The 57,671-nt window shown below is 40.7% G+C and carries 54 protein-coding genes (2 of these 54 cut by a window edge); 29 read left to right on the top strand and 25 right to left on the bottom strand.

What is annotated here, in order from left to right:
* On the top strand, positions 1 to 877 hold the 3' portion of the coding sequence (gene lgt / locus EZL74_RS08865) for a prolipoprotein diacylglyceryl transferase (RefSeq protein ID WP_131476256.1). It extends 38 nt beyond the left edge of the window; 877 of the gene's 915 nt are visible here — the last part of the coding sequence; its start codon lies beyond the left edge, outside the window; its stop codon occupies positions 875 to 877.
* A gap of 53 nt (positions 878 to 930) precedes the next feature.
* Here the strand turns inward: lgt and EZL74_RS08860 are convergent, their stop codons facing one another.
* Positions 931 to 1,974, bottom strand: a complete 1,044-nt coding sequence (locus EZL74_RS08860; RefSeq protein ID WP_131476255.1) for an RluA family pseudouridine synthase — start codon at positions 1,972 to 1,974, stop codon at positions 931 to 933.
* Positions 1,967 to 2,581: a PASTA domain-containing protein gene (locus tag EZL74_RS08855; RefSeq protein WP_131476254.1), complete on the bottom strand. Its 615-nt coding sequence runs from the start codon at positions 2,579 to 2,581 to the stop codon at positions 1,967 to 1,969. The genes EZL74_RS08860 and EZL74_RS08855 overlap by 8 nt, the downstream gene beginning before the upstream one ends.
* A 290-nt stretch (positions 2,582 to 2,871) precedes the next feature.
* Here EZL74_RS08855 and EZL74_RS08850 point away from each other — a divergent pair, with 290 nt between their 5' ends.
* Positions 2,872 to 3,846 (top strand): D-alanine--D-alanine ligase, encoded by a 975-nt coding sequence (locus EZL74_RS08850; RefSeq protein ID WP_131476253.1) that lies wholly within the window; start codon positions 2,872 to 2,874, stop codon positions 3,844 to 3,846.
* 3 nt (positions 3,847 to 3,849) lie between these two features.
* Positions 3,850 to 4,317 carry a pantetheine-phosphate adenylyltransferase gene (gene coaD / locus EZL74_RS08845; RefSeq protein ID WP_131476252.1) on the top strand — a complete coding sequence of 156 codons (468 nt, stop codon included), beginning with the start codon at positions 3,850 to 3,852 and terminating at the stop codon, positions 4,315 to 4,317.
* Between the two features lie 10 nt (positions 4,318 to 4,327).
* On the opposite strand, the gene EZL74_RS08840 is transcribed toward coaD, so the two are convergent.
* The 3 genes from EZL74_RS08840 to EZL74_RS08830 all read right to left on the bottom strand — a co-directional run bounded on the left by EZL74_RS08840 (position 4,328) and on the right by EZL74_RS08830 (position 6,025).
* Positions 4,328 to 4,678 (bottom strand): DUF2200 domain-containing protein, encoded by a 351-nt coding sequence (locus tag EZL74_RS08840; protein WP_131476251.1) that lies wholly within the window; start codon positions 4,676 to 4,678, stop codon positions 4,328 to 4,330.
* Complete coding sequence (locus tag EZL74_RS08835) at positions 4,671 to 5,300, bottom strand: chloramphenicol acetyltransferase (protein ID WP_131476250.1); 630 nt, start codon at positions 5,298 to 5,300, stop codon at positions 4,671 to 4,673. Before EZL74_RS08835 ends, EZL74_RS08840 begins: the two co-directional genes overlap by 8 nt.
* Before the next feature lie 119 nt (positions 5,301 to 5,419).
* Positions 5,420 to 6,025 carry an NUDIX hydrolase gene (locus tag EZL74_RS08830; protein WP_131476249.1) on the bottom strand — a complete coding sequence of 202 codons (606 nt, stop codon included), beginning with the start codon at positions 6,023 to 6,025 and terminating at the stop codon, positions 5,420 to 5,422.
* A 7-nt stretch (positions 6,026 to 6,032) separates the two neighbouring features.
* Here EZL74_RS08830 and pyrE point away from each other — a divergent pair, with 7 nt between their 5' ends.
* Together pyrE and EZL74_RS08820 are read left to right on the top strand one after the other, a co-directional pair.
* Positions 6,033 to 6,677, top strand: coding sequence for an orotate phosphoribosyltransferase (gene pyrE / locus EZL74_RS08825; protein WP_131476248.1), 645 nt, complete (start codon positions 6,033 to 6,035; stop codon positions 6,675 to 6,677).
* Positions 6,678 to 6,751: 74 nt separating this feature from the next.
* Positions 6,752 to 7,144 carry an SRPBCC family protein gene (locus EZL74_RS08820; protein WP_131476247.1) on the top strand — a complete coding sequence of 131 codons (393 nt, stop codon included), beginning with the start codon at positions 6,752 to 6,754 and terminating at the stop codon, positions 7,142 to 7,144.
* Positions 7,145 to 7,187: 43 nt separating this feature from the next.
* Here the strand turns inward: EZL74_RS08820 and EZL74_RS08815 are convergent, their stop codons facing one another.
* Together EZL74_RS08815 and EZL74_RS08810 are read right to left on the bottom strand one after the other, a co-directional pair.
* Positions 7,188 to 7,775: a dual specificity protein phosphatase family protein gene (locus EZL74_RS08815; RefSeq protein ID WP_131476246.1), complete on the bottom strand. Its 588-nt coding sequence runs from the start codon at positions 7,773 to 7,775 to the stop codon at positions 7,188 to 7,190.
* Positions 7,776 to 7,788: 13 nt separating this feature from the next.
* A complete protein-coding gene (locus EZL74_RS08810) occupies positions 7,789 to 9,714 on the bottom strand; it encodes an LTA synthase family protein (RefSeq protein WP_131476245.1) in 1,926 nt (641 codons plus the stop codon).
* A 117-nt stretch (positions 9,715 to 9,831) separates the two neighbouring features.
* On the opposite strand from EZL74_RS08810, the gene EZL74_RS08805 reads away from it, so the two are divergent.
* The 12 genes from EZL74_RS08805 (at position 9,832) to EZL74_RS08750 (ending at position 23,880) form a co-directional block, all read left to right on the top strand.
* Positions 9,832 to 11,604: an AMP-dependent synthetase/ligase gene (locus EZL74_RS08805; protein ID WP_131476244.1), complete on the top strand. Its 1,773-nt coding sequence runs from the start codon at positions 9,832 to 9,834 to the stop codon at positions 11,602 to 11,604.
* A 114-nt stretch (positions 11,605 to 11,718) separates the two neighbouring features.
* Positions 11,719 to 12,099, top strand: a complete 381-nt coding sequence (locus tag EZL74_RS08800) for a hypothetical protein (protein ID WP_131476243.1) — start codon at positions 11,719 to 11,721, stop codon at positions 12,097 to 12,099.
* A 176-nt stretch (positions 12,100 to 12,275) separates the two neighbouring features.
* Entirely contained in the window at positions 12,276 to 12,596 is a 321-nt protein-coding gene (locus EZL74_RS08795; RefSeq protein WP_131476242.1) for a hypothetical protein, read from the top strand.
* 102 nt (positions 12,597 to 12,698) lie between these two features.
* Positions 12,699 to 13,466 carry a DUF4382 domain-containing protein gene (locus EZL74_RS08790; protein ID WP_131476241.1) on the top strand — a complete coding sequence of 256 codons (768 nt, stop codon included), beginning with the start codon at positions 12,699 to 12,701 and terminating at the stop codon, positions 13,464 to 13,466.
* A 365-nt stretch (positions 13,467 to 13,831) separates the two neighbouring features.
* On the top strand, positions 13,832 to 14,263 hold the full coding sequence (locus EZL74_RS08785; protein WP_131476240.1) for a MarR family winged helix-turn-helix transcriptional regulator: 432 nt from the start codon (positions 13,832 to 13,834) through the stop codon (positions 14,261 to 14,263).
* Between the two features lie 316 nt (positions 14,264 to 14,579).
* The gene (locus EZL74_RS08780) at positions 14,580 to 16,970 is read left to right on the top strand and encodes a 3-hydroxyacyl-CoA dehydrogenase/enoyl-CoA hydratase family protein (RefSeq protein WP_131476239.1); all 2,391 of its coding nucleotides are present in this window, start codon (positions 14,580 to 14,582) and stop codon (positions 16,968 to 16,970) included.
* Positions 16,971 to 17,053: 83 nt separating this feature from the next.
* The gene (locus tag EZL74_RS08775) at positions 17,054 to 18,235 is read left to right on the top strand and encodes an acetyl-CoA C-acyltransferase (protein ID WP_131476238.1); all 1,182 of its coding nucleotides are present in this window, start codon (positions 17,054 to 17,056) and stop codon (positions 18,233 to 18,235) included.
* A 30-nt stretch (positions 18,236 to 18,265) separates the two neighbouring features.
* Positions 18,266 to 18,619, top strand: a complete 354-nt coding sequence (locus EZL74_RS08770; RefSeq protein ID WP_131476237.1) for a four helix bundle protein — start codon at positions 18,266 to 18,268, stop codon at positions 18,617 to 18,619.
* Between the two features lie 46 nt (positions 18,620 to 18,665).
* A complete protein-coding gene (locus tag EZL74_RS08765) occupies positions 18,666 to 20,456 on the top strand; it encodes an acyl-CoA dehydrogenase family protein (protein ID WP_131476236.1) in 1,791 nt (596 codons plus the stop codon).
* A 222-nt stretch (positions 20,457 to 20,678) separates the two neighbouring features.
* Positions 20,679 to 21,200: a toxin-antitoxin system YwqK family antitoxin gene (locus EZL74_RS08760; RefSeq protein ID WP_131476235.1), complete on the top strand. Its 522-nt coding sequence runs from the start codon at positions 20,679 to 20,681 to the stop codon at positions 21,198 to 21,200.
* 574 nt (positions 21,201 to 21,774) lie between these two features.
* Positions 21,775 to 23,400, top strand: a complete 1,626-nt coding sequence (locus tag EZL74_RS08755; RefSeq protein WP_131476234.1) for a DUF4215 domain-containing protein — start codon at positions 21,775 to 21,777, stop codon at positions 23,398 to 23,400.
* 81 nt (positions 23,401 to 23,481) lie between these two features.
* Positions 23,482 to 23,880, top strand: a complete 399-nt coding sequence (locus EZL74_RS08750; RefSeq protein ID WP_131476233.1) for a glycine zipper family protein — start codon at positions 23,482 to 23,484, stop codon at positions 23,878 to 23,880.
* Positions 23,881 to 23,926: 46 nt separating this feature from the next.
* On the opposite strand, the gene EZL74_RS08745 is transcribed toward EZL74_RS08750, so the two are convergent.
* Positions 23,927 to 25,903 carry an alpha-ketoacid dehydrogenase subunit alpha/beta gene (locus EZL74_RS08745; RefSeq protein ID WP_131476232.1) on the bottom strand — a complete coding sequence of 659 codons (1,977 nt, stop codon included), beginning with the start codon at positions 25,901 to 25,903 and terminating at the stop codon, positions 23,927 to 23,929.
* Between the two features lie 183 nt (positions 25,904 to 26,086).
* Here EZL74_RS08745 and EZL74_RS08740 point away from each other — a divergent pair, with 183 nt between their 5' ends.
* From EZL74_RS08740 to EZL74_RS08705, 8 genes are all read left to right on the top strand, one after another.
* Positions 26,087 to 27,037: an isopenicillin N synthase family dioxygenase gene (locus EZL74_RS08740; RefSeq protein WP_131476231.1), complete on the top strand. Its 951-nt coding sequence runs from the start codon at positions 26,087 to 26,089 to the stop codon at positions 27,035 to 27,037.
* 86 nt (positions 27,038 to 27,123) lie between these two features.
* Positions 27,124 to 27,456, top strand: a complete 333-nt coding sequence (locus EZL74_RS08735) for a translation initiation factor (protein WP_131476230.1) — start codon at positions 27,124 to 27,126, stop codon at positions 27,454 to 27,456.
* Between the two features lie 42 nt (positions 27,457 to 27,498).
* Entirely contained in the window at positions 27,499 to 28,365 is an 867-nt protein-coding gene (locus EZL74_RS08730; protein WP_131476229.1) for a nucleoside phosphorylase, read from the top strand.
* A gap of 95 nt (positions 28,366 to 28,460) precedes the next feature.
* Complete coding sequence (locus EZL74_RS08725) at positions 28,461 to 28,988, top strand: GNAT family N-acetyltransferase (RefSeq protein WP_131476228.1); 528 nt, start codon at positions 28,461 to 28,463, stop codon at positions 28,986 to 28,988.
* Positions 28,989 to 29,009: 21 nt separating this feature from the next.
* Complete coding sequence (locus EZL74_RS08720) at positions 29,010 to 29,861, top strand: substrate-binding domain-containing protein (RefSeq protein ID WP_131476227.1); 852 nt, start codon at positions 29,010 to 29,012, stop codon at positions 29,859 to 29,861.
* A gap of 17 nt (positions 29,862 to 29,878) precedes the next feature.
* Complete coding sequence (locus EZL74_RS08715) at positions 29,879 to 30,811, top strand: transglutaminase (RefSeq protein WP_131476226.1); 933 nt, start codon at positions 29,879 to 29,881, stop codon at positions 30,809 to 30,811.
* Between the two features lie 70 nt (positions 30,812 to 30,881).
* On the top strand, positions 30,882 to 31,451 hold the full coding sequence (locus EZL74_RS08710) for a DUF3575 domain-containing protein (protein ID WP_131476225.1): 570 nt from the start codon (positions 30,882 to 30,884) through the stop codon (positions 31,449 to 31,451).
* Positions 31,452 to 31,462: 11 nt separating this feature from the next.
* Positions 31,463 to 32,044: a hypothetical protein gene (locus EZL74_RS08705; protein WP_131476224.1), complete on the top strand. Its 582-nt coding sequence runs from the start codon at positions 31,463 to 31,465 to the stop codon at positions 32,042 to 32,044.
* Between the two features lie 52 nt (positions 32,045 to 32,096).
* Here the strand turns inward: EZL74_RS08705 and EZL74_RS08700 are convergent, their stop codons facing one another.
* On the bottom strand, positions 32,097 to 32,762 hold the full coding sequence (locus tag EZL74_RS08700) for a uracil-DNA glycosylase (RefSeq protein WP_131476223.1): 666 nt from the start codon (positions 32,760 to 32,762) through the stop codon (positions 32,097 to 32,099).
* Positions 32,763 to 32,845: 83 nt separating this feature from the next.
* Here EZL74_RS08700 and EZL74_RS08695 point away from each other — a divergent pair, with 83 nt between their 5' ends.
* Together EZL74_RS08695 and EZL74_RS08690 are read left to right on the top strand one after the other, a co-directional pair.
* Positions 32,846 to 35,014 carry an endonuclease MutS2 gene (locus tag EZL74_RS08695; protein ID WP_131476222.1) on the top strand — a complete coding sequence of 723 codons (2,169 nt, stop codon included), beginning with the start codon at positions 32,846 to 32,848 and terminating at the stop codon, positions 35,012 to 35,014.
* Positions 35,015 to 35,026: 12 nt separating this feature from the next.
* Complete coding sequence (locus tag EZL74_RS08690; RefSeq protein ID WP_131476221.1) at positions 35,027 to 35,443, top strand: thiol-disulfide oxidoreductase DCC family protein; 417 nt, start codon at positions 35,027 to 35,029, stop codon at positions 35,441 to 35,443.
* Positions 35,444 to 35,494: 51 nt separating this feature from the next.
* On the opposite strand, the gene EZL74_RS08685 is transcribed toward EZL74_RS08690, so the two are convergent.
* The 4 genes from EZL74_RS08685 to aroC form a co-directional block, all read right to left on the bottom strand.
* Positions 35,495 to 36,985: a T9SS type A sorting domain-containing protein gene (locus EZL74_RS08685; RefSeq protein WP_131476220.1), complete on the bottom strand. Its 1,491-nt coding sequence runs from the start codon at positions 36,983 to 36,985 to the stop codon at positions 35,495 to 35,497.
* Positions 36,986 to 37,189: 204 nt separating this feature from the next.
* Positions 37,190 to 38,662, bottom strand: a complete 1,473-nt coding sequence (locus tag EZL74_RS08680) for a T9SS-dependent choice-of-anchor J family protein (protein WP_131476219.1) — start codon at positions 38,660 to 38,662, stop codon at positions 37,190 to 37,192.
* Between the two features lie 67 nt (positions 38,663 to 38,729).
* Positions 38,730 to 39,986 carry a dicarboxylate/amino acid:cation symporter gene (locus EZL74_RS08675; RefSeq protein WP_131476218.1) on the bottom strand — a complete coding sequence of 419 codons (1,257 nt, stop codon included), beginning with the start codon at positions 39,984 to 39,986 and terminating at the stop codon, positions 38,730 to 38,732.
* Between the two features lie 64 nt (positions 39,987 to 40,050).
* The gene (gene aroC / locus EZL74_RS08670) at positions 40,051 to 41,118 is read right to left on the bottom strand and encodes a chorismate synthase (RefSeq protein ID WP_131476217.1); all 1,068 of its coding nucleotides are present in this window, start codon (positions 41,116 to 41,118) and stop codon (positions 40,051 to 40,053) included.
* A gap of 247 nt (positions 41,119 to 41,365) precedes the next feature.
* Here aroC and EZL74_RS08665 point away from each other — a divergent pair, with 247 nt between their 5' ends.
* Entirely contained in the window at positions 41,366 to 41,863 is a 498-nt protein-coding gene (locus EZL74_RS08665) for a hypothetical protein (protein WP_131476216.1), read from the top strand.
* Positions 41,864 to 41,919: 56 nt separating this feature from the next.
* Here the strand turns inward: EZL74_RS08665 and EZL74_RS08660 are convergent, their stop codons facing one another.
* The 12 genes from EZL74_RS08660 to EZL74_RS08605 all read right to left on the bottom strand — a co-directional run bounded on the left by EZL74_RS08660 (position 41,920) and on the right by EZL74_RS08605 (position 55,420).
* Entirely contained in the window at positions 41,920 to 42,345 is a 426-nt protein-coding gene (locus EZL74_RS08660) for a hypothetical protein (RefSeq protein WP_131476215.1), read from the bottom strand.
* Entirely contained in the window at positions 42,346 to 43,482 is a 1,137-nt protein-coding gene (bshA, locus tag EZL74_RS08655; RefSeq protein ID WP_131476214.1) for an N-acetyl-alpha-D-glucosaminyl L-malate synthase BshA, read from the bottom strand. It lies immediately after the preceding gene.
* A 67-nt stretch (positions 43,483 to 43,549) separates the two neighbouring features.
* Positions 43,550 to 46,552: a glycoside hydrolase family 3 N-terminal domain-containing protein gene (locus tag EZL74_RS08650; RefSeq protein ID WP_131476213.1), complete on the bottom strand. Its 3,003-nt coding sequence runs from the start codon at positions 46,550 to 46,552 to the stop codon at positions 43,550 to 43,552.
* Between the two features lie 10 nt (positions 46,553 to 46,562).
* Positions 46,563 to 47,045, bottom strand: a complete 483-nt coding sequence (locus tag EZL74_RS08645) for an ABC transporter ATPase (protein ID WP_131476212.1) — start codon at positions 47,043 to 47,045, stop codon at positions 46,563 to 46,565.
* A 25-nt stretch (positions 47,046 to 47,070) separates the two neighbouring features.
* The gene (locus tag EZL74_RS08640) at positions 47,071 to 48,135 is read right to left on the bottom strand and encodes an alginate O-acetyltransferase AlgX-related protein (RefSeq protein WP_131476211.1); all 1,065 of its coding nucleotides are present in this window, start codon (positions 48,133 to 48,135) and stop codon (positions 47,071 to 47,073) included.
* 2 nt (positions 48,136 to 48,137) lie between these two features.
* Entirely contained in the window at positions 48,138 to 49,574 is a 1,437-nt protein-coding gene (locus tag EZL74_RS08635) for an MBOAT family O-acyltransferase (RefSeq protein ID WP_131476210.1), read from the bottom strand.
* Positions 49,575 to 49,688: 114 nt separating this feature from the next.
* Positions 49,689 to 50,450, bottom strand: a complete 762-nt coding sequence (locus tag EZL74_RS08630) for a phosphatase PAP2 family protein (protein WP_131476209.1) — start codon at positions 50,448 to 50,450, stop codon at positions 49,689 to 49,691.
* Positions 50,451 to 50,461: 11 nt separating this feature from the next.
* Entirely contained in the window at positions 50,462 to 51,253 is a 792-nt protein-coding gene (locus EZL74_RS08625) for a (Fe-S)-binding protein (RefSeq protein WP_131476208.1), read from the bottom strand.
* An 84-nt stretch (positions 51,254 to 51,337) separates the two neighbouring features.
* The gene (locus EZL74_RS08620; protein ID WP_131476207.1) at positions 51,338 to 51,784 is read right to left on the bottom strand and encodes an LNS2 domain-containing protein; all 447 of its coding nucleotides are present in this window, start codon (positions 51,782 to 51,784) and stop codon (positions 51,338 to 51,340) included.
* A gap of 122 nt (positions 51,785 to 51,906) precedes the next feature.
* A complete protein-coding gene (locus EZL74_RS08615) occupies positions 51,907 to 53,205 on the bottom strand; it encodes a (Fe-S)-binding protein (RefSeq protein ID WP_131476206.1) in 1,299 nt (432 codons plus the stop codon).
* A 10-nt stretch (positions 53,206 to 53,215) separates the two neighbouring features.
* Positions 53,216 to 54,172 carry an MlaD family protein gene (locus EZL74_RS08610; protein WP_131476205.1) on the bottom strand — a complete coding sequence of 319 codons (957 nt, stop codon included), beginning with the start codon at positions 54,170 to 54,172 and terminating at the stop codon, positions 53,216 to 53,218.
* Positions 54,173 to 54,223: 51 nt separating this feature from the next.
* Complete coding sequence (locus EZL74_RS08605; protein WP_131476204.1) at positions 54,224 to 55,420, bottom strand: N-acetylmuramoyl-L-alanine amidase family protein; 1,197 nt, start codon at positions 55,418 to 55,420, stop codon at positions 54,224 to 54,226.
* 134 nt (positions 55,421 to 55,554) lie between these two features.
* Here EZL74_RS08605 and EZL74_RS08600 point away from each other — a divergent pair, with 134 nt between their 5' ends.
* Positions 55,555 to 57,671, top strand: the 5' portion of a protein-coding gene (locus EZL74_RS08600) for a putative LPS assembly protein LptD (protein WP_394345861.1). The gene runs 544 nt beyond the window's last position; 2,117 of the gene's 2,661 nt are visible here — the first part of the coding sequence; the start codon lies at positions 55,555 to 55,557; its stop codon lies off the right edge, out of view.

Raw genomic sequence — 57,671 nt, 5'->3', positions numbered from 1 at the left:
TTTTACCATACGGTATTACAGTTTGATGTTTGTAGTGGCCTTTGCCTTAGGCTGGTACATTATGAAACGCATCTACGACAAGGAAAATGTTCCTATTGAAAAACTAGACACCTTATTCATCTGGACAGTTGTAGCGACATTACTGGGAGCTCGTTTAGGCCATGTCTTTTTTTACGATTGGGAATATTTCCGCAATCATCTTTCCGAAATTTTATTGCCTTTCAAATTTGAAAACGGTTTTGAATTCACCGGATTCAGAGGTCTAGCCAGTCATGGCGCCGCAATTGCCATCATCATTGCGATGTATTTCTATAGCAAAAAAATCGTCAAAAGACCCATGCTTTGGGTACTTGACCGAGTAGTCATTCCTGTTTCATGTGGCGCTATTTTTGTGCGAATAGGGAATTTCTTCAACTCCGAAATTGTGGGGAAAGCAACCGATTCAGCATTTGGAATAAAATTCATCCGCGATTACTATTCTCCCAGCGAGGCCGTAAATCTTACTAAAATTTCAAATGTTAATGAAGCTTACAATGCTATAGCGATTAATCCGCAATTTGCCGCACTTTTACAAAAAGTTCCGGCCAAGCATCCGGCTCAGTTGTATGAAGCCATTTTGTATGTAGTGGTATTTTTAATTTTGTTTTTCTTATACTGGAAAACCGATGCCAAACAAAAACACGGATTACTTTTTGGTTATTTCCTAATCTTGTTATGGTCTGTCCGATTTGTGGTTGAATATGTAAAAGAGAGCCAAGGCGGAATCGAGAATACCTTTGGTTTGTTGTCTACCGGACAATGGTTGAGTATTCCTTTTATACTGGTCGGTGTCTATTATTTATTTATAGCCGAAAAGCCGGTTAAGGATGATATATAAAGATAATGGTATTCTTATAAACAAATAAAAGTCCCGAATAATCGGGACTTTTTTTATTCTTCTTCTGCCACCTCGTGGTGTGATTTGGCATAGTTACGCCATTTTTCAATACAGTCCTGCATGTCTTGTGGGAGTTCAGTATCAAAACGCATATATTCCTTAGTAACCGGATGTTCAAAACCCAAAGTTTTTGCATGAAGTGCCTGCCTTGGTAGGGTTTTAAAACAATTATCAATAAACTGTTTGTATTTGGTAAACGTAGTTCCTTTTAAAATCAAATCGCCACCATAACGGGCATCGTTGAATAAAGTATGTCCTATGTGTTTCATGTGTACACGAATCTGATGAGTTCTTCCCGTTTCTAACTGACAAGATACCAGTGTTACATACCCAAAACGCTCTAATACTTTGTAATGAGTAACAGCGTGTTTGCCATGATCGCCTTCCGGGAAAACAGCCATTTGCATACGGTCTTTCGGATGGCGGGCTATGTTTCCTACTATAGTTCCTTCATCTTCTTTTACGTTACCCCAAACCAACGCAATGTATTCACGTTCGGTAGATTTATCCTCAAACTGTTTGGCCAAATGAGTCATAGCAGCTTCGGTTTTAGCAATTACCAAAAGTCCGGTAGTATTTTTATCGATGCGATGCACTAAACCGGGTCTCTCGCTTGAATTCATCGGTAAATTATCAAAATGATAGGCCAAAGCATTCACTAAGGTACCGGTATAATTTCCATGTCCGGGATGCACCACTAAACCGACTGGTTTATTGATGACCAAAAGAGCGTCATCCTCATAAACAATATCCAACGGAATATTTTCGGGTATAATGTGATTTTCAAACGGAGGATGAGTCAACATTACACGCACCACATCAAAAGGTTTGACGCGGTAATTGGATTTTACCGGAATATCATTTACCCATATATTTCCGTCTTCTGCGGCTTTCTGAATTTTATTTCGGGTGGCATTTTCAATTAATTGCATCAGGAATTTATCTACGCGCAACAACGACTGCCCTTTTGGAGAAACAAAACGGTGGTGTTCAAATAATTCGTCTTCTAAATCGAAGGCTTCGTTAGTGTTATTCATTTCCTAATGGAATTTCTGTAGTGTCTACCGCGGTAGAATCAATAGGTTCAACAAAACCAACTTTTCCGTCACCAAGGACCAAATCAATTTTAGAGGACTTCAATACTTTATCACCGGCTTTCAATTTTTTTCCGTTCATGCGCATTTCTAAAACCATGTCTTTTCCTAGGTAGGGTTTATAAGTAATAGTTCCTTGCTGTAATCCCACAGCTTCGAGAGTTGGAACTGCCTGACGATAGGTTTTTTCCACCAAATCTGGTAATGCAACCATGGTATACTTGGCCGCATTGATTTTGATGTAAATTTTTCTGCCTTCTTTTACTTTAGCCCCGGCTTTAGGCTCTTGCTCTACTATGGTTAATTTAGGAAATTCGGGTCTGAAATCAACCGTGTCCAATATGATGTAATTCAAATCAACCGCATCCAGTTTCTCTTCTGCCTGCTCCACAGAAAGCTTGGCCAAATCGGGCACGGTAATTTCCTGTCCGTGACGGGTGGTATAAGTAATCCAGTGAAAAAACAAATACGAAATAATGGCAACTATAGTCAAGGCGGCCAATATTTGAGCAAAGAAAACGCGGCTGGTAAGATAGTTTCGCAAACTCATAAAGCAATTTAATTTGAGCAAAGATATAAAAAAGATACGCTTCACTCTTAGATTTTTAGAGGTGACTCTAAGACCGCAAAAAACTCCTAAATTTCAGGCATTTAAAAGAAGTCAACAGTGATATCCGTCGAACCAATATTCACAGAAAAACCCAAAAGAGTAAACAAAAAGCCCATCATCTTTAAAGTTAAACTGCACCAGATGACTAAAAATCTAAAGGCATCGTCTTATCTAAATAAAAAAATGATAATTTTGTTACTCATTAATCTTGCACCTAACTCCAACTACCAATGAAAAAAGTGGCCATCATCATGGGCGGATATTCCAGCGAATATCAAATATCTCTTAAAAGCGGAAATGTAGTGTATCAATTTCTGGATGTATCCAAATACACCGGATACCGCATTCATATTTTAAGAGAGAAATGGGTTTATGTTGATGACAACAATCAGGAATTCCCAATTGATAAAAACGATTTTTCGGTAACGGTTAACGGAGAAAAAATCACTTTCGATGTGGTGTTCAATGCCATACACGGCACACCGGGCGAAGACGGTTTGATGCAGGCCTATTTTGAGTTACTCGGAATTCCGCAAAGTTCCTGCGATTATTACCAAGCGGCTCTGACGTTCAACAAACGCGATTTACTGTCGGTACTAAAGCCCTACGGCATCAAAACGGCAACTTCCTATTATTTAAATTTAGGCGATACCATAGACCAAGAGGCAATATTGAACACCGTTGGTTTGCCTTGCTTTGTAAAGCCGAATAAGTCGGGTTCCAGTTTTGGGATTTCCAAAGTAAAAACCAAAGATGAGTTATTGTTTGCCATAGCCAATGCGTACAAGGAAGACAACGAAATCATTATCGAAAGTTTTCTTGACGGAACCGAAGTTTCTGTTGGAGTCATCAATTACAAGGGAACGGTAACGGTTTTGCCTATAACCGAAATCGTTTCTGAAAATGATTTTTTTGATTATGAAGCCAAGTATTTAGGGAAATCACAGGAAATTACACCTGCCCGAATTTCTCCCGAAATGACCGCCAAAGTTTCGGCTGTAGCCAAAAAAGCTTACGAAGTATTGAAAATGAAAGGATTTTCAAGAAGCGAATTCATCATTGTAGACGGCGAACCACACATGTTAGAAATGAACACCATTCCGGGATTGACAACCGAAAGTCTCATTCCGCAACAAGCCAGAGAAGCCGGTATATCGTTAACCGATTTATTTACTAATGCCTTAGAGTTGGCAATGAATAACTAATTTATGTACAGAAAAGCAGTATTTCCCGGTTCGTTTGATCCCATTACTTTGGGACATTATGACATCATTAAAAGAGGGGTTTCACTCTTTGATGAAGTAATTGTTGCTATTGGTATCAATGCCGATAAGAAATATATGTTTACTCTGGAAGACCGAAAAAAATTCATTGAGGATGCCTTTGCTGACGAACCCAAAGTTTCAGTAATTACCTACGAAGGACTCACCATTGATTTGTGCCGAAAACTGGATGCTCAGTTCATACTGCGCGGCTTGCGCAACCCGGCCGACTTTGAGTTTGAAAAAGCCATAGCCCACACCAATCGAAAGCTATCGCAAATAGAAACAGTTTTCTTATTGACGGCTTCCAAAACTTCCTATATTTCCTCGAGTATTGTGCGTGATGTGATTCGCAATGGTGGCGATTATACGGTTTTAGTGCCCGATTCTGTTAAAATAAAAGCCCACAAATAGGAGCCTTTTTTTACTGTCTCAGAATTTTTTCCATCGCTTTTCCTTTAGCCAATTCATCTATCAGTTTATCTAAGTAACGGATTTTTTGTACCAAAGGGTCTTCTATGGTTTCTACCCGATACCCGCAAATGACACCGGTAATTTTAGACGCATTGGGGTGAAGCAACGGAGCTTCGGCAAAAAAGGTTTCAAAATCAGTTTTCCGGTCAATTTGCTCCTGCAAGCTTTTCTCATTGTATCCAGTAAGCCAAAAAATAACAGTATCCACCTCTTCTTTGGTACGACCTTTTTTTACTGCCTTTTGTATGTAGAGTGGATAGATACTCGAAAAAAGCAAACGATAAATGCGATTGTTATTCATGATCAAGCTGCTTTTGAAATTCGTTTAAATAATTGGCCAAATGAAAACCATCTACCAAACCATGATGCGCTTCAACCGAAACCGGGAGGTATTTTTTCCCTTCTTTAATATTAAATTTTCCGAAAGTTATTTTGGGAACCGATTCGGTATTGTCAAAATTTGTAGGATGCAGTAAGCCGGTAAAGGAAGTCCAGGGAATTGTAGAATGCCGAATTAAATCTTTCTTGATGTCGTCATCGTTCAGTCGCAAACCGGTAGAATTGTGTACTGCCTGAATTTCTTTCTGCAAAGACGCATTAAAAACATCGAAATCGGGCGAAAATGGAACAAATATAAACCCAAAAGTTCCGTCTGCCCTACCCACCGTCGCGCCGGCATGAATAACATCGAATAAAACAATCTGGCGATCAACAATTCTCATACGCATCTCTTCAACCGAGTTCACGGCTATCATTGATTTATGCAAATACGAAGCAAAAAAAGAATGCTCATTTTCTTTAGCTGTTGCATAAGCGTTGGTACAGTCCACCTCAGTCGAAATTCCAAAATAAGGGCTGGTCATTTTTGAAAAGAAATCGAAATGTTCTTTGCGGTTCCAGTTTTCAGGGTCGATTATTTTCATTTGCTCGAATTAGGGATGAAAGAACCTTCCGTGGTAACACCAATACAAAAAGGCATGAATAAGCCAAACCTTAGGGAGCTTTCTAGTGCTAATATAGCAAAAATAAAAAAGGAAAGAATTTAAGTTTTGAGTAGTTTTTCTTCTTCAAACAGCAACTTGATATTTTCGTAAGAGTTCTTGAGCGCTTCTTTTACTTGCTCAGGGTTGAGCCATACTGCTTTTTCAATGCCTTCATTGGCCTGAGGTAACGGAGTTCCTTCAAAATCAGATTGCATTTCAAACCAGTGGGTTACTTTTAGTTTGTATTTGCCGTTACGCTTAAAAATGTGATAGGTTTTTTGGAGTTTTTTGGAAATGGTAAGCTGATCAACTCCTGTTTCTTCTTCTACCTCGCGAATTGCGGTTCGTTCAATTTCTTCATTTTTTTCGATTCCGCCTTTAGGCAAATCCCATTTGCCGTTTCTGTAAATAAAAAGCACTTCACCTTTTCGATTGTAGACCAATCCGCCACCGGCTTTACATACCGGAATTTTTTCTTTCATTTTTTTCAGAATGGCCTTTTCATCCGGATAGTACAAATACGCTTTCTGAATCTTATTTTGGAACATTTTGATGATGAGTTGCTCAATATCAATACTTTCCAACAAAAACAACTGAAAATCGGTTTCTTTAGCGATTTCGTTGGTTAAAAAAAGTGGTTTATCGTTGACAAAAACTTTATACATTTGTACTATGATTTTTAATAAAGACACAGCCGAAAAAACAGCCGAATTGCTTTTACAAATAAATGCAATTAAATTGAATCCGAAAAATCCTTTTACGTGGGCCTCGGGCTGGCACTCTCCAATTTATTGTGATAACCGCCTGATACTGTCCTTCCCTCCCATCAGAAACTACATTCGCGAAGAGTTTTCCAAGTATATTGAAAAACAATTCGGAAAGCCCGATGTCATAGCCGGTGTAGCTACAGGTGCTATCGGCATAGGGATATTGGTAGCAGAATACATGGGTTTACCATTCGTATACGTAAGACCGGAACCTAAAAAACACGGTCGACAAAACCAAGTAGAAGGTTTTTTACAAAAAGGACAAAACGTAGTCGTCGTAGAAGATTTAATCAGTACCGGCAACAGCAGTTTGTTAGCCGTTGAAGCACTAAAAGAAGCCGGCGCTCACGTGAAAGGCATGGTAGCCATTTTTACGTATGGGTTTGACGAAGCAGTGACCAATTTTAAAAATGCCAATGTAGAATTGCACACTTTAGCCGATTATCCGCATTTATTGGATTTGGCTGTAGCCAAAAATTACATCACCGAAAAAGAACTGCAAACCCTGCAAGAATGGTGTAAAAGTCCGTCGACTTGGAATGTTAATTAAAAACAAGAACAAAGAAGCAAGAAGCAAGAAAGTTTTTCTCTTTCTTCTAGGCTCTTTTCTCTAAAATAAAAACTATGAATTTAGAAAGCCCAAAAGTTACCGTAGAAAAATCAGCTGAATATCTTTTCAATGCGCTGTCAGATGTGAAAAACTTTGAAAAACTCATGCCCGAGAACATTGCTAAGTTTGAAGTATTAGGCGATGATATTTTTAATTTCGGACTGAAAGGCATGCCCGAAATTAAATTACGATTAAAAGAAGGTGTACCGCATTCCCGAGTAAACCTTGCCGCCGCCAGTGATAAATTGCCTTTTACTTTAACCGCTAATTTGGAAGCTGTTTCGGATACTGCTACTACTGTTCAATTGGTTTTTGAAGGCGAGTTCAATCCCATGATGGCCATGATGATCAAAGGGCCTATCTCCAAGTTTATTGAAACCCTGGCGCAAAACATGCACAAACTGTAAAATATATTTACATAATAAAAAAGAGAGCCTAAGGCTCTCTTTTTTATTTACTTTTATTTTCTTCCGCTTTTTGCTTTCTGGTTTTATACGCTTTTAGGTATTCCCCTTTAGGCGTCCCATCGTCAAACGAACTGAACTTAACCGGAAAAGCAGCTTTGTTGCGGGCTTCTTCATTGGTCCAGCCTTCAAATTCAATGCGGTAAAGTGCTGCGAACAACTGCGAACGGCCAATACCATGATAACAGTGAATCAATACAGGATAATTATCTTTGTTGTCCATTATTTTTAAAAACGAATCCACCGCGGCTTGATCAGGTACCTGGTCACAACCATTGTTGAAATAGTTCACCCCCGGAATTTTAGCCACCGCTTCTTTTTCTGCAGTCAATTCAGCGGGTATCTCCGGGTTGTTAACCGTGTCACCGGTTCCAGGGAAACGCAAATCCACTATCGACTTGATGTGGTACTTTTTAACATAATCGGCAATTTCATCAGGTGGAATTACTCCAGACTTATAGACTTTACCTTCAGTAATAGTCATAAAATTATGGTTGATATGACGGTCGTACACGTACTTTCCTGTGCCAATCAAAACCAATACTAAAACAATAATTCCAATTTTCTTTTTCATTTCTTTTCTATATTTATTTTACGGTTGTCAAGCGCTTATCAATTATTCGCTCCATATAATCCTGAACAAACGCCTTGCATCGTTTTGCAATGACCTCCATTTCAGGTGTTACATTTTTAATCAGGTTATGTTCCATCCCTTTATCTTCTTTGGCATAAAACCCAACTACTTTTTTGCCGTCAAAACAACAAATGTAATTGCCTTCCATAAACTGATATACATTCTGTGAATACTTCACCACAAAAGGCGGCACTTGTTTATCACTAATCAAACTTCTGCCCCAACTTCTGAACGGTTTCGGATAACCAATCATGTCGAGTAAGGTGGGATAAATATCAATCTGTTGCGCCCAATCGTCATTGACACCTTTGTATTTTTCATCGGGTGAAAAGAACAAAATCGGCACCGTATTGCGATTGAATTCCTTCAAATATTCATCATAAGCCACCGTATTGCCGTGATCGGCTACCAGCACAAAAATAGTGTTTTTATACCAAGGTTGCTTTTTAGCCTCGTTAAAAAAACGTTTTAAAGCATAATCCGTATATCCTATGCATTGGTTGATGTTTACTTTTCCTTTCGGGAATTTACCTTCATACTTAGCCGGAACTTTATAGGGCTCATGAGAAGAAACTGAAAATAAAGTTGCCATGAACGGTTGTTTCTTTTCGGTCAGCGTTTTACTGAAATACTGGAAAAAAGGCTCATCCCAAATCCCCCAAACCCCGTCAAAATCAGCATCGTTATTATATTCGGTCTTGCCATAATAATGATCATAACCCAAAATATTGCCAAAGCCCAAGAAGCCCATAGAGCCATTCGGTGCTCCGTGAAAGAACGAAGTGTCATAACCTTCACTTTTGAGGGTAGATACCAACGATTCTATTTTTTGTTTAGGGTAAGGCGACGAAGTAAAAGCATCCTTAAACGACGGAATTCCGGCAATAATAGAAGATACTCCGTGTATCGACTTCCATCCGTTAGCATACCCATTGGTAAAAATCAAACTGTGTTGAGCCAAAGAATCTACAAAGGGGGTATAGCCTTCATAATCGGGGATTTTGGTTTCTTTATTGAAAACACCGCAGTACTCTCGACCAAAACTTTCGAGTATGAAAATAACCACATTGGGTTTGGTTTGCGGATTATTGTGGTATTGCTTTATAGGTATAAGCAATTTATCAACTTCTGCTTTGGGCATGTAGTTTTCCTTTTTGAAGGAATTGGTATTCCAGGTACGGATGATGGCAAAAGGCGTATTCAAGACTACATCTGCCTGAGAAGAATTGGTGATATAGCGGCTCGCATCCAAGATATTAATCGGACGGGTACTTTTCTTAAAGTCGCCTCGAATTCCGCCAATACAAAGGGCAACTATGACCAGGAAATTTGCTGTCGAAAAAGCGAAGTACTTAAAATTAGGGTGCTCCTTCACCGGGTGAATTTTAGTCCTTTTATACAGCAATATCCAAATGTAACTCAAGACAAAAAAAAGCAGGAATACATGCCAGTAATTTTGAAGGAAATTCAGAAACAACAGCGACTTATTGCTTTCATTTTGCAGGGTATCTAATGAGGCCCGAGTACTTCTGTTGAAGGAATATCGGTAGTAAATAAAATCGATAAAATTCGTCGAATAGGCCAAAAGATTGGTGGCAAAATACAGCCAGAACAAAAACTTTTGAAACTTCTTTTTAGTGTTAGAAACCAAGGGCAGCACCGAGAACAGGATGAACAACCCGTTAACATAAAGTATAGTCGTGGTATCAAACACCAATCCGTGGTAACACAATCTTAAAAAGTCGTAAAGACCCTCTACTTTGATTAAATTTTGATTGTAAACAAAAAATAAAACTCGGGCAATAAAATAAAAAACATAGACTAATAAAATCCTGATGGCCAAAATTTTATACTCGGTAAACCTAGGGAATTTTTTCATGAAAGCGTTTCAAATTATCGATGCAAAACTACATATTTCGGGCATATGTTTTTGATATTTTAAAGTAATAATTGTGAATGCAACGAATATTAGTTAATTTGCGATAAAATTATAGCAATGGCTCCTATTACCCGTCTTTTTGACTTTCCATACCACCAACTTTCCAAAAACAACCTCAAAGCCTGTTTAGTTACAAAATATGATGGGGTTTGGGTTAAAACCTCCACTCAGGAATATATTAATAAAGCCAACACTATTTCGAGAGCTTTATTGCGACTGGGGGTTCAAAAAAATGATAAGATTGCCATCATTTCATCCAACAACCGAACAGAATGGCACATCATGGATATCGGTATATTGCAGGTAGGTGCACAAAACGTTCCTATTTACCCAACGATTTCAGAAGACGATTACGAGTACATTCTCAACCACAGCGAAGCCAAATATTGCTTTGTATCGGATGAAGAAGTATTCCGTAAAGTAAATAATATCAAAGGAAAAGTACCCTACTTAATCGATATCTATTCGTTCAACACCTTGAACCACTGCACCAATTGGAATACACTACTCGAATTAGGAAAAGACGAAAGCAATCAAGATGAAGTTGAAGCCCTCAAAAACAGTGTCAAAGGATCTGATTTAGCCACTATCATTTACACTTCGGGAACCACCGGAAGACCTAAGGGTGTAATGCTTTCCCACAATAATATCGTTTCAAATGTGTTAGACAGCGCCAGCCGTATTCCGTTTGAAGAAGGCAAAAGTATCGCCTTGAGCTTCTTACCTATTTGTCACATTTACGAACGCATGGTGACCTACATTTACCAATTTTACAGTTGTTCGATTTATTTTGGTGAATCCATCGAAAAAATTGGTGATAACGTTAAAGAAGTAAGACCGACAGTCATGACAGGGGTGCCGCGACTTACCGAAAAAGTATATGAAAAAATCATAGCCAAAGGCTCAGAACTCACTGGAATAAAAAAGAAATTATTTTTCTGGGCTGTTCAGGTTGGAGAACGTTACGAACCTTACGGAGCCAATGGCTGGTGGTACGAATTGCAGTTAAAAATAGCCCGTAAACTCATTTTCAGTAAATGGAAAGAAGGTTTAGGCGGAAGACTCGATTTAATTGTCAACGGCAGTGCAGCCATGCAACACCGATTACTCCGCATTTTTGCGGCGGCCGAAATTTACATCATGGAAGGCTACGGTCTATCTGAAACTTCACCGGTAATAGCAGTAAATGATATGCGCAATCACGGTTTCAAAATAGGAACCGTTGGCCGTATTATTGATAATGTTGAAGTCAAAATTGCTCCTGATGGTGAGATTCTCTGCAAAGGTCCCAATGTAATGATGGGATACTATAAAGACGAAAAACTCACCCAAGAAGCTATAGTTGACGGTTATTTCCATACCGGAGATATTGGTGAAATTGACAGCGAAGGATTCCTCAAAATTACCGACCGCAAGAAGGAAATGTTCAAAACCTCGGGCGGAAAATACATCGCTCCGCAATTGCTCGAAAATGCCATGAAACAATCCCGCTTTATTGAACAAATCATGGTCATTGGCGATGGCGAAAAAATGCCGGCTGCTTTCATTCAGCCCAATTTTGCTTTCGTTAAAGAATGGGCTGCCCTGCACAAAATACCGGTGGGTCAAACCAATGCCGAAACCAGTGCCAATCCGAAAGTGAAAGAACGAATAGAGCAGGAAGTAAACGAAATCAATAAAAAATTCGGGCATTGGGAACAAATCAAACGTATTGAACTCACCCCTGATGTTTGGTCGGTTGACGGTGGCCAGCTAACCCCTACCCTGAAACTGAAACGCAAAGCAGTAATGGAACTCTATAAAGAGTTGTATCAAAAAATATACGGCTAATTATTAACAATTCTGCCTTTTAAAAAGTTAACAATTAAAACGTTAACTCTTTATTGTATTTTCATTATTTTAATACTTTTATTGCACTAACCAATAAAAATATTACTTATGAATATGAAAAAATTTATCGTTGGCGGAATTGTCGGCGGAGTTGTCAATTACCTTTTAGGTTGGCTTATTTACGGCATACTTCTGAATGACCCCACAGCTCCTAATGCCGGAAAAGAAAATTTGATGTTAATTTTTGCCGGTTGCATGATTTTCGGCTTTTTAATTTCTTATATCTTTTCTCAAGGCGAAGGCATCACAAAATGTGTTCCCGGAATTAAAGTCGCAGCCGGTGTAGGTTTGCTGACCAGCCTATGGTTTGATTGTTTCTACCACATGTATGACAACCTTGATTACAAAATGACCATTATGGGAGCCGCTATCAGTTTGGTTATGGCTGCCTTTGTAGGAGCCACTGTAGCAGTAGTCAATGGAAAAATAAAGTAAGCAGTACAATTTTCATAGTGAAAAGCGCTCGGGATTTGGTTCTCGGGCGTTTTTTTTATGCATAACATCAAAACAGTTGTGTCAATGTGTGAATTATGCAATTTTAAAAAAATATTGTGTAATGATAAAATCAACAGAATTGACAAACTTTGACTAACATTTAAAAGCAAACAGTTATGAAAACAATTTCTAAACTCAGAATGGCAGTAGTATTAGCATCGTTAGCTTGTACTACTCCAACATTTGCCAGCACAGTTGTACCGGTAAACTCCGAAATCAGCCATACCCCTTCAGAAGAAGCCAAAACCGAAGTGTTGCTCAATAGGTTAAACGAGATTAAAGCCATGGACAAATCAAACCTGACCCGGGAAGAAAAAAAAGCACTCCGCAAAGAAGTAAAAGAAATCAAAGCTACGATGAAAGCTACCGGTGGCGGAGTTTACCTTTCGGTGGGTGCCATTATCATAATTATATTATTACTGATTCTCATTTTATAGATGAAAATTGTGAAACGAAAATCCAATATTATATAACACCTCATCAGTAATCATTTTTGAACTTTGTAAAGCAACCTAATTACTAATTTAAATGCTAAAAAAATGAAAAAGATAGTCATAATGCTCGCGGCCGTTTCGGCTATTATTCTCTACTCTTGCAGTAGTGACAGTTCTTCATCCGGAAGCTACTCCTATAAAGTACGTATGACCGATGCTCCCGGACCATTCAGCGAAGTTAATGTTGACATTCAAAGTGTTCAGGTAATCGGAGCCAATGGCGAGGCCGTTACGCTAAATACCAATGCCGGAATATACAACCTGCTCGATTTTACCAACGGTGCCGATACTTTGATAGCCTCAAGCTCCCTCAACAGTGCTACCGTAAGCCAAATCAGATTGATACTCGGACCAAACAACAGCGTTGTTCTTGACGGAGTAACCTACCCTTTAAGCACGCCCAGTGCCGAACAATCGGGTTTAAAACTTTTGGTAAATCAGACATTACAAGCTGATATTGACAACAATATTCTAATCGACTTTGACGCCAATACCTCAGTGATACAAACCGGTAACGGAACCTTTAAATTAAAACCGGTCTTGAGAACAGTAGTTAGTGCTATTACCGGCAACATCGAAGGAAATATAACACCGGTTGGCTCATTGGCCATGGTTAGTGCCGTATCAACATCAAACATCGAATTTACCAGTAATGTAGATGCTAACGGAGATTTTAAAATCACCGGATTACCTCCTGGAACTTACACCGTAACCATAACACCCTTATTGCCTCTGTTGCCAGTAGTACAGACAAATGTAGTAGTACAAGCCGGAGCAAGTACTGAATTAGGCCTCATCGCTCTGCAAAGCTAAATGCTGTAACAATAATAATTTTTGTTCTTGAATGTTGAAAAGAGATTGTCAGATATAATAGATACTAAACAACGACAATCAAAAACCGATAACATGGTCCTCAAAACGTTAACGGTTAAAATTGCAGTAAGAATTAGCTATCTGCTATTACTGATTAATCTCTTTTCTTTTTAAACACACTATTCATGAGTAAAAATAATGCTGTTTGCCTCAAAAGACAATAGGCAATAAAAAGCGTCGGGATTCCGGCGCTTTTTTTATAATTGACACACTCTGAAAACCAATTGTTTTTTTTCAAAAAAAATTACATTTTATTATGCGTGCATAATATTTTTTTTTATCTTTGGTACTCTTATGATTTAGGTATGAAAGATAAAACAATAGATTATATACTCCGAGCAACCTGGCAAGCAGTAGCCAGAATGTACAATGAGGAAGCTTCAAAATTCGAAGGCTCTATGGCAATCGGTTTTGCTTTGCTCAGTATTGATAAAGAAGAGGGAACTCCCTCTACAGCTATAAGCAACCGCATGGGCATGGAACCCACCAGCTTAACCAGAACCCTGAAAACACTCGAAGAAAAAGGGCTAATCATCCGAAAAAAAAATCCGGAAGACGGCCGAGGGGTTTTGATATACTTGACCGAATTGGGAAAAGAAAAAAGAGAACTCTCTAAAACAACCGTCATCAAATTCAACGAAATCGTCAAACAAAATGTACCCGATGAAAAACTGCAACATTTTATTGAAGTGGCAGAAATCATCAATGATTTGATAGCAGAGAAAAAGATATTTTAAAAGAAGCAAGAGAAAAGAAACAAGAAGCAAGATTTATGAAACATAACTTTAAAAGCATTGAAAATAAGGTTGATTTCAATAGAAATAGCAGCTCACATATACAGAATTAGGATTAGAGTTCCAAATTGGACACCTCTTCTGAATTACAAACACAATTATTAATAGCAAATCAAAATAGTTATATAACCGAAGAAAAAGCAAGTGAAATAGAAAATAAGATTATTGAATTTTAAAAAAACAATTACTGGTTTCATCAGTAAATTAGACAATTAGTCTTTTTTCTTGCTTCTTGCTTCTTTCCTCTAAAAAACACAAAATGAAACGAATTATCAAAAAAGTGGCTGTAGTAGGTTCGGGCATCATGGGCTCCGGCATCGCCTGTCATTTTGCCAACATTGGTGTAGAAGTTTTGTTGTTGGATATTATTCCCAATACACTGACCGAAGCAGAAGAAAAAAAAGGATTGACCCTCGAGAGTAAAGAGGTGCGCAATCGGGTGGTAAATGACCATCTTGCCAATGCTTTAAAATCAAACCCTTCTCCTATTTACAGTCAGAAATTTGCCTCCCGTATCACTACCGGAAACACGACTGACGACATGGCCAAAATTGCAGATTACGATTGGATTATTGAAGTGGTTGTAGAGCGTTTAGACATCAAGAAATTAGTATTTGAACAAATCGACAAATACCGTAAACCCGGAACTTTGGTTACTTCAAACACCTCCGGTATCCCCATTAAGTTTATGAACGAAGGCAGAAGCGAAGATTTTCAAAAGCATTTTTGCGGAACGCATTTCTTCAATCCGGCCCGTTATCTTAAATTATTTGAAATCATCCCGGGACCTCAAACTACTGCCGAAGTATTGGATTTCTTAACCAATTACGGCTCACAGTATCTGGGAAAAACTTCGGTTGTAGCCAAAGACACCCCGGCATTCATAGGAAACCGCATCGGAATTTTCGGCATCCAGAGCTTATTTCATTTGGTCAAAGAAATGGGACTGACCATTGAAGAAGTCGACAAACTAACAGGAGCTGTCATCGGTCGACCAAAATCGGCCACATTCAGAACCGTAGATGTTGTTGGTTTGGACACTTTGGTTCATGTAGCCAATGGTTTATATGAAGGCTGTCCCAATGATGAAGCACACAATTTATTCAAACTTCCCGACTTCATTACCAAAATGATGGAAAACAAATGGCTGGGCAGCAAAACCGGTCAGGGTTTTTATAAAAAAGTAGGCAAAGACATATTGTCATTGGATTTAGAGACTATGGAATACCGCGCAGCCAAAAAAGCCTCTTTTGCTACCTTAGAATTGACCAAAACCATTGATAAACCAATAGACCGATTCAAAATTTTAGTAAAAGGCAAAGATAAAGCGGGTGATTTCTACAGAAAAAATTTCGCTGCCATGTTTGCCTACTGTTCCAACCGCGTTCCTGAAATAACCGATGATTTCTATAAAATTGACGATGCCATGAAAGCCGGATTTGGCTGGGAAAACGGTCCGTTTGAAATATGGGACGCTATAGGTGTTGCCAAAGGAATAGAACTCATGCAGGCCGAAGGCTATCAACCGGCTGCCTGGGTCAACGAAATGTTTGCCACCGGAAGCAACAGTTTTTACACCGTAAAAGAAGGTGCTACCTATTATTACAACATCCAAACCAAATCGCAAACCAAAGTTCCCGGACAGGATAGTTTCATTATTCTGAATAACATTCGCGAAAGCAAAAAGGTTTGGAGCAACAGCGGAACAGTGATACACGATTTGGGTGACGGCATTCTAAACCTTGAATTCCAGTCAAAAATGAACACCATTGGCGGAGATGTCCTAGCCGGCATCAACAAAGCTATTGATTTAGCCGAAAAAGAATACAACGGATTGGTCATCGGGAATCAGGCAGCTAACTTCTCCGTCGGTGCCAATATTGGAATGATTTTCATGATGGCTGTCGAACAGGAATACGACGAATTGAACATGGCCATCAAAATGTTCCAGGATACCATGATGCGTGTTAGGTATTCGGCTATACCTGTAGTCGTAGCTCCTCACGGGATGACCTTGGGTGGTGGCTGCGAAATGACTCTTCATGCCGATCGCGTAGTAGCAGCTGCTGAAAGTTATATCGGTTTAGTCGAATTCGGTGTAGGGGTTATTCCGGGTGGCGGAGGGTCTAAGGAAATGGCCTTACGCGCTTCCGATTTGTTTCATAAGAACGACGTCGAACTGAATGTGCTTCAGGAATATTTCCTCGCTGTTGCCATGGCCAAAGTATCCACTTCGGCATACGAAGCTTTTGATACCGGAATTTTACAAAAAGGAAAAGATATTGTTGTGGTAAATAAAGACCGTCAAATTGCTGTGGCCAAACAAGTAGCCCTGCAAATGGCCGAACAAGGATATACCCAACCCATCCGCAGAAAGGATGTGAAAGTTTTAGGGAAACAAGCCCTGGGTATGTTCTTGGTAGGAACAGACCAAATGGTAGCCGGTCAATACATATCAGAGCACGACCAGAAAATTGCTAACAAACTGGCCTATGTAATGGCCGGTGGTGATTTGTCCGAACCATCAATGGTATCAGAACAATACTTACTCGATATAGAACGCGAGGCATTCCTGTCGCTCTGTACCGAAAGAAAAACGTTGGAGAGAATACAATATATGTTGACCAAAGGAAAACCATTGAGAAATTAGATAATAGATAATAGACAAAGAGAGAAGAGACAATAAGTCTATCAATCTATTATCTCTCAGTCTATCATCTCAAAATAAAAATTATGAAAACAGCATACATAGTAAAAGCATACAGAACCGCGGTGGGAAAAGCTCCTAAAGGCGTGTTCCGTTTTAAACGTCCCGATGAGTTAGCAGCAGAAACCATACAGTTCATGATGAATGAACTGCCTGATTTTGACAAAACCCGCATAGATGATGTCATAGTAGGCAACGCCATGCCCGAAGCCGAGCAAGGATTAAACGTAGCTCGATTAATTTCATTAATGGGATTAAAAGTTACCGATGTTCCCGGAGTAACCGTAAACCGGTATTGTGCCTCCGGATTAGAAACCATCGCCATGGCCACAGCTAAAATTCAAAACGGCATGGCCGATTGTATTATTGCCGGTGGCGCCGAGAGTATGAGTTTTATCCCTATGGGCGGCTACAAACCTACTCCCGATTACAGAGTGGCTGCCGAAGGACACGAAGATTATTACTGGGGAATGGGATTGACTGCAGAAGCAGTGGCAAAACAATTCAACGTATCGCGTGAAGATCAGGATATCTTCGCCTTCAATTCCCACAAAAAAGCCCTTCAGGCACAAGCCGATGGTAAGTTTGACCGACAAATTGTCCCAATCACTGTTGAGCAAACTTTCATCAATGAAAAGGGTAAAAAAGAAACTAAATCCTATACCGTAACCAAAGACGAAGGCCCCAGAGCAGGCACATCAACAGAAGCATTAGCCGGTTTAAAACCTGTATTTGCAGCCGGTGGAAGTGTCACAGCCGGTAACTCATCACAAACAAGTGACGGGGCTGCCTTTGTGCTAATCATGAGCGAGGAACTGGTAAAAGAACTGAATCTCACTCCTATTGCCCGAATGGTAAGCTATGCCGCAGCTGGCGTAGAACCGAGAATCATGGGAATTGGGCCGGTAAAAGCCATCCCGAAAGCATTACAACAAGCCGGATTAAAATTAAATGACATCAATCTGATCGAATTGAACGAAGCCTTTGCCTCACAATCTCTGGCCGTAATACGCGAATTGGGTCTGAATCCTGATATCATAAATGTAAATGGAGGTGCTATTGCCTTGGGTCATCCTCTGGGATGCACCGGAGCCAAACTTTCGGTTCAGCTGTTTGACGAAATGAAAAGACGGGGTGACAAATACGGCATCGTATCCATGTGTGTAGGAACCGGACAGGGAGCGGCAGGAATTTACGAACTATTGTAGAAAAAAGAGAAAAGAAGCAAGAAGCAAGACATGAAACATAACTTTAAAAATCTTAAAATCTGGATTATATCGATGGAAATCGCATCAGATATTCATAAAACATGTCTTGATTTCCCAAAGAATGAAGTTTATGGTTTGGCTAGTCAAATGAATAGAGCAGCTGTTTCCATGCCTTCAAATATTGCAGAAGGGTCAAATAGAGAAAACAATCATTTTAAACACTTTTTGAATATCAGTTTGGGATCTTCATTCGAACTACAAACCCAATTATTAATAGCAAATCAAAATAAATATATAACCGATGAAAAAATGTTAGAAATTGAGAACAAGATTATCGAATTTCAAAAAATGATTGCTGGTTTCATCAGTAAATTGAATGACTAATCTTTTTTCTTGCTTCTTGCTTCTTTTCTCAAAAAAACATAAAACTATGAGCGATATCACCCGCGGAGGACAATTCCTCGTAAAAGAAACAAAATGTGAAGACATTTTCACTCCGGAAGATTTTTCGGAAGAACAAATCATGATGCGCGATTCGGTTAAAGAATTCGTAGACAAAGAAATATGGCCCAACAAAAACCGCTTTGAAAATAAAGACTATGCCTTTACGGAAGAATGCATGAAAAAAGCGGGAGAAATGGGCTTCCTCAGTGTGGCCGTTCCCGAGGCTTACGGTGGTATGGGTATGGGATTCGTTGACACTTGCTTGGTATGCGATTACATCTCAGGAGCTACAGGTTCGTTCTCTACAGCTTTCGGAGCTCATACCGGTATAGGTACCATGCCTATTACTTTATACGGAACCGAAGCTCAAAAACAAAAATACGTACCGAAATTGGCTTCCGGAGAATGGTTCGGAGCCTACTGTCTGACTGAGCCCGGAGCCGGCTCTGATGCTAACTCGGGTAAAACCAAAGCGGTACTGTCTGAAGACGGAACGCATTACAAAATCACAGGAGGTAAAATGTGGATTTCCAACGCCGGATTCTGCTCTCTGTTTATTGTTTTTGCCCGCATTGAAGACGACAAAAACATCACCGGATTTATTGTCGAAAATGATCCGAACAATGGTATAACGATGAATGAAGAAGAACACAAACTCGGAATTCGTGCTTCTTCAACCCGACAGGTCTTTTTCAACGAAACTAAAGTTCCGGTAGAAAACATGCTGGCCGGTCGCGGCGAAGGATTCAAAATTGCCATGAATGCTCTTAATGTGGGTCGAATCAAATTGGCTGCGGCTTGTCTGGATGCGCAAAGAAGAGTAACCACCAATGCTGTTCATTATGCCAACGAACGTATACAGTTTAATGTACCCATCTCTAATTTTGGAGCCATTCGTTATAAATTGGCCGAAATGGCTACCTCAGCCTATGCCGGTGAAAGTGCTACATACCGCGCTGCCAAAGACATAGAAACCCGAATCAAATTACGCGAAGCCGAAGGAGCTACCCATCAGGAAGCTGAGTTAAAAGGAGTTGAGGAATTTGCCATCGAATGTTCTATACTGAAAGTAGCCGTTTCTGAAGATGTTCAAAATTGTGCCGATGAAGGAATTCAAATATTGGGCGGTATGGGATTCTCAGAAGACACACCGATGGAAAGTGCCTGGCGTGATGCCCGCATCTCGAGAATTTATGAAGGTACGAATGAAATCAACCGTATGCTCTCTGTAGGAATGCTGATTAAAAAAGCCATGAAAGGTCATGTCGATTTGTTGGGCCCGGCCATGAAAGTACAGGAAGAACTCATGGGAATTCCGTCATTTGAAACTCCCGATTACTCTGAATTGTTTTCGGAAGAAAAAGAAATGATAGCCAAACTGAAAAAAGCCTTTTTAATGGTAGCCGGAGCCGCTGTTCAAAAATTCGGAATGGATTTAGACGCTCATCAGCAACTCCTAATGGCAGCAGCAGATATGCTGATTGAAATTTACATGGCTGAAAGTACCATATTAAGAACCGAAAAATTGGCAAAAAAACAAGGCGAAGAAAACGCAAAAGAGCAAATTGCAATGGCTAAATTGTACCTGTACAAAGCCGTTGACATCATCACCCTAAAAGGAAAAGAAAGCATCATTTCATTTTCGGAAGGCGATGAACAGCGCATGATGCTGATGGGATTACGCCGTTTCACCAAATATACCAACATGCCTAACATTGTAGGCTTAAGAGAAACCATCACCGCCCGATTAGTAGCGGAAAATGGATATTGTTTCTAAATTTTAGTTAAGTTAATTGTTGGAAAGACCATCTGATAGTATCAGGTGGTTTTTTTTATGTGAAATGCTTATTTACATGTAAGATAATACACTTTTAATTGCGTTTCCATTTGTTTTAAAAAGATATTTTTTACAAAAAAAGGTACTTTATTAACATTTTTTTAAATTTTGTTAATAAAATATACTAGTTTAGTAATCGCTTAATTACTAATATCCTACTATATGAAAAAATTAGCTCTGTTCTTTTTTTTGCTGCTCTCTGCTTTGATGATTGGCAAAAACAGGTATACGGTTTCAACCGACACCATCTGGTATGATTGTGATTACAAAGTAACCACTAAAGAAAACGCAGCGATTTACAAGATTCGTCCCTATATTATAAAAGACCGTTATATCCATGTCTATTATAATAAATTCACCCACAAAAACAGTTTGATTTCTTATAGTTTAGATTTATACGATTCAAAATTGGAAGGTAAAAGAACGTATTACTACGACAATGGAAATGTAAATTATGTAGTTCACTACAAAAACAATGTAAAAGAAGGACCTTATATAGAGTATTATGATGATGCCAAAATATACCAGCAGGGCGAATTCCGTCAGGATAAGAAAGAAGGTGCTTTCATTTTCAAAAAGAAAGACGGTTCTGTTTTTGGTAAAGAATATTGGACCAATGGTGTAAAAACCAGTAAACCAACTAAAGTTAAACCTCTAACTAACAAGTCAATTGCTAATAGATAATTGCGGAAGTATTATAGTTTAAAAGTTAGTTCGTGAGTAAGACCATTCATCACTTTTGGATACTTTTTTTATACCTTAACCAGTTGGGGCTAATTAAGTGATTTGATTTTTAAAAAATATAAGTTTACGATCTATAATCTTTTTGATTTACTCTTTTAGGCTATTCTAATTTAACATAAACAGTTTGAACTAAACCTAATTGAATTGATTCTGACATTTTTATCTTCTTCCAATCGCCGTACTTATTTTCCAATCTGCAACTCAAAGAACTTATAACTTCTAAAGCTCTAATTTTTTTACTCCATTTGACATAGATATTGGTTATTTCATTACTCCAAAACACTGAATTTCAAAATATTTACCAATATCTAATCCATTTATTTTACTTCAAATAATTACACCTAACGGTTATTAATAACTTGTAAGTAACTATTTTAAATACTTTAAAACAAACTATTAAAATTAGTAAATTTACTTTAATTAATTTTTCCGATCCAAAAACTCATCCATAACAGCACATTAATTATAAGCCAAGAACTAAAGTATTAATCTCTAAATCCAAAAAAAACAATTTATGAAAAAAATTACCTTACTAATTACGTTTTTGTTTTTTTCTGCCACACTTTTGGCACAGGAAAATTTTTTGAACTGTATACAAAACAGTCCTGACAAGTCAAAAGCTACCGCTTTATTTTTTTATCGACCTGATTGTCCATATTGTGAGGGAATGAAAACAAGTATCGAAAAAGATGTTGCTTTTCAAACTTTGATAAAACAAAATTATAATGTGAACTTGGTTAATATCCAAAGTATTCAGGGCAAAGAAATAGCGGCATTGTACAAAATAAGTACAGTACCAGCCATATTGATCTGCGCTTCTAACAGTTATGACATCAAACAACTCAAAGGATTTGGTTCTATCAACAGACTAAGTACTTTTTTAAATTTAAATTATAAATCAGCGGGGCAAAATCATGTCACTCAGGGAATGTCAGTCTGTGGTGATGGTATAGTACAGAATCCTGAACAATGTGATGATGGGAATATGAATAATGGTGACGGTTGTAGTAACACTTGTCAAACTGAATCCGGTTATACATGCACAGGCCAAAGCAATTGCATTCCTATCGTGGTTTGTGGCAATGGTATTATCAATGCCGGAGAACAATGTGATGATGGAAATCAAGTCAATGGCGACGGTTGTTCTGCTACTTGTACTATCGAAGCTCCAACAAGCATTTGTGGTGACGGTGTTGTAAATGCCGGAGAACAATGCGATGATGGAAATCAAGTCAATGGCGACGGTTGTTCCGCTACTTGTACTGTCGAAGCTCCAATAAGTATTTGTGGTGACGGTGTTGTAAATGCCGGAGAACAATGCGATGATGGAAATCAAGTCAATGGCGACGGTTGTTCCGCTACTTGTACTATCGAAGCTCCAACAAGCATTTGTGGTGACGGTGTTGTAAATGCCGGAGAACAATGCGATGATGGAAATCAAGTCAATGGCGACGGTTGTTCCGCTACTTGTACTGTCGAAGCTCCAATAAGTATTTGTGGTGACGGTGTTGTAAATGCCGGAGAACAATGCGATGATGGAAATCAAGTCAATGGCGACGGTTGTTCCGCTACTTGTATTATCGAAGCTCCAACAAGTATTTGTGGTGACGGTGTTGTAAATGCCGGAGAACAATGCGATGATGGAAATCAAGTCAATGGCGACGGTTGTTCTGCTACTTGTATTATAGAAGTTTTAAGAGCAACAGCTTGTGGAAACGGAGATGTGACAGCTCCTGAACAGTGTGATGATGGCAATTTGGTAAATGGAGACGGATGCGATGATACTTGTACTATTGAAAACAATTGGGTATGTACAATCGGACCAAGTGTTTGCAATCCCGATTTAGGCACTGCAAATCCAAGCAGTCAATTTACAAATCTGACCGTCTTCCCTAATCCATTTTCAAAAAACATTACCACATCATTCTATTTACTACACAATTCAATTGTAACTTTTTCAATAATAGATATTACAGGTAAAATAGTTTACCAGACTCAAAAACAAGAGGTAAACTTTGGTCAAAATGAAATCAATTTAAATATTGATACCACTATTGCTGCCGGCAGTTATATTTTACAAATCAAAGTCAGCAATCAGGAAGGTAATTCCGTACAGTATAAAAAACTGTTAAAACAGTAAAAGCTAAATTAAAAATTGGGCATTTTGTAATCAATAATATATTTTATAACTTTAACGTATTAACTTATAATTTATACCGTCATGAAAAAAATAGTCTTATTGATGGTTCTGGTTTTAATAGCAGTATCCTGTAAAGATGTAGCCGCCGAAAAGGCTGCTCAGGAAAAAGCCAAACAGGCTACTGTTGATTCTATGAAACTGGTAATGGAAAAACAAAGAGCTATTGATTCCATGAAAACCGTGATGGCTCAAGAAGAAGCGAAACAACGTCAGGCAGCACAAAGCAGTACTGCTGAAACTCCTAAGAAAAAAGGCATGAGCAATACTGCCAAAGGAGCACTCATCGGTGCCGGAGTAGGTGCTGTTACAGGAGCTGTGGTTTCAAAAAAGAAAGGTGAAGGTGCGGTTATTGGAGGCTTGGCAGGTGCTGCCGTTGGTGCCGGAACCGGTGCAGTCATCGATTCTAAAAAGAAAAAGTAAAACAAATGAAAAAGGCGCTTCAATCAGCGCCTTTTTTTATAAAAATCTAGTAAGCCATTAACTCCAACAAAGTGCTTTCAAAGCGTTGTTTTGGCAGATATTGATCTTCTAATGTTTTCACAAAAGGAATAGCCGTTTCCAAACTACCCACCCGGCGTACCGGCGCATCCAAATGCTCAAAACAATGTTCTGTAATCAAAGCTGAAATATCGCTACTGATACCTCCAAACAAAGTATCTTCCTGTAAAATAATCACTTTATTGGTTTTCTTAACCGAAGCAAAAATTGTTTCTGTATCCAGCGGCTGTAAACTGCGCAAATCAATCAAATCAGCATCGATGTCAGAATGTTTAGCCAAAGTCTCTAAAGCCCAGTGAACTCCTGCGCCGAAGGAAATAATAGTCACCTGATTTCCTTCTTTCAAAAGAGCAGCTTTACCAAACGGAATCGTGTAATAATCAGTCGGTACATCTTGGTAAACGCTACGGTACAGTTGTTTGTGCTCAAAATACATTACCGGATTCGGATCGTTAATCGCCGTATTGAGCAATCCTTTGGCATCATACGGAAAAGCCGGATAAACAACTTTCAATCCCGGTGTTTTGGTAAACCAAGCTTCGTTGGTTTGCGAATGGAATGGTCCTGCCTGAGTTCCTCCACCACAAGGCATACGCACCACTACATCGGATTTTTCATTCCAACGATAGTGTTGTTTAGCCAATAAGTTAACTATCGGATTAAAGCCGGTCGACACGAAATCAGCAAACTGCATTTCAACAACCGCTTTGTGTCCGTTAATAGATAACCCGTTTGCAGCAGATACTACGGCACTCTCACAAATAGGCGTATTGCGTACTCTGTCTTTACCAAATTGAGCTACAAAGCCATCCGTTATTTTAAAAGCTCCGCCATACTCGGCTATATCCTGTCCCATAATGACCAGGTTTTCGTGGCGTTCCATAGATTGGCGCAATGCCGAAGAAATGGCATCAATTACTCTTATGTTTTGCACATCAGCTGAAGGATTAAATACTTCAAAATCATAAGGAGCATACATATCATCGAGCTCTTCGGCTAAATTGGCTTCACACTCGGGTTCGGCCTGAGTAATTGCCCAATGTTCATCGATTTCCGCTTTGATGGCTGCTTTCATTTTTTCGTCCTCCTCCTCAGACAGCACACTTATTTGCAACAAGTAGTTTCTGTAATTTGAAATCGGATCTTTAATGGCCCACATATCCATCAATTCCTGTGGCACGTATTTGGTTCCGCTCGCCTCTTCATGTCCACGCATACGGAACGTTTTAAATTCCAGCAAAACCGGACGCGGATTCTCAATCATTGAAGCTTTCAATTCCGCTATTTTAGTAAAAACTTCCAAAATATTGTTACCATCAATAATGTGACTTTCCATGCCATACCCTTTCCCTTTGTCGGCCAGGTTTTCGCATCGGTATTGCTCATTGGTAGGCGTTGACAAACCATAACCGTTATTTTCGATGACAAACAAAACCGGCAAATCCCATACCGAAGCAATATTCAAAGCTTCGTGAAAATCGCCTTCGGAAGTTGCCCCTTCTCCGGTAAATACCGCCGTAACTTTGCCGTTCTTTTTTAATTTATTGGCCAATGCAATACCATCGGCAACCCCCATTTGAGGTCCCAAATGCGATATCATCCCAATGATTTTAAACTCCTGTGTACCAAAATGAAACGAACGGTCGCGCCCTTTAGTAAATCCTGATTTCTTTCCCTGCCATTGTGAAAACAAGCGGTGCAACGGAATGTCCCTGCTTGTAAACACACCCAAGTTGCGGTGCATCGGCAAAATGTATTCGTCTTTATCCAAGGCAGCGGTAATCCCTACGGATATAGCTTCCTGTCCAATTCCGGAAAACCATTTAGATACTTTTCCCTGACGCAGCAAAATCAACATTTTTTCTTCTATTAATCTGGGCTTAAGCAGCCTCCGATACAGATCTAACAACTGGCTATTGGATAATTCTTTTCTGTCAAAATTCATCTGATGTATTCTTTTTAAAAGTCGCCCAAAAGTAAACAATTTAGTCCAAACCAGACTAGTTAAAATTCAATATTAAGAGGCTTTTATTGTTGATAACTTTGGTTTTTTATATTTAAATATTCGTTACATTTGTAGTTATGGTTGGCGATTTCCAATCGGAGTTATTAACAAAAAAGTTTTAGTATGCAACAAATTCCAAGTGTTGACTTACGTGATTTCCTGTCGGATGATCCGGCACGTAAACAAAAATTTGTAAATGAAATCGGAAGAGCTTATGAAGATATCGGCTTCGTAGCGTTAAAAGGTCATTTTTTAGATGACAAATTGGTAGAGGACTTGTATGCAGAAGTGCGCAACTTCTTTTCACTACCCCTTGAAACCAAAGCAAAATATGAAATTCCGGGCATTGGCGGACAGCGTGGTTATGTTTCTTTTGGTAAAGAACATGCCAAAGGACGTTCAGCCGGTGACTTGAAAGAATTTTGGCATTTTGGCCAGTACGTTAGCGAAGGATCAAAGTATGCTCATGAGTATCCTGACAATGTAGAAGTTGCAGAGTTACCACGCTTTAACGAAGTGGGTAAAGAAGCCTACAGAATGCTTGAAAAAACAGGTGTTTATGTCTTAAGAGCTTTAGCATTGTACATTGGTTTGGATGAATTTTATTTTGATAACTACATCAAAGACGGTAACAGTATCCTAAGACCTATTCACTATCCGCCCATCACTGATGAACCTAAAGACGGAGCCGTTCGTGCTGCCGCCCACGGCGATATCAACCTGATTACTCTTTTAATGGGAGCACAAGGGAAAGGATTACAAGTGCAAAATCACGACGGCGAATGGATTGATGCCATGGCACAACCTGACGAGTTGATGATTAATGTGGGCGATATGCTTTCGCGTCACACCAATAACAAACTGAAGTCCACTATTCATCAGGTAGTCAATCCGCCGAGAGAATTGTGGGGTACTTCTCGTTACTCCATTCCGTTCTTCATGCACCCGGTGAGCGACATGCCTTTGAACTGTTTGGAAAAGTGCATTGACGCCGACCATCCGAAAGGATTTGAAGACATTACTGCCGGAGAATACCTTGACGAACGATTGGTAGAATTAGGACTTAAAAAGTAAACAAGGAAAGTCAAATACTTAAATTCCAAATTCCAATGTAATTGTTGGGATTTGGAATTTGTTTTTTGGAATTTCAAAGACACTATATGGATTTACAGGAACAACTAAAGAAACTCTTCCCCGATCATGAGCCCGCAAACGAGCCGGAAGAAACTGCTGTTGAGAATCACGAACTCTTCATTCAAAAAGAACCTGTGATTTGCAAGTACGAAAAACGAAAAGGCAAGCCCATTACCATTATTGAAGGTTATGAAGGCAGCGATGAAGATTTTAAAGTTTTGGCCAAAGAAATAAAAACCAAACTCAGTGTTGGCGGTACTTTTAAAGACGGAGCCATCATCATACAAGGAGATTACCGCGATAAAATAATGAACATCCTGACCACCAAAGGGTTTAAAACCAAACGCGTTGGCGGCTAATCATAAAACAATATACTCAAAACGAATAAACACATTACAATCATGATACAATCATCTGAATTAATTTTAAACCCTGACGGAAGCGTCTATCACTTAAACCTAAAACCCGAACATATTGCTCACGACATCATCTTTGTCGGCGATCAAAACAGAGTAGAAAAAATTACGCAATTCTTTGACAGCATCGAATTCTCTACCCAAAAACGCGAATTCAAAACGCAAACCGGATATTTCAAAGGCAAAAGAATGACGGTAATGTCAACCGGAATTGGACCCGACAATATTGATATCGTTATGAACGAATTGGACGCCTTAGTCAACATCGACCTGGCTACCCGTAAACCAAAAGAGAAACTGACCTCATTAAACATTGTCCGCATCGGAACTTCAGGCTCCTTACAAGCAGACATCCCGTGTGACAGCATGGTAATGAGTAAATACGGATTGGGATTAGACAACATGCTTCGCTCCTATTTGATTGATGACATTTCTGAAAAAGACATGGAAGATGCCTTCATCACACAAACCAATTGGGATATGAGAAAAGGACGTCCTTACGTAATCAAGTGTTCGGAAGCTCTAGAAAAAAGAATCGAAAGCGACCAAATTTTTAAAGGATTTACCGGTACAGCCGGCGGATTTTACGGACCACAAGGTCGCGTATTGCGCTTGGAAATTCAGGACCCTGAACTGAACGCTAAGATGGACAGTTTCGAATACCAAGGCATCAAAATGACCAACCTGGAAATGGAAACGGGAGCTATTTACGGCTTGGGCAAATTATTAGGACACGAGTGTCTGTCGCTCAACGCCATTATTGCCAACAGAGCCACCGGAACTTTCAGCGAAGACCCATACAAAGCCGTAGATGCTTTGATTGCTTATGCATTAGATAAATTAGCAGAATAAATATTTAGGAGCTGTTACCCGCTATACGTTGCAATCTTTGTTCTGAAACAAGTTCAGAACAAAGGATTTCCACTGCTATCGGGGCTAAAAAAAAGATGAACTTACAATTAGAAACACCGCGATTACTCTTAAGGCCGTTTGAATTTTCAGATGCCCAAGCCATGTTTGCCTTAGACAGCAACCCCAACGTACATTTATACTTGGGTAATAAACCTGTGACTGCTATCGAACAGTGCTTGGCCTATATCGAGAGCATTCGAAATCAATACCTCCAAAATGGCATCGGTCGTTTTGTTGTTGAACTGAAAAACAGCCAAGAAGTAATCGGCTGGGCCGGACTAAAATTCATCACCGAAGAAGAAAACAACCATGTCAACTTTTATGACATTGGCTATCGTCTTCAGGAAAAGCACTGGGGAAATGGCTATGCTTTTGAAGCGGCACAAGCTTGGGTTACTTATGCGCTTCAGGAAATGAAAATCCCCACTTTGTATGCTATGGTACACGTTGACAACACCGGTTCCAACCGCATTTTACAAAAACTGGGCATGCAGCAAAAAAATCAATATACCGATGACGGCATAACCTATTATTGGTACGAATTGCCAAACAACACTATATAGCTACTATAAATTCAGTATAAAATGAAAACAGTACGAATAGCTGGCGTTCCCGAACATTTCAATTTACCGTGGCACCTCAGTATCGAAGGAGGCGAATTTGAAAAAGCCGGCATCAACTTGCAATGGACCGATGTACCCGAAGGTACCGGAAAAATGTGCCAAATGTTACGAGACAATCAAACAGATATAGCAGTCATTCTGACCGAAGGCATCGTAAAAGACATCATTGGAGGCAATCCCAGCACTATCGTTCAGGTATATGTAGAAAGCCCCCTGATATGGGGAATTCACGTGGGAGCTGGTTCAGATTACGAAACATTAGCCGATTTGGAAAACACCAAAGTGGCAATTTCACGTTACGGTTCGGGCTCGCATCTGATGACCTATGTCAATGCCCAAAATCAAAAATGGGATACCCAAAAACTGCAATTTGAAATTGTAAATACCATAGACGGAGCGGTTGAAGCCCTCACAAAAGGCACAGCCGATTACTTTATGTGGGAGCGTTTTATGACTAAGCCTCTCGTAGACAAAGGTGTTTTCCGTCGCATAGCCGATTGCCCTACACCGTGGCCTTGTTTTGTAATAGCCGTTCGAAACGAATTCCTGAAAGAGCATTTTCAAACCGTTGCATTACTACTTGAGATTATCAATACCACTACAGCCGATTTTAAAAACATCCCGAGCATTGATAAGACTTTAGCCTCTAAATACCATCAAAAAACCGAAGACATTCAGGAATGGTTATCCGTAACACAATGGTCGCAAAAACCACTGCAGGAAAATGTGTTAAACAAAATTCAAAATCAGTTGTTTGACCTGAAAATTATCGATAAAAAAGGTACTTTTGCTGAAATAGTAAAGGCCGTTTAGCTTTTATTATCAGTACTATGATAACATTAGGAAAGCTTACTTATCAGCAACTGAAAGAAAAATTCAGGATAAAAAGTCCGTGGGATTTGATTATCATTTTTGTACTGAATATCCTGATTACCATACCGGTTTTCATCATAGCCCACCAAAACCTGATTACCCTCGATTGGGCACACCACATCGACAGGATTCTCCTCTTCATTCTCATCCTCATAGTATTTCAATTGATTTTGAGAGCCATGAGAAGAATTACCTTAATATCGGTCATTCTCTACTTCATTTTTCTAATCAAGGGGACTTTATTTGGCGATTATGGTTTTCAAACGGTATTTGAAGACTATCGCTCTATGATTTACACCATGAACGATGACCCCTATCCGCAAGACATCATCATTTCCAAATTATTGCCTTTTCCGAATAAATCAAAAATTCTGAGTGCAGTAGAATACCAAAACCCTAGAGTACGCGACTTTGCCATCATGGCCATCAACAAGCATTTCAAACACATCAAGGGCTATAATGACGATTGGACTCTTATACAATCCTTTGCCATTTTTAAAGAAATCAACAGCCGCTGGAATTACGTCAGCGACCCTAAAGGACACGATTACATCGCCAAAGCCACCGAATCGCTAAAATACCTCTCAGGCGATTGTGATGACCATTCCGTTTTGATGGCTGCCTGCATCAAATCAATTGGCGGTACAACCAGACTGATTCACACCAAAGGACACATCTATCCGGAATTGTATATCGGTACTAAAAAAGACTTGGAGCGTATCAACTATGCCATTAAAAAAATATTGTTTCCGGTGGAAAGTAAAGGAAAAAAAATCCACTACCACATTGATGAGCGGGGAAAAATTTGGTTAAATCTTGACTATACCGCCAAATATCCGGGAGGGCCATTCATGCACGAAGAAATACTGGGAGCCCTTACCCTAGATTAAATTCTTCAACGGAATTAATAACCGGCAATAGTTTTATTTCTTATATTCGTTTAAAATAAACCAGATTTTAATGAAAAAACTATTCAGCCTTGTACTGTTGTTTTCACTGTTGTCGCAGGCACAACAAAATTCAGTCATAGCCGGTAAAAAGAATGAGTTTCGCGCAGACGTACTTTCGGCTGTTGTTTACTCTAAAGCCAGCCTGAGTTATGAGCGCTTTTTTGACGGAGATTTTTCAACCGGATTCAACATCAACTTTTCCAACAGTTCCAAGCTCAACGATGATTTTGACAACGGTTACCGTAACAACCTTCCCAAATTCGAATTCAATCCTTACGTTCGGTACGCTCTTTCCAAAAGTAAATCAAGATATTATTTTGCCGAACTATTCGGTTCCTATAACGGAGGCGATTACAAAGAAATCATCCGACTTGAAGACGAAAACGGCATCGGTTATTATACCACTCAAAAAACAAAATATACCGATTTTGCTTTGGGAGGCAGTTTAGGTTACAAAATGTATTTCAAAGACAGTATTGCCCTGGAATTCTTAGTAGGATTTGGTTCCAACCTCACCAACAAAGCCAAAAGTCCCGACGTAATTTCAAGAGTAGGTCTTAATTTAGGTTATCGCTTTTAATAATACAACGCATGAAAAAAATAAAATACATATTGCTGGTCGCTGTGGCGTTACTATTGTCTAACTGTGACACCAATGATGACGGATTTTACAGCACCGTTTATGTTAATGTGCCACACCTGGTAAGCATAGCACCCCACACTTCAAACTACACGGTAGGTGAAAAATTATATGTAACGGCTGATTTTTCGCGATATCAGGATGAAAACGGTAAGCTACTCGACTTATATAAAACGACCGGTGCTACTGCCTTTACTTTTTCGTATGTCATCGAAAAACAAGTTGCTGCTGCTACTTGGGAAACGGTTTTTGTAAATAATAATTTGTTGGATGTTGTAAAAGGACAGGCAGAAAACGGTTCATTCGTCAACGGAATTTGCGTTTATAACAGCACCGATGAAACTTACGAATACAATGTTGGTTTTCCGTTACTGAGCGCGGGAACGTACCGCCTGAGCTATGGGTACAATAGCGATTCAACTACCGAAGTTGAAATTCGCTCTTTAAGTCCGGCCAAACGTTTGACTATAAAAATCAATTCATTATTGGCAGGAATAGACAGTGAAGGATATTACAATTTTACGGTGAATTAAACCTTCGAAGTAATTTCAGAAAAATCCATAGTCCGCAGCTATGGATTTTTTTTTACCAGTCAATTCCGGTCTTTCCTAAACTTTCTAGATAAACGTTAGTTTTGCTGAAATGTTTGTTTCCAAACCACAATCCGCGATTGGCACTCAACGGAGACGGATGCCCTGTTTCGAGTACATGATGCTTATGACGATCTATTTTTGCTCCTTTCTTTTTGGCGAAACCGCCCCACAACAGGAATACAACATGCTCTTTTTCATCTGAGATTTTCTGAATAACCGCATCCGTAAAAGTTTCCCATCCTTTGTTTTGGTGGCTCCCGGCTTCTCCCTGCCTTACCGTTAAGGTGGCATTGAGCAATAAAACACCCTGATCGGCCCATCGCTCTAAATTACCGCTCAGCGGAAAATCCTTTTGCAAATCGGCTTGAATTTCTTTGAAAATATTAATCAACGAAGGCGGAAAAGCCACCCCGTCATTCACCGAAAAGCATAACCCGTTAGCCTGCCCCAAACCGTGATACGGATCCTGTCCTATAATCACCACTTTGACTTCATCAAAACTACAATGATCGAAAGCCGAAAAAATTTGGCTGTCTTTCGGGAAACAAGTCTTCGTAGCATATTCATTTTTCACAAAAGCGGTGAGCGCTTCAAAATAGGGCTTTTCAAACTCTGCCGAAAGCACTTGGCGCCAAGAAGAATCAATTTTGACGAACATAACTGAAATTTTATCAAAAATAACATTTTCTCTTGCAATATGGATTTTATCCTTTGTAACTTTGAACCAAAGACAGCGATTTAATGATTTCGATTACAGATAAAACACTACAGGATTTAGAGTTCAATACCGTTTTGCAAACCATTTCAGACCGATGCAATACTGAAATAGGCAAACAAAAAGCGTTGGAAATAACGCCTTTTAAGAACAAAGAACAGTTGATGGAAGTGCTGTTGCAAACTTCTGAATACCTTTCATCCTTTACCAACAACAATGCTATTCCTAACCACGGTTTCGATTCCATTACCAACGACATCAAATTTCTGGCAATTGAAGACAGCTTTTTAGAAGTAGGCAGTTTCAGAAAAATAGCCACTCTTTCGGAGACGGTAAATGTATTGCTGTTGTTCCTGAAAAAATTTGCGGATTATTATCCCAAATTGAACGCCAGGGCGAACCAAGTGGAATACACCAAATTCCTCATCCAAAAAATTGACGAGGTAATCGATAAATACGGCGAAATAAAAGACAATGCCTCTCCTGATTTGATTAACATCCGTCGCGACATGAATTTGGTGCGAGGTAAAGTCAACCAAAGTTTCGGGCAGGCTTTGAGTCAGTACAACGGGCTGGGATATTTGGATGAAATAAAAGAAAGCATCGTTGAAAACCGAAGGGTGTTAGCGGTTTTGGCTATGTATCGAAGAAAAGTAAAAGGGAGTATTCTGGGCAGTTCCAAAACCGGAAGCATTGCCTATATAGAACCCGAGGCAACATTGCGCTATTCGCGTGAATTAAATAATCTGGAATACGAAGAACGCGAGGAGATAACCCGAATCCTAAAGAAACTCTCCAACGAAATAAGACCGTACACCGACTTGCTCAAACAGTATCAGGATTTTCTAAGTGATGTGGATGTAGTGGCGGCAAAAGCCAAATATGCACATAAAATAAACGCCATTTTACCCAATATCATCGAAGAAAAACGGTTATATTTCAGAGATGCCTTTCATCCTATCCTGTTTTTAAACAATAGCGAAAAGAAAGAAAAAACATTTCCGCAAACCATAGAGCTCAGCAATCAAAACCGGATTATAGTCATTTCGGGACCCAATGCCGGCGGAAAAACAATTTCGTTAAAAACCGTAGGCTTGTTACAACTCATGCTGCAATCAGGTATCCTGATACCGGTACACGAGCGCAGTGAGACATTTCTGTTCGATAGGATACTGACCGATATTGGCGATAATCAATCGATAGAAAATCACCTGAGCACCTATAGTTATCGATTGAAAAACATGAATTATTTTTTAAAGAAATGCAATGCCAAAACCTTATTCCTGATTGATGAATTCGGTACCGGTTCAGATCCCGAGTTGGGCGGAGCCCTGGCAGAAACATTTCTGGAAGAGTTTTACCATCGCGAAGCTTTTGGCATCATCACGACCCATTATTCTAACTTGAAAATTTTGGCCAATGAACTCCCATGTGCCAGCAATGCCAACATGCTTTTTGACGAAAAGTCACTCGAACCGATGTACAAACTAATTCTAGGTCAGGCCGGTAGTTCTTTCACCTTTGAGGTGGCACAAAAAAACGGAATCCCTTACGGATTAATCAACAGAGCCAAGAAGAAAATTGAAGGTGGTAAAGTGCGTTTTGACAAAACAATTGCTACCCTGCAAAAAGAGCGCTCCAAATTGGAAAAAACCTCTCAAATTCTGAAAGAAGAAGAAAGCAAAGCCCGAGAGGAAAGCAAAAGAATGGAAACCATCAACGAAAAAATACAGGAAAAACTGGAACGCTATCAGGAACTGTACGATGCCAATCAACGCCTGATTTATATGGGACAAAAATTAGATGATATTTCGGAGAAGTATTTCAACAACAAAGACAAAAAAGCATTAATCGGCGAATTCTTAAAAATGGTGGAAATCGAAAATTCTAAGCGTAAAAAAGCCACTGTCAAAGAGAAAAAAGAGAAAGAGATCATTCAGAAAAAAGTCATTGAAGAAGTCAAAATAAAAGTAGAAGAAATCCGAAAGGTCAAAAAAGAAAAGAAAGCCAAAGCCCAAAAACAGGAGGCCGAAAAACCAAAAGTAGTTTTAAAAGTTGGCGATCGGGTTCGCATGACAGATGGAAAATCAGTAGGGACTATTGATAAAATTGAAAAAAACAAGGCAGTGGTCAACTATGGAATTTTTACTTCTACGGTAAGTTTGGACACTTTAGAATTTGTACAGGCAAAGTAATCCCTCATGACAATGGAAGAACTACCAAAAGATAAAAAAATAATTCTCTTTGATGGAGTTTGTCTACTTTGCGATAAAGCCGTTCAGTCTATCATTAAGCGCGACAAAAAAGATGTATTCCGCTTTGTTTCTTTACAATCCGATTTAGGAAAAAAAATCACGACACACATTGGGGTCGACACCACAAAGACTGACAGCCTTGTTCTGTACGAGCCCGGAAAAGCCTATTACCTGAAGTCGCAGGCGGTTTTAAGAATAGCGCAAGAACTGGGAGGGATTTATATTTTATTCGGAGTATTTTCAATTTTGCCCAAAGGGCTCCTCAATACCCTTTACGATTACGTGGCCAAAAACAGATACAAATGGTATGGTCAAAAGACCTCTTGTATCTTACCCGACACTGAAAACAAAACTAAATTTTTAACATAAAAAAACGACTAAGTTTCCTTAGTCGTTTTTCTATATCTAAAAAGGGATAAATTATTGTCTTACCACTTTTTTAACTGCAGAACCTTGGTCTGTTTTGATTCTCATCATGTAAACACCTGTTGCTAAGTCAGCAATTGAAACCTGACCGTTAGTAGCGTTGATGTTTTGAGTTTTAACAACTCTACCATTCAAATCTGTCATTTCAATAGTGCTGATGATTGCATTTACATCGTTAGAAACATTAACAATGTTGCTTGATGGATTTGGATATACATTCAATTTAGAAGCTAAGAAGCTTTTTGTTGACAATACAGAAGAAATATCCAAAGTATCGAAGAACATAAATGTTTGTGCACCGGCTGGTGAATTATTGTTAAATCCAATGTAGTAGATACCGTCAGCAGGAGCTGTCCAAGTAGCTGTTTGATCTTCATAAGCAGCGGCAGAAGAAGCTGTGATATTTGCAATTACAGTAGTCTGAGCAGAAGCGATTTGATCTGCACCTACAGTTACATTCATAGTCATGTTAGCAGGTGTAGCCGTAGCATACAAACGGGTTTTGAAGTTTACTGTAACTTCCTCTCCTGCAGACAATGCTAATGCTCTTGAATAGGCCCATCTGTTAGAAACAGCGGTAGTACTGTTAGCTGTATACATTGATGTACCTGCTCCACCGTCAGCATAATTAGCCGGGGTTGAAGTAGCTGATGTATAAATTGGTGTGAATCCAATAAATCCGTCAGTATAATTTTTAGTATCATCTTCAAAATCATTGAAGTAAGGAAGTGGCACTGCTAAATATCCGTAGTAAGGACCTTGCCAAGCACTTTGAGTAGCTCCACAGTTGGATCTTACAAAATATCTGAAGTTCAATGAATCCGGCAAACCTGATAAATCTGCTTGCGTGTAAGTTGTAGTACCGGCTGGAACGTTAACTATAGTACCTGTACCGGCAGCATCAGTATTATTGATACTCCAGTCTACGTCGTACGATGACGGAGCTCCGATGGCATTGTTCCAATATAAACTGGCAGAGTTTGTTGTGTAACTATCCGGTAAGTAGAAATCAGCTGCACCCGGACGGATACAAGAAGCTGCTGTAAAGTTAAATGAGAATTGGAAACCGGCTGTTGACCATCTGCTGTCCCACTGAATGTAGTAAGTAGTACCTGCAGCTACCGGAACAGTAATAGAAGATCTGTAATCCTGAGTAGCTTCATTAACGTCATCATTTGAATCTACACAAGTCAAAGCAGCACAAGTTCCTTTCATAACTGAAATTCTGGTATCAGTAGTAGCAACTGGGTTGGCAGCTAAATTAGATGAAATTGTCATCTCTCCATTAGAAGCAGGGGTATATTTCCACCACATCGCTTTGATACCTGTTGTACTTGCCAAACAAGATGCAACATAAGTACCCGTAAGTGTAGGACAAGTGAAAGTCCCGTTTGCTGTAATGTTAACCGCAGTGGCACAAGTTGCCTGAGAATACGCGCTAACACCTACAACAAACATAAAACATGAAAGTAATAGTTTTTTCATAAAATTATATTTTTTTTGATTTAAAGGTCAAATTTAATAAACTTCTTTAAATATAAAAGAAATTTAGATAACTTTTTACCAATTAACCTTGTTATAAACTACTAAAAGGTAAAATGATTTATCTTTTAAAAAAAATGACTTGAGTTAATACGAATAACCTTAAAATAATCTAAAAATTGGCTACTCCTTCTTACAGTCTTTCAGCTAATCTTTAACCATTTTACATGTAGTCTTCCCTTCTCTACTGCTTATTTTCAAAATATAGATTCCTTTAGCCAAATCAGATGCTGAAAACTGTTGTTGTTGCTCTGAAGGGGTAAATACTTTAACAATTCTTCCGTTTAAATCAATTATTTCAATGTTTTCAATTGCTACACTGCTTTGCGACAAGACCGTAAATACCTCATGAGTCGGATTAGGATAAACCACCGCATTGGTCAAAGCATGACCATTAGTGGCAAGCATAGTAGAAGAAAAATTAACAGTATCCAAACGAAGAGTGGCAGTGGCCGCCGCCGCTGTTTTATCATTAAAAGCAAAATAATAAACTCCGCTTTGAGGCGCTGTCCAAACCGGAGCCGAAACTTGGGTGTAGGTGTTATTTATTAAATTAGAATTTGACCAAACTACTGTGTTCTGTGCTGCTGCCGTATTATCAGAGCCAACGGTTAGCCTCAAATTTCTGGAAGTCAGACAACGGGTCCAAAAGGATACTGTAACGGCTTCACCCGCTTGTAAAAACAAAGGCGGGGTAAACAGCCAATTGTCCATATCACCGGTAGTTCCGGTATTAAAAATCCAGAATTTAGTAGGCGACTGTGATTGAGAGGATAAGGTACCTAAACCGTATGCTCCGTTTCCGTTGCCACTCGAAGTCCAGCCCGCAAACTGCTCATCGGTGTCAAAACCACTGTAATACGGACATCCTTTTGCCATGATTAATTTGTTTACCGGTGTCCAAGCACTGAAATTAGTATCATCACACCCACTTCTGATGTAATAATCGTAAATGGTTCCGGCTTCTAAACCTGCTAAAATAACCGAATTCGTACCCGAAGACACTACCGTTCCGGTACCGGGTGTAAATCCGGCTACTCCGTATTCAATTTCATATTGTGAAGGATTACTCAACGAAGCTTCCCAATGCAAGGTAGCGGTGGTGTCCGTCAAATTTGTCGGGGCATTCACCGTATAAACTTTTAAACAACTTACAGGGGTGTAAGTAAAATTGAAATCAAAGCCCGAATTATCAAAATAACTGTCCCATTGAATGAAATAAGTTACCCCCGACAACACCGGAAAAGTAAGCGTTGATAAATAGACCGTGTTCGAGGTATCGTCATTGCTTTTATAACAAATCAGATTGGAACAGCTACCGGTAAAAACACTAAGCCGGGTATCGGTACTGTTCGGAATTACGTTCTGTGGTAAATTAGAGGTGATGGTCACCTCTCCGTTGGCATTGGGAGTAAAGGTATACCATATTCCATACAAGGGATCCCCGTTGCTGTCAACTGTATCGCTGAAACAACCTGCGGCGTAAATCCCATCTATGGTATTGGGGGTAGATACGAGTCCGTTCTCGATAATTGGGACAGCATCAGTAGCACAATCAAACTGTGCGTTGGCAGTAAAACATCCCAAAAATAGAACTAAGTACAGTAGTGTTTTTTTCATAAAAATACCGATTAAATAAATGGCTCTTCAAAGCAAATTTAAAGCAGTATTTCAAATATCAAAATTTTTAACTGTCTTTTTCCCAGTTGCCTACCACCGATGTAGCCAAAGCATTTCCTAAAACATTGGTCGCACTTCTGAACATATCGCAAAAATGGTCTATCGGCAAAATCAGCGCTATCCCTTCAACCGGAATTTTAAACATCCCGCAAGTGGCCGCCACTACTACCAAACTGGCTCTCGGTACTCCGGCTATTCCCTTGCTGGTTAACATCAAAACCAACAGCATCGTCATCTGGGTTCCGGTGTCTAAATGTACCCCATAGACCTGTGCAATAAAAATACTGGCAAAAGTCATATACATCATACTTCCGTCTAAATTGAAAGAATATCCTAACGGCAACATAAACGATACTATTTTGTCTTTGATTCCAAAACGTTCCAATTCTTCTGTCAATTTAGGAAATACAGCCTCACTACTAGTCGTTCCGAAAGCAATCACCAGCGGACCCACAATTCGTTTCAGCAAAGCAGTCATGTGATTTTTCAGAAAAATATATCCTATTACCAATAAGAATAACCACAACGAACCGATTCCGACCAAAAAAGAACTGAAAAACTTGGCATAAGTTACCAGCAATTCATTCACGTCTTTGATGGCAAATACACCCGCTATCGCACCAAAAACGCCTACAGGGGCAAACTTCATTACATAGTTTACCATTTTCAAAACAATGTGCGAGGTTTTATCCAGGGCATTCACCACCGGTTTGGCATGAGCTCCTATCGATGCTGCTGCCAAACCAAAGAAAATAGAAAAAATGACAATCTGTAAAATTTCATTAGTCGCCATAGCCTCTACTATACTTTTCGGAATGATGTGCTCCACAAAGTTCTGGGCTGAAAAACCTTCAGTCTTTTGAGTAACCTCGGTTGCGGTTGTTAAATCGACATTGCCCAGTTTCAAACCCACTCCAGGCTGCAGCGTATTTACCCAAAACATTCCAATCAAAAGGGAAACCAGGGAAGCCGAAAAAAACCAAATCAGTGCCTTCCCTCCTATTCTTCCCACGGCTTTGATATCTCCCAATTTGGCAATTCCCACCACCAAAGTGGTAAATACCAAAGGCGAAATAATCATTTGCACCAATCGGATGAAGATGGTTGCCAGCATTTTTATTTTATCGCTGAAGCTTTTGGCATCTTCCACTGCATAATTATTATGGATGTATATACCGAGTAGAGCCCCGCACAGCATGGCAATTACAATTTGAACGGTAAGATTGGAAAAGAAGGATTTCTTGGAAACTGCTGTTGTAGTCATATGGTTTTAGTTACTGTATCGTATTTTAAATTATCGTAGCTGCGTAATGCAAACGGAAATCATCCTAATGATTTTGATAGATTTTGTTGATTAAATAAAAATCGGCCAATACTAAGGCGGCCATAGCTTCAACTATAGGAACCGCTCTGGGCACTACACAGGGATCGTGTCGGCCTTTGCCCTGTTGCTCTATAAGAGTATTTTGGTTGGTCAGTACCTCTTGCTTTTGCAACAAGGTAGCCACGGGTTTAAAAGCAACCCGAAAATAAATATCCATACCGTTTGAAATACCGCCCTGAATACCGCCGGAAAGATTGGTTTTGGTTGTCCCGTCTTCGTTAAACGAATCGTTATGCTCACTGCCTTTCATACGGGCTCCGCAAAAGCCACTGCCAAATTCAAAGCCTTTTACTGCATTGATAGACAACATAGCCTTGCCCAATTCGGCATGAAGTTTATCAAATACCGGTTCTCCCAGCCCTATAGGTACATTTTGTATCACGCAGGTTACGGTCCCTCCCACAGTATCTCCCTGTTTGCGTATCTCTTTGATATAATCTTCCATTTTTTGGGCAGTTGCCGCGTCAGGACAACGCACAGCATTGCTTTCGGTCAACGAAAAATCCAAAGCCTGATAGGGTTTATCTATAAAAATTTCTCCTACCGAAGAAACAAAAGCATTGATTTTTATATCGGGCAGTATTTGCCTGGCTACAGCCCCTGCTACTACTCTGCATGCCGTTTCACGGGCTGAACTCCTCCCGCCTCCGCGATAATCGCGCAGACCGTATTTTTTTTCATATACATAATCGGCATGACTCGGACGGTAGGTATCTTTAATATGAGAGTAATCGTCTGACTTTTGATTGGTATTGGGAATGAGGAAACCTATGGGAGTTCCGGTGGTTCTGCCTTCAAAAATTCCGGAGAGGAACTGCACTTCATCGTCTTCTTTGCGTTGGCTTACGATGCTCGACTGTCCGGGTTTTCTACGTTGCATTTCCTTTCGGATAGCTTCAAAATCGAGCGATATTCCGGCTGGGCAACCATCTATGATTCCGCCTAAAGCGTCTCCGTGTGATTCACCAAAAGTGGTCAGTCTGAAAAGGGTTCCGTAACTATTTCCGGCCATGGTAAATTATTTTTATCCTTTGTTACAGGGCCAGTAAGGCCTAGGGTTAACAAATATAGTTTATTGAAATTAGTTGGCGAAATTTGTTTGAATTTTATTTAATCCCTCAAAATAGAAATTCTGTAACTTTTACTAAAGATTATGTAAAAACCTATTACCTTTATGTCCTATCTTTGTTTTAGTAGAATTGCTACTACAAATTCAATTTTACAACATTCATTTAAAAACAAAAATTAATTCAGTAATTATGAAAAAATTATTTCTAAGTGCCTTTATGCTAGTAGGATTAGCAACGGCGCAAGCTCAGGACATTTCGAAGAATGCTTTAGGTTTACGTTTAGGAGACAATGATGGCTTTGGAGGTGAGATCTCATACCAAAGAGGATTGTCAAAAAACAACCGTTTAGAATTTGATTTAGGTTGGCGCAACAGCAAACATGTAGATGCTATGAAATTAGTTGGATTGTACCAATGGGTGTGGGATATTGACAAAGGCTTCAACTGGTATGCCGGTGTAGGTGCCGGTTTGGGTAGCTGGAGATATGATTATGCCGGTGTAAGCGAAAGCGGTTCCATCATCCTGGCTGCCGGTGATATCGGTATCGAGTACAACTTTGCCGAAGTACCGTTACAGTTGTCATTGGATTTCCGACCTGAGTTTTACTTAAACAACAGTGGCGATAACAAATTCCGTGAAGATAACTTCGGGCCGGATATTGCTTTGGGCATCCGTTACCGATTCTAATCTGAAAACCATAACATCAAAAATCCCGTCAGAGTTTTATTCCTGACGGGATTTTTTTATTTGATGACAATCGTTTTCTTTGAGTTCACTTTGAGAATGGTATACGGATAGGCTGTATTCTCATCGGTCTGTGTCGGATCAAGATTCTTCTGGGTATCTTTAATCTGTATTTCTATTTGAGTGGGCGTTTCCACAACCTTTTCTATCTTGATGCGGTTGTAGGGCTCCTTGGTAGGCCCTGCGTTCAGAATCACAAAACTACTGTTAGTCGTATCGCCTTTGTGAATCAGCTTCCGCAGCGTTTCATCACCCAACAGCATCATGATCTCTTTGGGTTCGGTCAGGATTTCGTAAAATTTGATATTGGCTCCTCCGTCATTATTCACGACCAATACCTCATACAAGGGCTTCTTTACCGGCGCTTTGGTTGAAGAACAGGAATACAAAAAAATCAGGGTCAGGAACAGCAGTACTTTTTTCATTTACTTACTTTTAGCGTTGATGGCTTCTTCATATAATGATTCATAGAGTGGCAATATGTTTTTGATATCAAATCGCTCCGCTACTTTCAGGGCGTTAGCTTTAAATTTATTCAATTCAGTCTCATCGGTCAAAATCTTAAGAGCATTCTGAGCCATGCCATCTACATCGCCTACATTACTCAGGTAGCCCGAAACCCCGTCAAAATTCACCTCCGGTAAACCACCCGAGTTACTCGAAATTACAGGCACACTCCAGGCCATGGCTTCCAAGGCTGCCAAACCAAAACTCTCCGTTTCTGAAGGCAGTAAAAACAAATCGGAGTACGACAAGATTTGATCTATTTCGTGGCTGTTGCCAAAAAAGATAACCTTATCCTGAATCCCAAGTTCTTCACACAACTGCTCTGCTTTTTCTTTTTCAGGTCCGTCGCCCACCATCATCAGCTTAGCCGGAAGCTGTTGCTGAATTTTATCAAAAATCCGAATGATGTCCGGTATGCGTTTTACTTTTCTGAAGTTACTGATGTGAGTGATGATGCGCTCCTCTCGTTTGGCCATCACTGAGCGCTGACACGAAATGAGCTTCTCATTCCTGTTCTTATCCAATTCAATAAAGTTCGGAATCACATGAATATCCTTTTTGATGTTGAAATGGCGATAGGTATCGTCTTTTAAACTTTGGGAAACCGATGTAACTACATCCGATTCGTTGATGCTGAAGGTTACCGCAGTTTTATACACCGGATGGTTGCCCACCAAAGTGATATCGGTTCCGTGAAGCGTTGTAACCATAGGAATGTTGATACCCTCGCTTTTCAACATCTGCTTGGCCATATAACCGGCATACGCGTGGGGTATAGCATAATGCACGTGTAGTAATTCAATTTTATGCAGTTTCACCATATCCACCAATTTGCTCGATAGTGCCAACTCATAGGGCTGATAATGAAACAACGGATATTCGGGAACAATTACCTCGTGGTAATGCACATTCGGATTCAACAAAGCCAACCGCACGGGCTGACGATAAGTGATGAAATGTATTTCATGACCGCGATGGGCTAACTCAAGTCCTAACTCCGTGGCTACAACTCCACTTCCTCCGAAGGTGGGATAGCATACAATAGCTATTTTCATAATAGAATTTTAGTGCCACGAAATTAAGAAAAATAGCAACGGAAATTGGCAAAAAAAGAGTTAAAGATTATGGGGCGATAATAGCCTCCTGAATCACACGCTGAATGTCTTCACGTATGTTTTCCTTAGAAAAGGTATTGGCCGCATTCGAATCGGGATACGTTCGGTTGGACAACAAAACGTAAACAATTTCGGTTTGCGGGTCGGCCCAGGCTATCGTTCCGGTAAAACCGGTATGCCCAAAACTCGACATCGACACACAGCCACAGGTAGGGCCACCGCCACTGAGTTGCGGTTTATCAAATCCCAATCCCCGGCGATTGCCCTCGGCACAGTACCAACATTTATTGAAATCATCAAAGGTAGACTCCGAAAAAAAGCATTGCCCTCCGTAAGTTCCCTTTTGTAAATACAGCTGCATCATCTTGGCCACATCCATGGCATTAGAGAAGATTCCGGCATGACCGCCTACCCCCCCTTCCATAGCAGCCTCCATATCGTGTACATATCCTTGCACGGTAGTGTGTCGGAAATAAGTATCGATTTCGGTCGGCACCACCACGCTTTTATCAAATTTTTGCAACGGATTGTACAGTGTATTACTCATCCCCAACAATTTGAAAAATTGGGTATCGGCCAGTTCGTCTAACTTTCTACCGGTTATTTTCTCCAGATACTGCTTCAGTATAATGAACGTAAAATCGCTGTAACGGTATTCTTTTTTGTCAATCAACGGACTGTTGATGATTTTTTTCATGATGGTATCGTGGTAATCGTCGCGCAGGAATAAACTATCCGATACTCTTTTGGTAAAGCCTTCGGTGTATACTTTGCGGTAGTACTTTTGCATCGGCATTTTAGCCGAATCCAAAGTGGCTTTGTAAAACGGAATCCACGCCTGCATTCTTCCATAGTGCGACAACAACTCCTTAAAGGTAATCTGCTGTTTGTTTGAACCTTTAAACTGTGGCAACATTTCCCCCAAAGTGGTTTCTAAAGTCACCTCTTTCTGATCGTAAACCTGCATCACATTGGGCAAGGTGGCTATGATTTTGGTCAGAGAAGCCACATCGTACAAATCAGTATTTTTTACTTTTATATTGTCCTCATACGTTTTGGTGCCAAAGGATTTTTGGTAAATGACTTTTCCCTTTCGGGCCACCAAAACCTGCATGCCCGGAGCCATCTTGCGGTCGATTGCCTTTTGCGCATAGGTTTCTATTTGCTTCAGTTTTTCCGAACTCATCCCAACGTTCTCTGGTTTGGCAAAGCCCAGTCGGTCAATTTTTTCTATAGACAACCCATCGCCTGCTTTGTATTTGCTGTTGATGGAAACCGGTAGTTTCCCTTTTGAGGTAATGGCTCCAAACAACAATTCGGCCGAAACTTCCTGAGCAATATCGCCGTTTTGATACGAAACCACCACGCCTTCTATCTCGTCGAAGTTCAGAATTCGGGAAAGCGAATACGGTTTGGCAAAACAATCTAAAATCACTTTCTTTTTGGCCGCCAAGGAGTCAATCAACTGCAATTCGGGTACCATCAGCTCGGGTGATTTCCACCAGCTTTTATCCGATTTGTGGTAACCGATGATTACGGTCTCATAATCGGCCAGTTTCACCAACAACGAATCAATGTTGGCATCGGCGACTTCGGTAACATCGGCATACTTTTTCAGGGTTGTTACAAAAGCACTGTTGGTATCATCACCCATTTTAACATAAGCAATTTTCTGATTCAGGTTTCTGATGGGTAACACATTGTCATTTTTAACCACCGTAACCGCATTTTCGTACAGTTCGTATTGCAACGCTTCGTTGGTAACCGGATTCAGATCATTAAATAAATTGGCGCTTTCCACGGGGCGGTATTTGTTCAACCCGGCTTTAAACTTGTAACGCAATATTTTTTTAACCGACTCCGCCAAACGTGCTTCCGAAATCAGGCTGTCCTGATAAGCCATACAAATTTTTTCTACGGCCAACGGTACATTTTCGGCAAAAAGCAAGATGTCATTTCCTGCCCTAAAGGCTTCTAAATCGATATCGCCCGGCTTCTTGAAATTACTGGCTCCTTTCATGTTGAGTGCATCGGTAAATATCAAACCGTCGAAGCCCAACTCGTTCTTAAGGACATCGGTAACCACATGATACGAAATCGACGTAGGGTATCCCTCACGCGGCTCCAGACTCGGCACGCTCAAATGCGCCACCATAACCGAAACCAAACCTTCATCAAACATACGTTTATAGGGGTAAAGCTCTACCTTTTCCAAATGCTCCAAAGAAGCGCTTACCAAAGGCAACGTGCTGTGGGAATCCGTCGAAGTATCGCCGTGACCAGGGAAGTGCTTACCGGTTGAAAAAATTCCCTGACTCTGAACCCCGTTCATCAGGGCTATGGCATGCTCGGTCACATTCACTTTGTTTTCTCCAAAAGAACGGTAGCCGATGATAGGGTTTTTCGGATTGGTATTAATGTCTAAAACAGGAGCAAAATTAAAGTGTACCCCCATTCGTTTGGTTTCTTTAGCCATACTGTTACCAACTTTTTCTATCAATTTTAAATCCCGGATAGCCCCCAACGTCATGTTGAACGGATAACGGAAGGTAGAGTCCAAACGCATGCTCATCCCCCATTCGGCATCAATACCGATGAACAAAGGCACTTTGGCTTTAGATTGATATAAATTGGTCAGACGGACCTGACGCATCGGACCGCCCTGAAAGAAAATCAGCCCGCCTATTTTGTAATCGCGAACCAATTTCTGAATGGCATTGGTATGTACCGTATCTTTATTGGAATAAGCGGCCACCATAAACAACTGCCCCACCTTTTCTTCAAAAGTCATCTGTTGGTAAATGCTGTCTACCCAACGGGTTTCGGCATCGGTAACCGGAAAAAAGTTCTTTCTTTCAGATTTGAGATGCGGCACATAATCTTCTTCCTCACCGGCAAAATCGGCCTTGGGCAACACTACCGGATACGAAGTATTTTTGACCGATGCACAATTCGTAACCAATACCGCCAATGCGGTCCACACCCCTATTCTGAATAAAAACTTTTTCATGTATACGCTATTAAAAAAAACGACTGTGCCAACTGTCAGCGGCAGGAACTTCCCAACTTTCGTTAAACTCCTCTATGGTATTCACCAAATTGTTAAAAACAATCGTATTGGCCGTAACGGCTTTTTCTTTGGCCATGCGCTTAAAATCAATCAGCGGTTTGTGAGCAATGTGCTCCCCGTTTTTAAAGGTAACATTCATTTTATCCAACAAATCCACCTGATACTTCTGCTCCAACTTCTGAATGAAAGATACCGAGGCATCAATAGAACAGCCGGTAGCCTGCTGCACATCCTGGTTGACGGCCAAAATAATAAATCGGTTGTATTTCAACAAATAGGATGCCTCCAGTCCGGTACCGTGGGCCGACCAGTTTTCGACAAACGTTTGCAAATCGCTTTCAATCTCGGCCATTTCTGCATCCGAAAACTTGCGATTCGATTGGTAAATCCAAATTCTGGATTCTCCGGGTAAACTGTCAAAAGGAACAAACATATTAGTATTTTTTTTAGTTAGTATTTTACTTTTTCAATAATTGCCCGTCCGTAATATAGCGGTGGAGCACTTTAGCTACCAGTCCCGTTGCATTTGAATTCCAGTGGGTATCATCCAAATGGTACAAATAGCGCGACTGGGTTTGGCGGTACTCATTGTACAGTTGTATGGTATTCAGAGCCGCCACATTTCGGGCTTTCAAAACCGAGTCTAATGTAAGCAAATATTCGGGTTGTTTTACAAAAGGGACCTTCTCAAAATAAACCGTTTCTTTGTTGGGCATGGGCAAAAACATAAATCGGATTCCGCGCTGCTCACAATACTTTTTATACGACAAAAGCACGTCTGCCTCTTGCATCAAATCGCCCGGTCGATGTCCGTCTTTAATTCCGTTCAGGAAAAACATATTGGACCCGTCTGCCGCAGGTATGCCCTGTCCCTTGACATGATTGATTCTCGATTGTAACCACTTGATAGAATACTGTTTAAAAGCCTTATCCAAATACACATTCAGGTTGCCGAAACCAAGCATCGTCTTAATCGCATTTTTAAGCGTTGAGTGCTGTTCGGGTCTGAAAAGAACAATCGGTTCGGGAACGTTGCGCTCCACCATCGAAAAAATCAACAGCTTTGGTTTTTGAAGAATCCCCATAGTAAGGTAACGGTCAAATTCCGACATCGAACTGGGCGACATGTTGTAAATTGTCACTTTACCGTCAAACACCGCTCCCAATTTAGCCGCCAGCGTTTGATCCTGACTCAAACTGGTACCCTGCATAAACGAATCGCCCACGATAACGATATCCGGGTCGAAAGCAAAGTGTTCGTTGCGGAACCCCCATTCGTCGGTTTTCCAAACTTCTTCTTTATACACCTGATAAGGGGTGTGATGACACAAGTCGCCAACGGCCTGCATCTTCGAATCGATATGCGGGTAATAACTGGCCGCATGCGGAATTTTGGTCACAAAACAAATAGCCTCACTGTTCCGGTGCGTAAAAGCGGTAACCGGTAAAAGAGCTTCGGCTATGCCCCATAGAAGTATGGGTAACACCAGAAATAACGCTATTTTATGTAAAAACCGCTTCATGCTTAAAATTGAAAATAAATAAACTGCTGACTGTTGCCGTTAAACACTACAATCATCAAAATCAGCATATAGTAAAATGCATAGCGGACAGCTTTGGGTTTTTGAAGTCCCAGAGTAGCTATGGCGTATTGCTGTTGCCGTCCCATCCATTCAATAGCAAGGAAAAACAGCACCAGTAAAATCTGCAATTTCGGAAATACTTCCGGCAGGGTAAACAGTGAACCCGAAAACATAGTGCCTACAAAATGAAAAGCGCCGCTAACCGTTTCCGAACGGAAAAATACCCAGGCCAAAACTGTCAGTGTAAAAGTAACCAACATCGACAGCAATTCTTTAACCGTTGGAAACACACGACCGGTGGCTACTATATCCAGATTGTTCCGGTGTGTATTGAACAATATAGACGGCATGATGTAAAGCGCATTCAGCAACCCCCAAATGATAAAGGTCCAGTTCGCGCCGTGCCAAAATCCGCTCACCAAAAAGATGATAAAAGTATTCCTCACTTTGGTAGTCGTATCACCTCTGCTTCCTCCCAGCGGTATATACAAATAATCCCGAAACCAGGTAGAGAGCGAGATGTGCCAACGACGCCAAAATTCGGCTATATCTCTCGAAAAATACGGAAAGGCAAAATTGCGCAGCAGGTCAATTCCAAAAAGTCGGGCCGTACCCAAAGCAATATCGGAATAACCCGAAAAATCGCCGTAAATCTGAAAGGCAAACAATACCGCCCCTACCCAAAGGGTACTGCCGGAATACTCACCCGAATGATTAAAAATCAGGTTCACATATTTGGCACACTGATCGGCTATGACTATTTTTTTGAACAATCCCCACAAAATCTGTTTCAATCCATCCACCGCTTGGGCGTAATCAAAGATTCTTGGTTTCTGAATTTGCGGCAACAAATGGGTCGCTCTCTCAATAGGGCCCGCTACGAGCAAAGGGAAAAAGCTAACAAAAACCGAATAGTCAATAAAACTCTTTTCCGCCTTTATCTTGTTGTTGTAAATGTCAATCACATACGACAATCCGTGGAAAGTATAAAACGAAATCCCCACCGGTAGTATTATTTTCAGAGTCCAGGTATCAACGTGAAACCCTAAATTCGCTACCGCTTCGGCAAACGATTCCGCAAAAAAGTTGTAGTATTTAAAAAAGCCTAAAAAGCCCAAATTGATGGACACACTCAACCACAGCCAAAACTTCTTAGCTCCGCGGCTTTGGGCTTCAGACATCTTCAATCCGGTATAATAGTCGAGTACGGTAGAAAAAATCAACAAAAACAAAAAACGCCAATCCCAACAAGCGTAGAAAAAATAACTCGAAACGAGCAGTAAAAGGTTTTGATTTCTGAGGTTTTTTTGGGTTACAAACCAATACAGAAAGAATACTATCGGTAAAAACAGGGCAAAACTAATCGAGTTAAAAAGCATTCTTATGGTATTTTTTTAGCATTTCAAAAACTGCTTCACTAAAAACAGCTTTCAAACCCACTCCTATTTTTTACTATTCTTATACTAATTCTTTTCGTGTCAATCCCCTCAGGATTAAAAGGTTTTCACAAAACCAAAGCCCGTATTCCGTCCGTCGTGAAACGGCAGGACAACAGCACCGGTTTTTTTGGAATCCTTTTTGGTAAACCATTTACTGGTTATGGGATAGAGCCAGTATCCGGCTTTGGCACTCAATATTCCTATACCCGCTCCGGCTACCACATCAGTGAGCCAGTGTCGGTTGTTGTACATTCTGAATATCCCGGTTCCGGTGGCAACCACATAGCCCGAAATACCGTACCAAACGGACTCGTGTTTGTATTCCTGCATCATCAATTCCGCTCCCATAAACGCGGTGGCCGTGTGCCCCGAAGGAAACGAGTTGTAACTGCTGCCGTCCGGTCTTTGCACTGAGGCCGTTTGTTTGAACGTATTGACCGTAAGTCCCATCAAAATATATGACGTAGCCAATATGATGGTTTTATCTTTAGTGCTGTTTTTACTCGGCACCCCCAAAGCGGATAAACCGTAAATGGAAGCCATCGGAAGGTATTGTGAAAAATCGTCTACGGTAATCTTCTTATCGATATGCTCCGTTACCTCCTCGTTGATCCCCAAATTGAACGACTTGATTTGTTCACTTTCAAGACCTATAATTCCGTAACCTATTAAAACACTCGGAATGATAAACTGCTTGAATTTTAGGGGCAACTGCACCTCTTTTTGGGGTGGCAAAGTATCCTGAGTCACCTCACTGTGCTGCTGAGCCGTCAGTTGAAAAGCTAAAAACAAAAACCAAACAACAAAACGATTCATGGTACACTTTTTTATAAATCCTGGGCGTTGGCAATCAACTCAGCCACATCCATCACTTTTACATCTCCCTCTCTTTCTTTGGCTTTTACGCCATCCGTCATCATGGTATTGCAAAACGGGCATCCGGCGGCAATAATGTGGGCTTGGGTTTCCAAAGCATCTTCGGTGCGTTCTACGTTGATGTCTTTGTTCCCGTTTTCGGGTTCTTTAAACATCTGCGCTCCACCTGCCCCACAACACAAACCGTTGGCACGCGAACGTTTCATTTCTACTAATTCGGCATCCAGTTTCTGTATCAGGTCCCGTGGGGCTTCGTATACGTTATTGGCGCGTCCTAAATAACAAGGGTCGTGAAACGTAATGCGTTTTCCTTTAAACTGTCCGCCTTCTATGGTCAGCCTTCCGGCATCCAACATCGATTTCAGGAATTCCGTATGGTGCACTACTTCATAAGTACCGCCCAATTCGGGGTATTCATTTTTTAAAGTATTAAAACAATGCGGACAGGCTGTTACAATCTTTTTAGCCTCATACGCATTCAATACCTCGATATTCATCATGGCCTGCATCTGAAACAAAAATTCATTACCCGCTCTTTTAGCTGGGTCACCGGTACAGCTTTCTTCGGTTCCTAAAACCGCAAACTCCACATTGGCGCGATTCAAAATACGCACAAAGGCTTTGGTGATTTTTTTAGCTCTGTCGTCAAAGCTGCCGGCACAACCTACCCAAAATAATACTTCGGGTTGCTTGCCTTGAGCCATCATTTCGGCCATTGTTGGCACATGTAATACTTCTGACATCTTTTTTAGATTTTTGGATTTTTGGATTCTCGGATTATCAGAGTTTTTTTTTGTCTGACAATCTAAAAATCTAACTATCTATTCTTACTCGTGGTGTTCGTCATCAAACACCTGTATCGTAACTTCTTTTTCTACCAAATCGGTAAATTTTCCACGGTAACGGGTGGCTTTCACCAAGTGGTTGTCAATCCAGTGGTAATTCCCGCCTCGGGGTTTCCCGAATAGTATGCCGTGGTATTTAAACCCGTGCTTTTTCAACCATATTTCGGTGTACTCCCTGTGAGCTTCCGTTCTCGAAGTGAAGAAAAAAATGATATGCCCTTCGTCGTACCATTTGTTCAGAGTGGCCAGTGCATCGGGGTACACCTCTGCGGTCAACATACGCTCCGGTTCTTCATTCGGAATGTCGTCACAAACCGTTCCGTCAATATCGATTAAATAATTCTTGATGCCCTCGGGTAAAACCGGACTCAAATGCTGTCCGTTTTGCGTGATGCTTTGCAGTTTTTTGTCAATGTCTTCCGCTTTCATTTCAGTACTTTTTAGAGTTTTCCAATGCATTTGACAAATTCTCAAGCCTCACATAAAGAGAATTCATCTGTATATTCAATTTTATCTTTATCAGGTATCGTTCAACTAACGGGGTTGAATCCTTATTCGTTTTTCCAGTTCAATCGGTCCTGTTGGTTGTACTGCCAAGGAGCCCCATTGTTTTCAATATTGGTCATCATGGCGTTCAGCGATTGAGGGGCGGCACTCTGTTCCATCACCAGGTAACGTCTCATATCCATAATGATAGACAACGGGCTGATGTTTACCGGACACTCCTCTACACAGGCATTACAAGACGTACAGGCCCATAACTCCTCCGGAGTAATGTAATCGTTCAACAACGACTTGTTATCCGGTACAAAAACGCCTTTATTGGCATCTATATTGCGGCCCACTTCTTCCAAACGGTCACGGGTATCCATCATAATCTTGCGCGGCGACAGTTTTTTACCGGTTTGATTGGCCGGGCACGACGAGGTACAACGACCGCACTCGGTACAGGTGTAAGCGTTGAGCAACTGCACCCAATTCAAATCCTGTACATCCGAAGCTCCAAACTTAACCGGAGCCGCATCAGCCGGTGGTGCCGCAAACGGATCCGCATTAGGGTCCATCATCAGTTTCACCTCTTTGGTTACACTTTCCAAATTATCAAACTTGCCTTTGGCATTCAAATCGGCAAAATAGGTATTGGGGAACGCCAATAAAATATGCAGGTGTTTTGAATAGTACAAATAGTTTAGGAAAATCAATATCCCAACAATGTGCAGCCACCAGGCGGTACGCTCAATGGCTTCCACCATGGCAATATCGGCATTGTGAAATAACGGCGTCAGGTATTGCGAAATTACATTACCCGAATTCAGCATCTGAAAATGCAAATCAGTAGCATTCATAATCAGGAACAACGACATCAACACCATTTCAAAATACAAAATCGTATCGGCATCGCGCTTAGGAGCTCCGGTCAAATCGGGATTGGCAAATCGCTTCAGGCGAATCACATTTCTTCGCATCCAGAAAATGATAACCGCTACCAGCACCAGCACCGCCAATACTTCAAACGAACCTATCAGAAACCCGTAAAATCCGCCCAAAAAGGAAAAGATACGGTGCGTTCCGAAAAGCCCGTCGATGATGATTTCCAACACCTCCAGGTTGATGATGATGAATCCGGCATACACTATGATGTGCAGCAAACCGGCCACCGGGCGTTTTACCATTTTTGACTGCCCCAAAGCAATCATCGCCATATTTTTCCAACGGGCCGAAGGATTATCCGAACGGTTTACATCGTGACCCAATTGAATGTTACGGGTAAGCCTTTTCACGTTTCGGGCAAAAAAACCAATTCCGGCAGTAAGAAGAATGGCAAATAGTATGTTGTCAATATACATCATGGCTAGTTGTTTATTTTTTAAGAGTATCGTTTACCGGTGCTTTGTAGGGTTTGTTTTTCTTTCCGAAGAGCGAAACATTGATGTAACGCGTAGGGTTCAAACGCAAATCCTGCAGCAACAGTTCTAATTCTTTTGAAGTTTTGGTAAAGTTGGTATACAGGGCCTCATCTTTAGCCAGTTTACCCAAAGTACCTTTACCGGCTTGTACATCTGCCATGATTTTATCTACACTGGCCAATGTTTTTTCCAATTTCTTAACGGTACTTCCCAGATTGATCTTGGCAATCGAATCCGAAATTTTAGCAAAATTACCCGTCGCTTTGTCAAAATTGGTCATGGTATTGTTAATCTTACCTTTATTCTCCGCCAACATACCGTTTACGTTTTGGGAGGCCGCCTTAAACTCAATCAGAGTAGCATCCAAACTGGCAATGCTGTTTTTCAGGTGCTCGCTTGTTTTGGCGTCTAATATCGAATTCACATTTTTCAGCAGCTCATCAGCCGATACAACCATTTTCTCTACTTTTTCCTGTAGCGGTGTCAAACGCTCAGCTACCAAAGCCGTAAGTCCCGGTTTATTTTCACCCTTAAGCGTCATCCCCGATTCGGCCACAGACGGATCTTCAAAATTAGGAACAATCATGATTTGTTTCCCGCCAATCAGTCCCGGTTCATAGATAGAAGCCACACTCGATTTCGAAAACGGAAAATCAGATTTAATCTGCAGCTCTACTCTTATCTTTCCGGTACGATCCAGAAAATCTATTTTGGTCACTTTCCCTACTACCAGTCCGTTTATGGTAATAGGTGCCGAACTCTGAAGCCCTTCTACATTGTCGTACTGCACATAGAACGTTTTGTAGTTCGCAAACAAATCTCTTCCTTTTAAGAAACTGTACCCCCAAATAAATAATAAAATAGAAGCAATAACCAGTATCGCCGTCTTAATCTCTCTAGTGATTTTCAATGTCAATTGTTTTTTGGGCAAAGTTAAAATAAAATCCTAAACTCTTTGTCATTATTGCTTTAATGCTTCCTGTACCGAAACTTTTTTGCCGTTTTTGAAGGCAATGATAAAAGCCGAAGTAAACCCTTTGCCCTTGGCTTCCGCCAACAACTTCTTAGCTTCTTCATAGCTGCCGGTATCGCCGTACATGTATTTGAACAAGGCTCCTTCCGAAGTTACCGATATAGCATTCAGCCCTTTAAAGTTGCTGGCTACCGGCTCAATTTTTTTACCGCTGGCCGACAACTGCACTTTAAACGTCGCCACTCCGGTAGCGGCTTCGGTCTTAGGTTCTTCTTTAGGTTCGGGCTTTTTCACTTCCGGTTTTTTTACTTCCGGTTGCTTGGCTGTTGCTTTAGGTGCCGTGGTGGTATCCACCGTTTTACCGCCTTTTTCTTTCTCCAATCGCTGAGAAGGCTTGATGATTTCGTCAGCCGCTCCGGTACCGAAATATTCTTTTTTATAGTTGATGATGGCATTGGCAATGGCCTCGGCAATTTCCTGCTGCCCTTCCTCGGAGTCTAACTTAGCCCCTTCGGCCGGATTGGAAATAAACCCCATTTCAATCAGTACTCTGGGCATATAGGCTTTGTGCAACACCATGTACGGAGCCTGTTTTACCCCGCGGCTTTTCTTGCCCAAATCGTCTATAAAGTGATTCTGAATTTTACCCGCCAAAGCAATACTCTGGTCCAGGTACAACTCCTGCGACAACACCATGGCACCAAAAGATTCCGGCGATTTCGGGTCAAAGCCCTCGTATTTTTGTTTGTAGTCTTTCTCTAACGTAATAACGGAGTTCTCGCGCTTCGCCGCTTCGAGGTTAGACGCGTTTTTGGACATCCCCATCACATAAGTCTCCGAACCCGAAGCCGCCGTATTCACATTGGCATTACAGTGAATCGAGACAAAAATATCCGCATTGGCGCGGTTGGCAATGTTGGCGCGTTCCACCAAATCAATAAACTGATCCGTCTTGCGGGTGTAGATAACATCAATACCCGGATTTTTCTCTAAGAGCCTGCCCACTTTCAGCACCACGGCCAGCGTGATGTTTTTTTCTATGTAAGGCATACGGATGGCCCCGTAATCGTGATCTCCGTGACCTGCATCCAAAGCCACTTTGAATTTTGATTGCCCAAACGCATTCAGGCTGAGCCCGAACAATGCCATACCCAAAAGAACTTTGCTGTACTTTGTAATTTCCATAGAATCTAAAAGTTAATTATAATTAAAACCGAAAGGTTATAAATCTAATATTTCGTTATTTTTGACCGAAAATATTGTTTAAGTTTGCCGCGTCAAAAACCAAGCCATATTTCTACAAAAATAGTATTAAACCTTTGCAAAGAAACTTATTTTATATCGTTTTTTTAACAATCTTCCTAACATTGGGAGGCGCAAAAACATACGCACAGGAAGGCAGGCCTAAAGAAAAATCGTTTCCGGCTAAAAATCAAACCACTAGCCCAGAAACCCAGCCCGAGCTGACCGAAAAGCCGGTAAAAGTCATCAGCGGCGATTCGCTCAAAAAGAAAAAAGCACTGCTCGACGGCAAAGTAAAATACAAAGCCGATAAATACGCCAAAATCGACCAGAAAAAGAAACTGGTCACCCTATACGACAAAGCAGAACTGTACTATCAGGACATCGAACTCAAGTCGGGCATCATCGTTTTTGACTACCAGAAAAACGAAGTGTATGCCGGGCGCATCAAAGATTCTACCGGAGCTTACACCCAAGCCCCTATCTTCAAACAGGGCGACAATCAGGTAGAGCCCGATTCTATTCGTTTCAACTACAAAACCAAAAAAGCATTGGTGTGGAATTCCCGAACCAAGCAAGGCGAAATGAACGTAAAATCGGAAATTTCCAAAAAAGAAAACGACTCGGTCTACTTCCTCAAAAAAGCGCGTTTTACCACCGCTAAAGATATAGACAACCCCGAATATTACTTTCAGGCCAGCCGCGTAAAACTGGTACCCGGTAAAAAAGTAGTCGTAGGACTCACCAACATGGTCATTGCCGACGTGCCCACGCCTTTGGCCCTGCCCTTTGCCTTTTTTCCCATGACCGAAAAAAGCCGCTCGGGTCTGATTATTCCTTCTTACAACGACAGCAACGTACGCGGATTTTCCCTGCAAAACGGCGGGTATTATTTTGCCCTGAGCGACCATTACGATTTGGCCATACTGGGGGATTACTACACCAACGGGAGTTACGCCATGCGCTTCGAATCTTCCTACGCCAAGAAATACAAGTTCAACGGAAACGTCAACATCCGTTTTGAGAACCTCATCACCAGCGAGCGCGGCTACCCCGACTATGCCCGAACCAACATTTACAACATCCAGTGGTCGCACGCCAAAGATGCCAAATCAAACCCCAACTCGCGGTTCTCGGCTTCGGTAAACCTCGGAAGCAGCAAGTACTACATCAACTCCATCAACCAGGTCAATGTAGGGTCGCGCTTAAACAACACCTTGAGCTCTTCCATTTCCTATTCCAAGACGTTCAACTCGGTGCCCCAGGTCAACATGTCACTCACGGCCACCCACTCGCAAAACACCAATACCGAAGACATCAACATGACCCTGCCTACCCTGCAGGTCAGCGTTGACAGGCTCTATCCTTTTGCCCCCAAAGACGGCGTGAAAAAAGGCTTTTTCAAAAACATCAACCTCCAATATACCGTGCGCGGAGAAAACCGCATAGCCACCAAAGATTCGCTCTTCTTCAAAAAAGAGATGTTCCGCGATGCCAAAATCGGTTTCCAGCACAGCATTCCGCTGAGTACCAACTTCAAACTGTTCAAGTACTTCAGTGCCACCAGCTCCGTAAACTACAACGAAGTGTGGTATTTTAAAACCATCACCAAACAATTTGTAGCCGCCCAAAACAAAGTAGTCGATACCGAAGTACCCGGCTTTGATGCCTTCCGCACCTACTCGTTCAACACCAGCTTGGGAACCACCATCTACGGTACGTTCAATTTTGGCGACAAAAAGAAAATACAGGCCATCCGCCACCTGGTGCGCCCCTCCGTTTCCTACAGCTACACTCCTAGTTTTTCGCAGTATTACGACACCTATGACCCCGACGGCAGCGGCACTATGCGCAAAGAATACACCCGTTTTGACAACGGTATTTTCGGAGCACCCGGAAAAAGCATGTCTAATGTCTTGGGCTTCAACCTCAGCAACTCCTTCGAGGCCAAAGTAACCGATAAAGACCCCACCAAAACCGAACCGAAAAAGGTCATGCTGCTCAACAACCTGAACTTTTCCACCAGCTACGATATTACAGCAGACTCTCTGCGATGGGCTCCGATGCGTGTGAGCGGCGGAACGGCATTTTTTAACCAAAAAATGAACGTCAACTTTGCCACCACCCTCGACCCGTACGCCATCAACAATGCGGGGAAACGCATCAATACCTGGAACATCGACAACGGCGGCAG

The sequence above is a fragment of the Flavobacterium silvisoli genome (genome assembly GCF_004329815.1).
Taxonomy (GTDB): domain Bacteria; phylum Bacteroidota; class Bacteroidia; order Flavobacteriales; family Flavobacteriaceae; genus Flavobacterium; species Flavobacterium silvisoli.
Note: the sequence above shows the minus strand (reverse complement) of the source record. Positions and strands in the feature narration are given on the sequence as shown.

Coding starts and splice junctions, on each gene's coding strand:
- EZL74_RS08660 (WP_131476215.1), bottom strand. CDS start 42,345: ATGAAAAAAGTACTGCTGTTCCTGACCCTGATTTTTTTGTATTCCTGT.
- EZL74_RS08765 (WP_131476236.1), top strand. CDS start 18,666: ATGAGCGATATCACCCGCGGAGGACAATTCCTCGTAAAAGAAACAAAA.
- EZL74_RS08780 (WP_131476239.1), top strand. CDS start 14,580: ATGAAACGAATTATCAAAAAAGTGGCTGTAGTAGGTTCGGGCATCATG.
- EZL74_RS08690 (WP_131476221.1), top strand. CDS start 35,027: ATGGAAGAACTACCAAAAGATAAAAAAATAATTCTCTTTGATGGAGTT.
- EZL74_RS08775 (WP_131476238.1), top strand. CDS start 17,054: ATGAAAACAGCATACATAGTAAAAGCATACAGAACCGCGGTGGGAAAA.
- aroC (WP_131476217.1), bottom strand. CDS start 41,118: ATGGCCGGAAATAGTTACGGAACCCTTTTCAGACTGACCACTTTTGGT.
- EZL74_RS08620 (WP_131476207.1), bottom strand. CDS start 51,784: ATGAAAGCGGAAGACATTGACAAAAAACTGCAAAGCATCACGCAAAAC.
- EZL74_RS08785 (WP_131476240.1), top strand. CDS start 13,832: ATGAAAGATAAAACAATAGATTATATACTCCGAGCAACCTGGCAAGCA.
- EZL74_RS08730 (WP_131476229.1), top strand. CDS start 27,499: ATGATACAATCATCTGAATTAATTTTAAACCCTGACGGAAGCGTCTAT.
- EZL74_RS08820 (WP_131476247.1), top strand. CDS start 6,752: ATGAATTTAGAAAGCCCAAAAGTTACCGTAGAAAAATCAGCTGAATAT.
- EZL74_RS08710 (WP_131476225.1), top strand. CDS start 30,882: ATGAAAAAACTATTCAGCCTTGTACTGTTGTTTTCACTGTTGTCGCAG.
- EZL74_RS08850 (WP_131476253.1), top strand. CDS start 2,872: ATGAAAAAAGTGGCCATCATCATGGGCGGATATTCCAGCGAATATCAA.
- EZL74_RS08720 (WP_131476227.1), top strand. CDS start 29,010: ATGAAAACAGTACGAATAGCTGGCGTTCCCGAACATTTCAATTTACCG.
- EZL74_RS08860 (WP_131476255.1), bottom strand. CDS start 1,974: ATGAATAACACTAACGAAGCCTTCGATTTAGAAGACGAATTATTTGAA.
- EZL74_RS08685 (WP_131476220.1), bottom strand. CDS start 36,985: ATGAAAAAACTATTACTTTCATGTTTTATGTTTGTTGTAGGTGTTAGC.
- EZL74_RS08675 (WP_131476218.1), bottom strand. CDS start 39,986: ATGACTACAACAGCAGTTTCCAAGAAATCCTTCTTTTCCAATCTTACC.
- EZL74_RS08650 (WP_131476213.1), bottom strand. CDS start 46,552: ATGAAAAAGTTTTTATTCAGAATAGGGGTGTGGACCGCATTGGCGGTA.
- EZL74_RS08680 (WP_131476219.1), bottom strand. CDS start 38,662: ATGAAAAAAACACTACTGTACTTAGTTCTATTTTTGGGATGTTTTACT.
- bshA (WP_131476214.1), bottom strand. CDS start 43,482: ATGAAAATAGCTATTGTATGCTATCCCACCTTCGGAGGAAGTGGAGTT.
- pyrE (WP_131476248.1), top strand. CDS start 6,033: ATGATTTTTAATAAAGACACAGCCGAAAAAACAGCCGAATTGCTTTTA.
- EZL74_RS08625 (WP_131476208.1), bottom strand. CDS start 51,253: ATGTCAGAAGTATTACATGTGCCAACAATGGCCGAAATGATGGCTCAA.
- coaD (WP_131476252.1), top strand. CDS start 3,850: ATGTACAGAAAAGCAGTATTTCCCGGTTCGTTTGATCCCATTACTTTG.
- EZL74_RS08615 (WP_131476206.1), bottom strand. CDS start 53,205: ATGATGTATATTGACAACATACTATTTGCCATTCTTCTTACTGCCGGA.
- EZL74_RS08815 (WP_131476246.1), bottom strand. CDS start 7,775: ATGAAAAAGAAAATTGGAATTATTGTTTTAGTATTGGTTTTGATTGGC.
- EZL74_RS08855 (WP_131476254.1), bottom strand. CDS start 2,581: ATGAGTTTGCGAAACTATCTTACCAGCCGCGTTTTCTTTGCTCAAATA.
- EZL74_RS08795 (WP_131476242.1), top strand. CDS start 12,276: ATGAAAACAATTTCTAAACTCAGAATGGCAGTAGTATTAGCATCGTTA.
- EZL74_RS08760 (WP_131476235.1), top strand. CDS start 20,679: ATGAAAAAATTAGCTCTGTTCTTTTTTTTGCTGCTCTCTGCTTTGATG.
- EZL74_RS08805 (WP_131476244.1), top strand. CDS start 9,832: ATGGCTCCTATTACCCGTCTTTTTGACTTTCCATACCACCAACTTTCC.
- EZL74_RS08830 (WP_131476249.1), bottom strand. CDS start 6,025: ATGTATAAAGTTTTTGTCAACGATAAACCACTTTTTTTAACCAACGAA.
- EZL74_RS08790 (WP_131476241.1), top strand. CDS start 12,699: ATGAAAAAGATAGTCATAATGCTCGCGGCCGTTTCGGCTATTATTCTC.
- EZL74_RS08640 (WP_131476211.1), bottom strand. CDS start 48,135: ATGAAGCGGTTTTTACATAAAATAGCGTTATTTCTGGTGTTACCCATA.
- EZL74_RS08745 (WP_131476232.1), bottom strand. CDS start 25,903: ATGAATTTTGACAGAAAAGAATTATCCAATAGCCAGTTGTTAGATCTG.
- EZL74_RS08630 (WP_131476209.1), bottom strand. CDS start 50,450: ATGAATCGTTTTGTTGTTTGGTTTTTGTTTTTAGCTTTTCAACTGACG.
- EZL74_RS08695 (WP_131476222.1), top strand. CDS start 32,846: ATGATTTCGATTACAGATAAAACACTACAGGATTTAGAGTTCAATACC.
- EZL74_RS08835 (WP_131476250.1), bottom strand. CDS start 5,300: ATGAAAATAATCGACCCTGAAAACTGGAACCGCAAAGAACATTTCGAT.
- EZL74_RS08770 (WP_131476237.1), top strand. CDS start 18,266: ATGAAACATAACTTTAAAAATCTTAAAATCTGGATTATATCGATGGAA.
- EZL74_RS08665 (WP_131476216.1), top strand. CDS start 41,366: ATGAAAAAATTATTTCTAAGTGCCTTTATGCTAGTAGGATTAGCAACG.
- EZL74_RS08740 (WP_131476231.1), top strand. CDS start 26,087: ATGCAACAAATTCCAAGTGTTGACTTACGTGATTTCCTGTCGGATGAT.
- EZL74_RS08810 (WP_131476245.1), bottom strand. CDS start 9,714: ATGAAAAAATTCCCTAGGTTTACCGAGTATAAAATTTTGGCCATCAGG.
- EZL74_RS08715 (WP_131476226.1), top strand. CDS start 29,879: ATGATAACATTAGGAAAGCTTACTTATCAGCAACTGAAAGAAAAATTC.
- EZL74_RS08840 (WP_131476251.1), bottom strand. CDS start 4,678: ATGAATAACAATCGCATTTATCGTTTGCTTTTTTCGAGTATCTATCCA.
- EZL74_RS08645 (WP_131476212.1), bottom strand. CDS start 47,045: ATGTTTGTTCCTTTTGACAGTTTACCCGGAGAATCCAGAATTTGGATT.
- EZL74_RS08635 (WP_131476210.1), bottom strand. CDS start 49,574: ATGCTTTTTAACTCGATTAGTTTTGCCCTGTTTTTACCGATAGTATTC.
- EZL74_RS08605 (WP_131476204.1), bottom strand. CDS start 55,420: ATGGAAATTACAAAGTACAGCAAAGTTCTTTTGGGTATGGCATTGTTC.
- EZL74_RS08725 (WP_131476228.1), top strand. CDS start 28,461: ATGAACTTACAATTAGAAACACCGCGATTACTCTTAAGGCCGTTTGAA.
- EZL74_RS08735 (WP_131476230.1), top strand. CDS start 27,124: ATGGATTTACAGGAACAACTAAAGAAACTCTTCCCCGATCATGAGCCC.
- EZL74_RS08705 (WP_131476224.1), top strand. CDS start 31,463: ATGAAAAAAATAAAATACATATTGCTGGTCGCTGTGGCGTTACTATTG.
- EZL74_RS08700 (WP_131476223.1), bottom strand. CDS start 32,762: ATGTTCGTCAAAATTGATTCTTCTTGGCGCCAAGTGCTTTCGGCAGAG.
- EZL74_RS08750 (WP_131476233.1), top strand. CDS start 23,482: ATGAAAAAAATAGTCTTATTGATGGTTCTGGTTTTAATAGCAGTATCC.
- EZL74_RS08755 (WP_131476234.1), top strand. CDS start 21,775: ATGAAAAAAATTACCTTACTAATTACGTTTTTGTTTTTTTCTGCCACA.
- EZL74_RS08800 (WP_131476243.1), top strand. CDS start 11,719: ATGAAAAAATTTATCGTTGGCGGAATTGTCGGCGGAGTTGTCAATTAC.